Source organism: Pseudoalteromonas sp. MMG006 (assembly GCF_018101025.1).
Taxonomy (GTDB): Bacteria; Pseudomonadota; Gammaproteobacteria; order Enterobacterales; family Alteromonadaceae; genus Pseudoalteromonas.
Window position 1 is genome coordinate 1 of record NZ_JAGJEJ010000011.1, and the last position, 57,671, is coordinate 57,671.

The window sequence follows — 57,671 nt, forward strand, 5'->3', positions numbered from 1 at the left end:
ATATAGGAATATAGGAATATAGGAATATAGGAATATAGGAATATAGGAAAAAAAGAAGTGGTGGAGGGAGCTGGATTCGAACCAGCGAAGGCTGAGCCGTCAGATTTACAGTCTGATCCCTTTGGCCGCTCGGGAACCCCTCCACACTATTTTTGTTACATTTGGCCCCACTTAACTTAGCGGTAAGAAAAGTGGTGGAGGGAGCTGGATTCGAACCAGCGAAGGCTGAGCCGTCAGATTTACAGTCTGATCCCTTTGGCCGCTCGGGAACCCCTCCAATGCAACGGCGCTGATAATAGCAAACTTCGGATTTAAGTAAAGAAAAAAGCTAAAGAAAATTGAAATAAAGCCGATAAATATCTATCACTTACTACAATCGGCTAAAGTCTATGCAAATCGATGATTTGTTAATCACAGAAAGTCAGCTTAAGAGCAAGCTTAATAAAAGTGTGCATGAAAATCGCCGTGACGAATTTGCACTTTTATTAGCAATGCTCTCGCATGATGTATTAGATTTCAGTCAATTTCATCTGCCAAAAACAGAAATTGAAAATTTAGCCACATCTGAGGAAGCCCTAAGAGAGAAATTTGGTGCAGGCCCTAAGCAACCATTAGCCCCTGAGAAGTTTGATATGTTAATAGGGCAATTTAATAGCTCTTTAATCTCAGAGCTTGGTGCGCAAACCGGCATGAAATGCATTAAATTAAATCAGTACTTAAAACCTGAGCCACTTACAATTAGAGATGATGACAAGCATGTGCCACTTAATATATTAGATAATTGCGAGCTGTCAGTTAGGCGACGTATTAAAAACGAAAATATGCAACTGGCAAACCCGCCTACAGATGCCGGTGCTTTTTACGATAGCTTAAATGACGATACTATACATCAGCCTCTTCATCTTATAGCTGTTTAACGTTGAATTACCACATCAGGTAATGTGCATTAACTATGTAATATGTTTGTAATAAAAAGCAGACTAAATACACTTTACTCGCGCTTTACTTTATAAAAAGTCTAATAATCGATTTAATTAAAAAAAAGCATCCAAAAATTCAGAGCAATTGCTATAATGGCACCAAATGGTATGACATTAAATGCCGTTATCATTAAATCAAGGTAATTAGGAACGTAATGAAGAAAATATTCACGCTAAATCACGAGAAAATCAAATACCCTCGTATGGTTGATGCTGCAAAGCATGAAGTGAAAAAATATTTGAAAAGGGAGCGTAACAAGACGCTTCCTGAAGATGCTGATTATTGGGCATTTGACTGTAAGTTTGGTAATACAGCTGAAGAAGCACAAGTTGTGCATGTTGCTGAATTAAATAACCAAATTGGCGAAATTGAAAAGCAAGGCTTAACTTCTTTCTATGTAGAGATTTTAGCTCGCCCTGCACAGCGTCAACAGTTAGACCTTGATGATGACGAGTAAAAGTTAGTTTTAACTAATTTGTAAATCACAAAATGAGCCCTCAAAGGCTCATTTTTTGTTTCTGCTATTAATAACTATATATTTTATATTTTTAAAAGTAAGCAAACTCCTAATAAATAGCTCGTATTACAACCTCCCCTTATAGCTTATATAAAATATAAATGCTTAGTTACAGGGCATAGCCTCTTTAAGCATAGTGGGCGGTGTTACTTAACTGGGTTGCCTTAGCTACTATGGTTTAAAATTAAGTGAATCAGCAAAAGCTCACGACTAAACGCAAAAACAGTTTTTAAACTACTTACTTTCAATTGTTTTTTACATTTGCATAACATAAAGCAGTATTATAGTGTGTGTAGAATAATAAAAATTAATATCACAAATTATGCCAATAAATTACTCCAATCATGCATTAAAACTAAGTTTAAAAAGCTCCAAGGTGCTCATTGTTGAAGACCAACTACTAACCTTAATAATATTAAGAAAAGCTTTGGCTGAACGATTTAATGTTGTGACTTCTAGAAGTGGTGAAGAGGCCATGGAACTATGTAAGAAAGAACCACCTGATATCGTTTTATTAGATATTAATTTAGAGGGAATTAATGGAATAGAAACCTGCTTAAGACTAAAAAATACGTACGAAACACAAGATATCCCAGTTATATTTATTACATCACTCGAAAGTGAAGAGGAAGCGTGTTGGGAAGCGGGTGCCGTAGACTTTATAAAAAAACCGGTAAATCCAGAGACATTATTTAGAAGGGTGAGGGCCCATTTAATGATTAAAGCTCAACATGATTTACTTAATCAAAAAGTGTTTATTGACGACTTGACTCAAATTTATAACAGACGCTACTTTGATACCCATTTTATAAAAATAGAACAAAGTGCACTACGTGAAAATGCAGACTGCGCACTGCTATTAATCGATATTGATTACTTTAAACAATACAATGATATTTATGGTCACTTACAGGGTGATACGGTTTTAAACTTAGTTGCCCAAACAATTACTAAAAGTTTACAACGCCCTACAGATTTTGTATCACGATTTGGAGGGGAAGAGTTTGTTGTTGTACTCCCCTATACAGGTAGTAAAGGGGCTAATTTTGTAGCAGAGAAAATAAAAAATAATGTAATACAACTTGGTATATTACATAAACACTCAGAGCATGAATTTGTAACGATTAGTATTGGTGGCGCAACATTACAAACACGTGAAAACAGTAAAAATACATTACAGTTAGCAGATGAAAAAATGTATAAATCTAAGTTTAAAGGCCGTAACCAAGTTTGTTTTTAGCTCCGGTTTAAATTATGACTTTTGTTATAATGATCATACACTGTGGCACTTTTTATATTTTTTACCACTGCCACAGGGGCAATTATCATTCCTACTCACTTTAATATCAGCTACTGGGAATATAACCCCGTCTAAGTAACGCCATTTACCGTCTTCTTTTATAAATTGCGAATCTTCATGAAGCTCACAATATAAGTTTTGATAAAAGTAATGTGCCTTAAATTCAACTTTTCCTTGAGTGGCATCGTGATTTGTACTTACTACGTCTAAGCCTATAAACCGGCAACTTTCAGCAAAATCTTTAATTTCTTTTATAGGATTTTCAGGTTGTTTTTCAGATGCATAAGTAAGATAAATATACTTTGCATTTTTCATTACATAAGCACTGTAGCGAGAACGCATTAATTGTTCAGGGCTCGCAGCTTGCTTTGCGCCTACATGAAAAGGTTTGCAGCAGTGGACATAACTAAGCCCACTACAGCAAAAACATAGGGTGGTGTCTGATGAGGTCATAATAACAATACAGAATTTAAAACATTATTTTATCAAGCTTATTGAGCAAGTGGTATCTCTGTCGTTGTCGTATTTTTTGTAAAGCAATATAACTTTGTTGCCGTTTTAGTTAAATCTAAAGAAAGATGGGTAAGCAATTGGTTATTAACTATGTCTGTCCAAGTAATTACAGCCGCAAAATTACCGTTATTCAACGCAGAACTTAAAACATATTCCAAGTTTACTAGGTGCTTTTGTCTGATCACTAGCAACTTACTTGTATCAATAGAGCACGAGTCGAGCAAGGCTCTGCTAGGAACGTGATCAGGAGCGATCAATAATGTCCATGCGTTAGAACTATTATAATGGTGCAGCACTTTTAAAAGCTCAAACGTTGCCGAAATCTCATCTTCGATTTGGATTAAGTTTACACAATCACGTTTATCATCTTGCTTATAACTTTTAACTGTTCTTACGGTAATAGGCTGTAACATAAATATCTCACTCACTGGGTTTTTATACAGTATGCGTATACAGTAGTTTATACAGTGCTTTCGTGCAAGCTATATTTGCTATTTATTTGTACAGTTATTCAGTTTTATTTATTGAAATTTAAAATAAGATAAATAAAACAATACCTTAAGCTTTTTTATCTGTGTTCTATCCGTGTTTTAATGTTTATATCTGCTAATCTTTTAAAGGAGCTATGTTGGGTAGGAATAGTCATTTTTATACAGTGCTTTATTCTCTATACAGTATTAAGCACACAATAGATTAATCGATTTGTGGATCATTAGGAATAAGCTGTGCGTACTGTAGCTGATGAATTTGTTCATATAGACTTGCGGCATAGCATTGTGCATCTTTTAACCGTTTAGTTTCTATATGCTTTCTTAGGTCGTTAATTGCAGCAGTAGCGGGCTCATAACCTTGGCTGCTAGCAAGACTTAGCCAAGCCGCCGCATGAAAAACACTTTGTGGAACGCCTTCACCTTTTACAAAAAATAATCCTAAGTAAAACTGAGCTCTCTGATTACCAGCCATTGCCGCTAGGCGCATCCATTTTGCAGCTAATGGAGGTTGCTTATTTTTTAAATAATATAGCGCTTTATTTAGTGTGCTTTGTTCATCTTTTTTAGCGTTAGCTACTGCTGGGTTGTGATCAGGTTGAGTAACAAAGCCTAAAATATTATCTAACTGTTGTTCTAGGTCGTGCCCGCTGGGTGTTGTTTTAAGCATATTGATTCATTTGTTATTTTAGTTGCTTCGATAGTTTAGTATATCGCAAAGTAAAATGTCCTGTTAAAGATTATTTTTATGATAAAATCTGACTACTTTTTACTATTACAAGCTTATTATGTTCGAAGCCTTATTTAAACTTAGCGAAAATAACTCAACAGTTAAACGTGAATGCGTGGCTGGCCTTACTACCTTTATGACTATGGTTTACATTGTATTTGTAAATCCAGCCATGCTCGCTGAGGCCGGAATGGACCAAGGGGCTGCATTTGTTGCTACCTGTATTGCTGCTGCAATAGGCTGTTTTATTATGGGGTTATGGGCAAATTACCCGTTAGCACTGGCGCCTGGTATGGGGCTCAATGCCTTTTTTACTTATGGTGTTGTATTAGGTATGGGTTATACCTGGCAAGCTGCATTAGGGGCTGTATTTATGTCGGGGTGTATATTTTTACTTTTAAGCCTTTTTAAAGTCAGAGAGTGGATTATTAACGCTATACCTCTGGTATTAAAGCGAGCTATTGCAACAGGTATTGGCGCTTTTTTAGCGTTAATTGCATTAAAAAATGCGGGTATTATTGTTGCAAGTCCCGCCACTCTTGTTCAATTAGGTGATATCACATCAGCAGGTCCATTATTAGCAATATTGAGCTTTTTTGTTATCGCAGGACTTTTATATCGTGATTTCAAAAGTGGTGTACTCATTAGCATTTTATTAGTAACTGGCATTGCGTTAAGTTTAGGGCTTGTTGAATACCATGGTGTTATGGCTATGCCACCTTCAATTATGCCTACTTTTATGCAACTAGATTTTGCTGCTGCCTTTGAGCTGTCTATGCTAAGTGTAATTTTTGCATTTCTGTTTGTTGATTTATTTGATACTTCGGGCACTTTGGTTGCTGTTACACAAAAAGCGGGACTTGCAGATGAAAAAGGTAATATGCCGCGTTTAGGTCGTGCTTTAAGTGCCGATAGTTCTGCAACAATTGCTGGAGCAATGCTTGGCACTTCAACTACAACGTCTTATATTGAATCCGTAGCGGGTGTATCTGTTGGTGGGCGTACAGGCTTAACGGCTGTGGTTGTTGGTATATGCTTTTTATTAATGATGTTTTTTGCGCCCCTTGCACAAATGGTACCTGCATATGCAACGGCAGGTGCAATACTGTACGTTGCTGTACTAATGCTACAAAACCTAAAGTTTGTAAATTGGGATGATATGACAGATGCAATTCCTGTTACGGTAGTACTTTTAATGACACCACTTACTTTTTCGATTGCACATGGTATAGCCCTTGGCTTTATATCTTACACTGCGGTTAAAGTACTGTGTGGTAAACAGGATCAAATTAGCATTAGCGTGTGGGTTTTGACGGCATTATTTATTATCAAATTTGCGTTTTTATCTTAACAAAGTAAACATGAGTTATAAAAAACCCATACAGATTTCTCTGTATGGGTTTTTTGATATTTATAGCAAGGTGATAAATGGGTGATAATTTATAACCTCATTTTACCATTTCTTTTTAGGGGCAAACAAAACATCTAATTCGTCTTGCTCTTCTTCGGCTTTCTTTTTCAGGGCACTTGCATTTGAGGCTCTAAGCTCAACACTAATAGCTTCTAAGTAACCTTCAACCTCTTGGCGTTTTGAGGTTACGTATTCGTCAGAGTAAGTAACAGCACTAAGCGTTGCATAGGCTTTTTCAAAGTATTGTCTAGCAGAGCCAACCATATTTGCAGAGCGAGCTGACAAGCCTCGTTTGATTTGGCTTTCAATATTTATGCGTAACTGTAATTTTTCAAGCCGTTTATCTTCTACGGCAAAAACTTGGCTATCAATACGACCTTTACTGTGCTCAGAGCGTAAAACTGAACGTAGCTTCTTAATCCCTTGAATCAGGCTTACCAATTGCTTATCGTTACTCGGTAATGCTAAAGACTCGCTATTATTACCTTGCACTGGGTTTGATAAATTAGTTTTTGCTTCGCTTAAGCGAGTTTTAAGCGCTTTAGAATTTGGTGAGTTTGAAACCATTGTATTTAAAGCTTCATACACACGGCGTTGTAATGCGCGAATTATATTTTCGGATAAAGGGATATTTGCACTATTCATAAGTGCTTCTTCTGTTTCTTCAATAATTGCTTTTTGTTTTGTTAACTGTTTGCGGCGTTCAGCTTCTTGTTTTTCTTTGTGTTGTTGCACAGCACTAACCCATAGTGCTATTACTATAAGCGCTACTATAAGTATTATTATGATAGAAACAATCATCTTTTAATTCTCTGATTCATAATCTAATTTACCTAATCTTACATTAATTATACGTTAACTGTGTAGCTTTGCGTTGATTAACTTAAAAATACTCCGTTATTTAAGGTTTAGCTTTCTTAAAGTGTTGTAAGACGAAGGGATTATAAGATTAACCTGAATAAACATCGCTACCTCAAGCATATTTATTATGCTAGCCTTGAGTACTAATCAGATAAATGCATGCCTTAGTTACTATTGTTGCTTTTTATTCAAATAACACTTGGTTTTAATAAGTATTGCCTTTATAAATAATATGAATAATAACGTTAAAATTTGCAGCCATGAAATTACAACAACTCAGATATATAGTAGAAGTACAAAACCATAAATTAAATGTTTCAGCGACCGCTGAGAGCTTATTTACCTCGCAACCGGGTATTTCTAAACAAGTACGAATGCTTGAAGATGAGTTAGGTGTGCAAATTTTTGGTCGTAGTGGTAAACATTTAACGCATGTAACCAGCGCTGGCGAAGACATTATTAATATTTCTCGTGAAATATTATCTAAAGTTGAGGGGATTAAAGCGGTAGCTAATGAACACACATTGCCTGATCAAGGTAAGTTGAATATTGCTACTACCCACACTCAGGCACGTTATGCATTGCCTAACGTTATTCAAGGGTTTATGAAAAAATACCCAGCGGTATCACTGCATATGCATCAAGGTACACCACAGCAAATTTCTGATGCTGCGGCCCGAGGTGATGCAGACTTTGCGATTGCCACAGAGGCATTGCATTTGTATTCAGATTTGGTGATGTTGCCGTGCTATCACTGGAATCGCAGTATAGTCGTGGCTAAAGACCACCCACTTGTCAAAAAAGCCGACAGTTTATCTGTTTCTGATATTGCACAATATCCTCTTATTACCTATGTTTTTGGTTTTACCGGTCGTTCAGAGCTTGATAAAGCGTTTAATGCTCACGGTCTTGAGCCACACATAGTATTTACCGCAACCGATGCAGATGTTATTAAAACCTATGTCCGGTTAGGGCTTGGTGTGGGTGTTGTTGCATCTATGGCTATAGATCAGCTAAGCGATACTGATTTAGTATGTATTGATGCAAGCCATTTGTTTGAAGCAAGTACGACTAAAATTGGCTTTAGAAAGGGTAGTTTTTTACGCACTTACATGTATGATTTTATAGAACGGTTTGCACCGCACTTAACGAAAGAGCGAGTAGAGCGTGCAAGTTTACTGCGTAACCAAGAAGACGTAGATAAACTGTTTGAAGACATAGAATTACCAGTTAAATAACAATTAACCTTATTGCTGTAATTTAGCTAGCAATAAAAAAGCCGCTTATTTTAAATTAGCGGCTTTTCTGATTTTATCGCTTTTAACATTCAATAATATTTACAGCTAATCCACCACGTGCGGTTTCTTTGTATTTAGTTTTCATGTCATTACCGGTATCAAGCATGGTTTTAATTACTTTGTCTAGCGATACCTTTTGCTCTCCGCTGCCGCGAATAGCAAGTCGCGAGGCGTTAATGGCTTTTATAGAGCCCATTGCGTTACGTTCAATACACGGCACTTGTACTAGTCCACCAACAGGGTCACAAGTAAGCCCTAGGTTATGTTCCATGCCTATTTCAGCGGCGTTTTCTACTTGTACAACATTGCCACCTACTATTTCTGTAAGTGCACCTGCAGCCATTGAACATGCCACGCCAACTTCCCCTTGGCAGCCAACTTCAGCACCTGAGATTGAAGCATTTTTTTTATATAAAATACCAATAGCCGCAGCTGTTAATAAGTAACGTGTTGCTATATCGCGATCTACTTCTTTAATAAATGTGTGATAGTACATAAGTACGGCTGGCAAAATGCCAGCGGCACCGTTAGTCGGCGCGGTAACAACACGGCCGCCAGCTGCGTTTTCTTCATTTACAGCAAGGGCGAATAAATCAACCCAGTCCATTGCGCGAAGTGGGTCGTTACTTACTTCAACGTTAAGCTTTAAATATAAACTGGGGGCACGGCGCTTAACTTTTAAGCCTCCAGGTAAAATACCTTCGGTGCGCATACCGCGCTCAATACAGGCTTTCATTACTTGCCAAATATTAAAGAGCTCATCTTTAATGGCATCTTCGTTGCGCAGTGTTTTTTCATTTTTCATCATCAAACTAGAAACACTCAAGCCTGACTCTTTACACATTTCTAGCAAGTCTTTTGCGCTATCAAATGGGAAGGGTGCGGGGTTTTCTTCTCTAATATCAAGCGCTGCTTGTTTTTCTTTTTCAAATTCTTCATCGGTTACAATAAAACCGCCACCAATTGAGTAGTAAACTTTACTGTAAATTTTTTCGCCATTGTTTGAGGCAATAATTTCCATTGCATTTGAGTGCTTAGGCAGTGTTTTTCGACGGTGAAAAACAATTGCACCTTGTTTAGGGAATTTAGCTTTATGTGTTTGATTCAGGTAAATCACCTGCTCATTTTCAATAGTGGCCAAAATATCGTCAACTAAATCAGCATCTATTGTTTCTGGGTCGTAGCCTGCAAGACCCAAAATTACCGCTTTACCAGAGCCGTGGCCTACGCCTGTTTGCCCTAATGAGCCGTATAACTCTACTTTTATATCGGTAACATTTGCTAATAATTGCTGTTCTTGTAAGTCATTAACAAATAAGCGTGATGCGCGCATTGGGCCAACAGTGTGTGATGAAGAAGGGCCAATACCAATGCTAAACATATCAAATGCACTGATCATAGTGTGTGTCTCTACTTTGTTTCTCAGCATGAAGCTGTTCTTTGAACGGTCGAGTATAATAACGTGGAATTGGTGGCATGTAACCAACAATAGTGAAGATTTACACTGGTAGGGCGAGCTGCTTTGTAAAGTTTTTTATAATGCTTGCCGTTGCACCCCAAAGTAGTCCGTGTTGAGTTGCAAAGCCTTGTAAGGTAATTGTTTTACCAAAGCGTTGAAAAGGCAAAGGCTGCCAATTAGCATCGTTACTTAAATCGCTAAGCGAGAGTAAAAAGCTTGCTTGAACTTCATTATGGTCGTTCTCCCATCTAGTGTTTTTATTAAGCAAACCCACAAAGGGGCTAATACTAAAACCAGTTAAAGTAGAGTATTCAGGCAGTTGCCCAAGCACAGCTACATTACTTGGCGTAATATTAAGCTCCTCCTCAAGTTCACGAAGTGCAGTAGTGCGAAGTTTAACATCGCTTGGCTCAAATTTACCGCCAGGCAAACAGATTTCCCCTGGGTGGTGGTGCAAATAAGTGGGGCGTTTACACAATAAAATATGCGCATGATTATCTATATCGATAATGGGTAGCATAACTGCACTGGCACGCTTTTTACGAGTATCTTTTAGCTGGTTAGGCGCAGCAATTGGGCTTAATTGAAACCGCGCTCTAATATGTTCACTATTCAAAGCCACCTACTGTGTTAATAAAGGAAGGATTTTATTCACTTTATCGTATGTTTCTTGATATTCCAATTCGACTTTAGAATCAGCCACTATGCCTCCGCCTGCCCAACAGTAAATTTGTTGGTTATGGCACACTAAAGTACGAATAGTAATACTGGTATCCATATTACCGCAGGCACTTAAATAGCCAATAGAGCCACAATAAATACTGCGACGATGTGGCTCGAGTTCTTCAATTATTTCCATAGCCCTAATTTTGGGCGCACCGGTGATTGAGCCGCCCGGAAAAGCCGCTTTTAACTGATCAACCGCTGTTTTACCTTCATCAAGTTCTGAGGTTACCGTGCTTACCAAATGATGCACTGCCGGAAAGCTCTCAATAGCGAAAAGGGAAGGGACGTGAACGCTGCCGGGTTTTGCTACTTTGCCTAAGTCGTTACGCAGTAAATCGACAATCATCACATTTTCTGCACGATCCTTTGCTGAATTGGCCAGTAAATTAGCTTGGTGCTGGTCCTCAAGCGCATCGGCTTTGCGTGGTAGGGTGCCTTTAATGGGTTTGGTTTCAACTTTGTTATTATTTACCAAAATAAAACGCTCAGGGGAGATGGATAATATGGCCCCTTGCGGATGATTAATAAAGCTTGAAAAAGGGGCTTTGTTAGCCTCGCGCAATTTTATATAAGCGCTCCATGGTGAGCCTTTGTAGTGAGCGCTAAAGCGCTGTGCTAAATTAATTTGATAGCAGTCACCACTTTTTAAATAATCTTCGATTTTTGCAAATTTTGAAGCGTAGTCTGCTTGGCTCATATTAGATTGCCACTGGCTGTTAAGCGCAAAATTTTTACTTGTCACGCTTTTATCTAAATATTGCTGATAAAGAGCTAAACGATCAACGTTTGGCTGAGATACATAAAACCAACTTTGCTGGTGTTTATCGTAAATTAGAGCATCTAAATAAAGACCAATAGCCATTTGTGGTAAGTTAATATCATCAATCGCTTTACTTGGCATGCTCTCTATTGTGCGCCCGAGGTCGTAACCAAAGTAACCAAGCCAGCCACCATTAAAAGGCAGGTCGTAACCTGCTTTAGTGCAATCGAGTTTTAAAAGCTCACTGTTCATAATTTCAAAGCACGATTGATTGCTTTCAATATTGTTAAAAAAACTTTGGTTATTTTTTACTTCAAGGGTACTTTGCGGCTCAATAGCAATAATATCAAAACGACTATTTATATGATTACTATTAGCTGAGTCTAAAAGAATTGCGTAAGGCAAATGCGAAAAATGCGCAAAAACGTCAATGCAGTTTTGCGTTATGGCTAATTTAGTACAATTTTTTTTATTGTTTAGCATTTACTACCCTTTTAAGAACTGGCTCGAAACGGGCTGGGAGGGTATCATAAGTCAAATTTTTTTGGCAGCGTTTAAGTAAAATCGCTGTAATTAAACAGTGCAAACCACCGTCACCGGTTTGATATAGATTACGCGACTATGCGTAACGGTAACTTAAGGAACCACTAATGAGTACAATCCGTCAGCAAGACTTTATTGATAGCATTGAAGATGCATTGCAATACATCTCTTTTTATCACCCACTTGATTTTGTTCAAGCATTAGAAAAAGCGTACAACAAAGAACAAAGCAAAGCGGCAAAAGATGCAATAGCTCAAATCTTAATTAACTCGCGTATGTCGGCTGAGGGCAAACGTCCACTGTGTCAAGACACGGGTATTATTACGTGTTTTGTAAAAGTAGGTATGGATGTTAAGTGGGATAAAACAGATTTAACCGTTCAGCAAATGGTTGATGAAGGTACTCGCCGTGCGTATTTGAACCCAGACAACCCGCTACGTGCTTCTATTGTTGCAGACCCTGCAGGCACACGTAAAAATACGAAAGACAATACACCTTCAGTTGTACACATTGATTTAGTTGCTGGTGGTGAAGTAGAAGTAATGGTTGCGGCTAAAGGCGGCGGCTCTGAAAACAAAAGTAAAATGGTAATGCTAAATCCATCAGACGACGTTGCGGCATGGGTTGAAAAAACATTACCTACAATGGGTGCTGGTTGGTGTCCGCCAGGCATGCTAGGAATAGGTATTGGTGGCACTGCTGAAAAAGCAGCAGTAATGGCAAAAGAGTCGCTAATGGATCCGGTTGATATTCATGAGCTTATGGAGCGCGGCGCAGAAACTACGGAAGAAAAACTGCGTTTAGAAATTTTTGAACGTGCTAATAAATTAGGTATTGGCGCTCAAGGTTTAGGTGGCTTAACAACGGTTGTTGATATTAAAATTAAAACAGCACCTACGCATGCGGCATCAAAACCTGTGGTAATGATCCCTAACTGTGCTGCAACTCGCCATGTTCACTTTACTTTAGATGGTTCAGGCCCAGCTGACTTAAAAGCACCTAAACTTGAAGATTGGCCACAAGTAACATTTGAAGTAGGTGAGGGTACTCGCCGTGTTGATTTAAACACATTAACAAAAGCAGATGTTCAAGAATGGAAAATGGGTGAAACCGTTTTACTTTCAGGCACTATTTTAACAGGCCGTGATGCTGCGCATAAACGTTTGCAAGACATGATCAATTCAGGTGAAGGTTTACCTGAGGGCGTAGACTTTGATAACAAGTTTATTTACTACGTAGGGCCAGTTGATGCCGTTGGTGATGAAGCCGTAGGCCCAGCAGGCCCAACTACAGCAACACGTATGGATAAATTTACCGATATGATGCTAGAAAAAACTGGCATTGTAGGCATGATTGGTAAAGCCGAACGTGGCCCTGCTACGGTTGAGTCTATTAAAGAGCATAAATCAGTTTACTTAATGGCTGTAGGCGGCGCAGCTTACTTAGTATCTAAAGCGATTAAAAAAGCACGTGTTGTAGCCTTTGAAGATTTGGGTATGGAAGCAATCTACGAATTTGAAGTAGAAGATATGCCTGTAACAGTTGCTGTAGATAGCGAAGGTGCAAATGCACATACGCAAGGCCCAGCAATTTGGAAAGCTAAAATTGAAGAGTTAGACGGTAAATTAAAATAAGCCGTTAATTTTAAAAAGCGAGTTTAGGCTCGCTTTTTAATACTCTAAATTCTCTTATCAACTAATTTAACACCTCAGACCAGTTTTGATTACTCCCCTCTAATTTTCATAAACCTATACACTGTGCGCATTGCAGTATAATTGGCACTTGTACTTTAAACTTTACATCTATTAGTTTCTTCTCGTTTACGTAAGCGTAAGTAACTGTGGTTTTTATTAATTTAGTTTTTAAAATTAAAATAGTTGTTTATTCGGGTTTTTTTATCTTTAAAGTGGCTTTTGTTGGGTTGTTTAATTCAAGCTTGATGTTTTCATTGGGTTTATCATCCATTGGTGTGGCGAACCTTAATATGAAGTGGTAAAGTCTCGTGAATTTCCAGCGCGTATACCCTCTCACGGGTTCATTTTTCGGAGTATTTAAAGTGGCTGTATTTAACCAAGCTGAATTTGATAACCACGAGCAAGTGGTTTTTTGTTCTGATGAAGAGTCAGGCTTAAAAGCAATTATTGCTGTACATAATACCAATTTAGGCCCTGCTGTTGGCGGTTGTAGAATGTGGGATTATGCAAATGACGACGATGCAGTTTACGATGTGCTGCGCTTAGCTAAAGGCATGACATATAAAAATGCAGTTGCACGCCTGCCATTTGGCGGTGGTAAGTCTGTTATTATTGGTAACGCGAAAGAAATTAAATCAGAGCAGTTATTTCGCGCTTTTGGTCGTAAGCTAGAAGGCTTAGGTGGCAGCTATTACTGTGCAGAAGATGTAAATATCACTTGCGACGATGTTGCCCTGATGAATAAAGAAACAAACTACGTTTTGGGTCTTGAAGGTAAAAGTGGTAACCCATCGCCATTTACTGCTTACGGAACATTTTTAGGAATTAAAGCCGCATTACAGCATCAACGCGGTCATCAAAACTTTGCTGGTATTAAAGTGGCTGTACAAGGTTTAGGTTCAGTTGCTTATGCGCTGTGTAAGTATTTATCTGATGCAGGTGCAGAGTTGTTTGTTACTGATATAAACCAAGACGCTATTAAAAGAGTGGTCAATGACTTTAATGCAACAGCGGTTGGTATTGATGAAATTTACGACTTAGATGTAGATGTATATGCGCCTTGTGCTTTAGGTGCAACGGTTAACGACTTAACGATTCCGCGTTTAAAAGCGACGATTATTGCAGGCTGTGCTAATAATCAGCTGGCAGAGTCTCGCCACGGTGAAATTATTCGTGAAAAAGGCATTTTATATGCACCAGATTATGTAATTAACGCTGGCGGTATTATTAATGTTTATTACGAAACAGCACCTGAAGGTTACAGTAAAGCTGCATCTAATAAGCATGTTGAGGTGATATTCGATACCTTGACTGAAATTTTTGCTCGAAGTGAAAAAGAGCAAAAATCAACGCATTTAATTGCCGATGAGTTAGCACAAGAGATCATTAAAAACGGTCTTTAATCAGTAATTACACAATGAAAGGCGTACAGAGGTACGCCTTTTTTGTTTATACTTAAAAGTGTTAATTACACTCACACGGATATTATGACTTCTTCAACTCCTTTTATGCAGCCTTTTGATTTAGAAAGTTGGTCTCGCACGCAGCACTTTGAGCTTTTTAAAAACTTTGCTCAGCCTTACTTTAATGTTTGTGTGCGTATAGATGCACAGCAGCTTTATCAGTATTGCAAAACGCAGGGCTTATCTTTTTTTCAGGCTTATATATTTTGTACTTTAAAAGCATGCCATGCCTATGAGCCGTTAATGTTACGCATTTTAGAGCAAAAGCCTTGGTTACTTAATCAAGTGCGAGCGAGTGTGGTTGAGCTTGATAAAAATGATGCATTTGTTTTTAGTTACTTTAATAGTAAAAGCACATTTGCTGAGTTTGCAGTTCATGCTAGTGAGGTAAGTAAAAAGGCTAAATCCCAGCCGCTTTTTTCAGATGCGTTTAAGCAAACAGAAGGCCAAGCCGATTTAATTCACATATCAGTTTTACCATGGTTAAATTTTAGCGCGTTTTCGCATGCGTTTAGTAATGGAGAGAGTGTAGGGATCCCTAAATTTGTGTTTGGTCAATTCGATAAAAATACCGGAACAATGCCTCTATCTGTTGATGTGCACCACTCATTGATGGATGGATTGCATGTCGCTAAATTTATCAACGTACTGCAAAGTGCCTTTGATGACTTTTGTAATAGCTGATTGGCAGGTAAGCTAAAGCTTATTATTAAACAATTTTAAAATAACGTGTTGGCTCTATATTAAACGTGGAGCCATGTGCAGTTGAAAAACAACATCCCCGGACATATTTATATAACATAAATTAATTTAGGACGTCCTTATGATAAATGGACTGTTATTACTCATTTTAGTTGTGTTTGTTATTGTGTTTTGGCGATGGCCTTCAATACAAAACCGCTTATGGCAAAAAAAGTATAAAACTCTCTCCTTAAATTCTCAGCAAAAAGATATCTTACTCCGCTGCATGCCTATTTATAAAAAAATGACTGACGCAGATAGAGAAAAGCTAGAGCGCCATATCGTCTGGTTTTTAAACGAGAAACGCTTTTTAGGGCGCGATGGTTTAAAGCTAACACCTGCCATGAAATTAATTGTAGCTGCCGACGCGTGCGTACTTGTGCTAAATAAGCCATGGCCGCTTTATAAAAACGTGAAGGAGATATTACTATATCCAAGTGCTTACTATGCGCCGCAATCGACCCGTGATAGTGCTGGGCTTGTTAGTTATCATAACGCTGTACGTTTGGGTGAGTCGTGGCCTGGCGGCACCTTAGTGCTTAGTTGGCACGATGTGCTGGAGGGAAACAGATTACCTAGCGATGGCCATAACTTGGTATTTCATGAATTTGCTCATCAGCTTGATCAAGAAACAGGTAAAACATCGGGTACGCCACTTTTAAAAAACGCTGCGCAATACACAGAATGGGGGCGTGTATTTAGCCGTGCATTTACTCAGTTAAAAACACATGTGGCGTATAGTATGAGCCATGTTATACATAGTTATGGTGCAACTAATGAGGCTGAATTTTTTGCTGTGATCACAGAAACATTCTTAGAAAAACCAGCTGAACTTAGACATCACGATCCTGAAATTTACCGTCTGCTGGTGGATTACTATCAATTTGATCCTATTGCTTGGCATTAAACCTACATAAACTGCGTTTTATCATATAACGCTGGCAAGTTACGCTTTTTTTTGTTGCAATCATGTAAAATAGATTTAACTGCAACAATAACAAGCGAGAAACGCATGAAAAAAATGCTTCATACAGTATTGGCACTTTCAGTGTCATTGGCTCTAGGGCATGTAAATGCTGCCGAAAAAGATGAACAAAAATGGCAAGTAGATTCTCCTAAAGGCCAGTTTGTTGACGCTGCAATTAGCGTTGAACAAGGCACATGGATGAATATTGATGTAAGCCCGGATGGAAAAACAGTTGTGTTTGACCTGCTTGGTGATATTTATACAATGCCAATGAGTGGCGGTACAGCTACAAAACTTACCTCAGATATTGCATGGCAAATGCAGCCTCGCTTTAGTCCAAATGGAAAACACATTGCTTTTACCTCAGATCAGGGAGGTGGCGATAATATTTGGATAATGGATTTAAATGGCGAAAACCAACACGCAGTTACTGATGAAACCTTTAGGCTTTTAAACAGCCCCGCATGGAGCCCTGATGGCGATTACCTAGTTGCACGTAAGCACTTTACTGCAAGCCGCTCGTTGGGAGCTGGTGAAGTGTGGCTTTATCATAAGGCGGGGGGCAAAGGTGTTCAACTTACTAAGCGCGAGAACGATCAAAAAGATTTAGGTGAGCCAATGTTCTCCCCAGATGGACGTTATGTTTACTTTTCACATGATGCAACGCCTGGTAAAACTTTTCATTATTCAAAAGATTCAGTAGCGGGTATTTATAAAATTAAACGCTACGACCGTGAAACAGGCGAGATAGAAACTGTTATTAATACTATGGGTGGAGCGATAAGACCCACACCATCGCCTGATGGCAAAAAGTTAGCGTACATTAAGCGTGATGATTTTCAAACTAGCCTTTATTTATACGATTTAAGCAGCGGTGAGCACACAAAACTGTACGACAAGCTTGAACGTGACATGCAAGAAACGTGGGCTATACATGGGGTTTATCCGACTATTGCATGGACGCCAGATAATGAAGAGCTGGTATTTTGGGCTGGTGGCACTATTCACAAGCTAGATGTTGCAGACAAATCTGTTAAAACCATCCCTTTTAAAGTGCAAACAAGTAAAAAAATTCAAAAAGCAGTGCGATTTACACAAAACTTAGATACCGACGAGTTTGATGTAAAAATGCTACGAAATGTACAGGTAAGCCCAGATGGCGAAACGGCAATTTTTGAAGCACTTGGTTATATTTATAAACGTGATTTAGAGTCGGGCAAGATTAAACGTTTAACTAAACAAACTGAGCATTATGAGTTATTCCCGCAATACTCTCGTGATGGTAAGAAAATTGTATACACCACTTGGAATGATAACGAACAAGGTACGGTACGCGTTGTATCGTCGCGCAGCGGACGGGGCGATACCATTACCTCAGAGCCTGGCAAATATGTAGAGCCAACATTTAGCCCAAATGGTAAAACGGTTGTGTACCGAAAAGCCACAGGTGGCAGCATATTAAACCCTAAATGGTCTTTAAACCCAGGCATTTATAGTGTAAGCGTTAAAGGTGGTAAAAGTGAGCTGATTTCTAAAAGCGGGTATCAACCACAGTTTGGTGATGAGAGTGATCGCGTTTTTATTATGAGCCCATGGCCAAAACCAACGCTTAGCGTAGTAGAGCTTAAAAGTAAAAAAGTACGTAAGCTTTATGAGTCTGAGCATGCAACTGAATTTAGAGTTTCACCAGATGGTCAATATTTAGCGTTTGCTGAGCGGTTTAAAGTGTTTGTTACCCCTTTTGTAGAAAGTGGCTCAACAATTAATATAAGCCCTAAAGATAGCCAGTTCCCTATAGAGCAATTGTCTGCTCGTGCGGGTGAAAACATTAGCTGGAATACTAAAAGCAATACGCTTTATTGGACTTTAGGCCCAGAGCTTTACCATGCAAGTTTAGAGGGAATGTTTGCAATTAATAAAGCCGATGATGCTGACTTTAAAGTAAAAAGCGGTGAACGCATTGGTTTTAGTAAAAAAATGGCTGAGCCTAAAGGCATGATTGCGTTAAAAGGCGCAAAGATTATTACTATGGATGGCGAAAAGGTCATTGAAAATGGTGTGATAATTACAGATGGCAAACACATCAAATCAATTGGTACAGCTAATGAAGTAACCATACCAAAAAATGCAAAAGTAATTGATGTAACAGGTAAAACGATTATGCCTGGTATTGTTGATGCGCATGCACATGGCTCTCAAGCAAGTGATGAAATAATTCCACAGCAAAATTGGAAAAACTTTGCAGGCTTAGCACTGGGTGTTACCACTATTCATGACCCATCAAATGATACAACAGAAATATTTACTGCCAGTGAAATGCAAAAGGCAGGGATGATTGTTGGCCCGCGTATTTTCTCTACAGGGACTATTTTATATGGCGCAAATATGCCGGGTTATACGTCACACATAGACTCGTTAGAAGATGCTAAATTTCATTTAGAGCGACTTAAAAAAGTGGGGGCGTTTAGTGTTAAATCGTATAACCAACCACGGCGTGAGCAGCGCCAGCAAGTAATTGAAGCCGGGCGTGAACTTGAAATGATGGTCGTGCCAGAAGGCGGCTCATTATTGCAACATAACTTAAGTATGGTGGTTGATGGCCACACAGGCATTGAACATTCTATTCCTGTTGAGCACATTTATGATGATATAAAACAGTTATGGTCGCAAAGTGATGTAGGCTATACACCTACACTTGTAGTGGCTTACGGTGGTATATGGGGGGAAAACTATTGGTATGATAAAACGGATGTGTGGAACCACCCTCGTTTAAGTAAATTTGTGCCTAAAAACCAATTATTACCGCGCTCTATGCGCCGCGTAAAAGCGCCTGATCATCACTATAATCACTTTAATAACGCACGTGTGGCAAAAGAGCTGCAAGACTTGGGTGTACTGGTTAATTTAGGTGCCCATGGGCAGCGTGAAGGGCTTGGTGCACATTGGGAAATGTGGATGTTTGCTCAAGGCGGAATGACACCGCTTGAGGCAATACGTGCATCGACACTCGATCCGGCTAAGTATTTAGGGCTCGATAAAAACGTAGGCTCGCTTGAAGTGGGTAAACTGGCTGATTTAATGGTTATAGATGGCGATCCGCTTAAAAATATTCGAGATTCGGATAAAGTTGATTACACCATGATCAATGGTCGTTTATTTGATGCAAGTACAATGAATGAAGTGGGTAAAAAAGCACGTGAACCGCTTTATTTTGAATAGCGTTAATTATTATTTTTAACTGTTATAAAGCGGCTAATAGCCGCTTTTTTTAGCTCTGTATTATTAGTAAAGAATTTGGCATGCTAATTACCGCTTTTATTGGTGTTGTATTTGCTGTTTATTTGCATTTTTGGCTTGTTCTAAATGATAATTTTTATCGCAGGTGGCGACACGTTTAGGCCCGTAAAATAATTAAGTATTATTGTGGATTAATTGCATGTTCAATTAATAAATAACAGACATAAAAAAACCGCTTAACGCGGTTTCTTTAAAATCACAAATGGTGTTTAAACAACACCGCGCGGTAAGCGACAGTCATGATCTTTACGAGCTAAAATTACAATCCAAAGCTCTTCAGCTGTGTAACCTTCTTCATTTTCGGTAACAACAGAGAACGGTGCTTTTTTCTGTGCTTTAACAGGCGCAGCAGTTTTCGTTTTAGTTTTTTTAGCCGGCGCTTTTTCTGCAGCTTTAGGTGTAGTTTTACCAGAGCTTAATTCTTCAGTCAGCTCAGCTACGTCAGCTAGGCGTAGATTTTTTCCGCCATCGATGCTGTACCAGCCTGGTTTAGTTGTAATTTCAGGTTTTTTACCATTTGCAGCTTCATATGCTGCTTCAAAGGCAGATAACACTTCTGTTTTGTCTAGTTTGCTCATCAGAGACCCTATACGTTGTGAACACAGATAAAGAAGGGGGTATTTATACCTATTTTAAAACTGTTTTTCAATTTTTTGCGATTTTCCTTCCATTTTTCACCTATAAACGCCAAAATTTGCACAAAATTCAGTGTTAAGTAAGGTAACGTGTATGCAACGTAGAGAATTTAACCAACTTCTAAATGACATTTTAAAACCGCATTTAATTAAAGATTTTTGCCCAAATGGATTACAAGTTGAAGGTAAAAATGAAATTAAAACCATCGTTACTGGTGTAACAGCAAGCCAAGCACTTATTGATGCAGCTATAGAAAAAAATGCAGATGCTATTTTGGTTCACCATGGTTTTTTTTGGAAAGGGGAATCCCAACCTATCACAGGTATGAAAAAGCGCCGTATAAGTGCATTACTTAAAAACGACATAAATTTGTTTGGGTATCATTTACCTCTGGATATTCACCCGACTATTGGTAATAACGCGCAGCTAGCTAATTTACTTGATATTGAGATAGAAACTGGGCTTGAGCCAACTGCTAATAGTGTAGCAATGAAAGGACGTTTGAAAACTCCGCTTACAGGTAGTGAGTTTGCCAAGAAAATTGCAAGCGTTTTGCATCGAGAGCCATTGAGCAGTATTGTTCGCGATGAAAAAATACACACCATTGCACTGTGCACAGGTGGTGGGCAAGGCTATATAGACTTAGCAGCAGAGCAGGGAATTGATGCCTATTTAACAGGTGAAGCGTCTGAGCAAACTATTCACAGTTCGCGCGAGCAAAATATAGATTTTTTTGCTGCAGGGCACCATGCCACTGAACGCTACGGTGTTAAAGCATTGGGTGAGTTACTAGCTAAAGATTATGGTTTTGAGGTTACCTTTATAGATATAGATAACCCGGTATAACTAAAATACTTATTAGTTACTAAAGCGCTTCTGGATTTATCCAGCGGCGCAAATTAATCCACGCATTTCCCAGCAATTCATGTGCGTACTGTGTAACGACCCTTAAAGCCTCTGCATTTGGAATAAACTGCTTATATAAAGGCTGCGCTGCAAAATTATGGTAATCAGTTGCAGCTGTTATTACATCTATTCCTTGGGCGTTGAATAAATTTTTTGCTCTAGGCATATGAAGCACAGAAGTAACCAAAGCAACGTGAAAATCAACCAGTTTTGGGGCTAACATTTTTGCCTCCGCAGCGGTATCCATAGCGTGCGGGTGTTGACTAATACGGTTTTTATTCACTCCTAAACTAATGGCTGTTTTATACATTAAGGCGCTATTAGTGACATTCTCGTAACCACCACCAGATACTATAAGTTGTGCATTAGGGTATTGCTTAGCAAGTTTTACACCTTCTACTAAGCGGCTAAGCGCACAGTTACCAAGCTGGTTGTTGGCACTGAGCCCGGTGTTTGGGTTTATGTCGCAGCCAAGTACAACAATTTTATCTATTTTAGAGTGTTTTAATGCATTAAACGCAAGTGAACTTGGCTCATTGCTTTTAATAATTTGATGTGCAAAAAACGGTGTACTAAGACAAAGCAGAGCGAATAAGCTTAAACTTGAAATAACAAGTGCTGATTTACGCCCTTTAAATGCAATCAACAGCATTATAAGAGCAAACAGAGAAAATAAAGGGAGCGGCATGAGTAAGCCACCTAAAATCTTTTTTAATTCAAACATAATAAGTAACACAAACATAATATTGCTTTATGTTACTTATTAGCATGTAATTTATCGACCGTTATTTAGCTTACACGTATTTAAAAAGTGACGATAAACGGGGTTATCTTTCATGTCTTTTTTCATTGCTAAATACATTGGGCGTGTTAAGCCAAGTGCACCAAGCGGAATTGATTTAATCAATCCTTGGCTTTCGTAAGGTGTAACAAGCCAGTCAGGTAGTGCAGCTACACCCATTCCAGCACTTACTAATTGAAATATAAGTAGCCCTTGGTCTACATTTTTGAGTGTGCCATCAAAGCGTGCATTTTGAATAAAATGTTTAAAAATATCTTGGCGTTCACGCGGAATAGGGTACGAAATAATAGTTTCGTTTTTTAGATCAAGCGCGGTTACATAGGCTTTTTTAGCAAGTTCATGATCCGGTGCCACAATTAGCTTTAATTTAAAATCAAATAAATGCGCATACTCTAGTTTGTCAGGTTCACGGATATCTGAGGTTAATACTAAATCTAGCTCATCACTTAATAAATCAGGAATAGCGTCGTAACTAAAGCCGCGCTCATAGTCTATTTTTATATCGGGCCAAAAATTATTAAATTCTTTAATTGTAGGCAGTAACCAATGAAAGCAGGCATGGCATTCGACGCTTAAACGCAGTTGTGAAATAGGTTGGTTAAGGCTTTCTTTTAATCTGCATTTAGTTGCTTCTACTTTTGGTAAAACCTCGTTTGCCAGCTCTAGTAATAACATGCCTTGTGGCGTAAAACGTACAGGTTGAGTTTTACGTTCAAATAACTGGCAATCTAATTTGTTTTCTAAGTCTTTTATTTGATGAGACAACGCTGATTGTGTCAAAAATAGCTCACGAGCTGTATTAACCAAAGATCCAGTGTCTTTTAGGGTCGCAATGGTTTTTAAATGTTTAATGTCAATCATCTTTAATAATTCTCATGGTGAAAGTGAGTTTTGCTTAGATTAACTACATACTACGCTTTTACAAAAAACGTTTCAACGTCTAGATGGCTAAAATAAGGCTGTTTATTATAGATTACCCTCTAAACATTAAATATCTTAATGTGGCAGCTGGCTTAAAAGGTTGTTTGGTGGGTTGGTTATGAGTTTAGTTCATGTTTAGTTTGAATTTGCATGATTAACCTAGACTATAAATAATAAATCTATCATAAGTGGTTATATTAAGTGCTTTTTAGGTGTGAGCGAGGCTAAATAGATTGTTTTTTCAATGCTGTCAGGCATATGTAAGCATACCGTAAGGCAATTAAGTAATGCTTTATTTAATGTGGTTAAAAAGAGCATTACTTAATTTTAGTTGATGTACTAACGTATAGCTTACAAAGGCTTATTAATTAATTTAATTGCTTGGTTTGCGGTTACAGGCTTTGATTTTAAATAGCCTTGTCCGTAATTACAGGCAGTTGATTGCAAAATAGTGAGTTGATCCTGTGTTTCAATACCTTCAGCAACAACCTCGAGTTGAAGGGATTGTGCCAGAGATAAAATAGCCTCAACAAGAGGATTAGTTGAGTCTTGAAGGTGATCAATAAAGCTCTTGTCTATTTTTAAAATATGGATTGGTAATTGATGTAAGTAACCAAGCGCAGAATAGCCAGTACCAAAATCATCAAGGCACAGTTTTACCTTAAGCGGTGAAAGCCCTTCTATAATTTGTGTTGCTAAGTCTAAGTTTTCGATTAAACCCGACTCAGTGATCTCTAAACATAAAGAACCAAGAGGTAATTGGTACTTATTATAAATAGAGTGAATTTGAGCAACAAAGTCAAGGCTTGCAAAATGACGTGAAGATACATTAACGGTTACTTTTAAAAAGCGATGTCCCTGTTTATGCCAATTGGCAATGTGCTGCGCAGCTAAATCAAGAAGGTGTAAATCTAGATTAATTATTTGACCTGTGTTTTCAGCAATAGGTATAAAGTCATTAGGTGGTACAAAGCCTTTTTTAGGATGATGCCAACGTACTAATGCTTCAAAGCCTATAATTTCACTACTATTAATGGTAAATATTGGCTGAAAATAGAGTTCAAACTCATTATGCTCAATACCATGCTGTAAATCGTTTTCGATATCTGCATGAGTTTTAAGTTTTTTACGCATTGTGTTATTGAAAAACTTTACTTGTCCTCGGCCGGTTGATTTTGCTTCATACATAGCAGCATCGGCTTGCTGTAATAAAATATAGGCTTTATCGTCAATACTGTCGCTGTAAGCTATACCAATACTAGTAGAGGCCTGCAATAGGTGGCCATCAACATTTAATGGTTTACAAAGTGCTGTCGTAATGCGCTTTAACGCTTCACTTACCTGATTTTTATGAGTGATATTTTCCATGAATATAGCAAATTCATCACCGCCTAAACGAGCAAAGGTATCAGTATTTCGCACTGTATTTTTTATAAGTTCACAGATTTTAATTAAAAAGTGATCACCCACTTCATGACCCAGAGCATCGTTTATACTTTTAAACCGGTCGAAATCTAAATATAAGAGCGCGTGGCTTGTGCTTTTTTTAGCACGGGATAAGCGCAAAATAGCGTGTTTTATCCGCTCAATAAGTAAAGAGCGGTTAGCAAGGCCTGTTAGTTCATCATGGAGTGCTTTGTGCTCTAGCTCTTGACGGGCTAATTGTCTATCTATTGCCATACTTATTTGGCGGCTAACGTAGGTTAATAGAGCGCTGTCATGCTCGTTATATTGCAGATTTTTATCATAACTTTGAACAACAATTACGCCGCTTATTCTCTCATTCGTTTTAAACGGGACGCCAAGCCAAGATTCAGATAACCTACCAACAAGTTTAAAGTCGCCGACATTAATGTGTTGTTGATATTGTGATTGGTTAAGTAATAAAACACGATCTGATTTTAATAAATAGTAAGAGGCTGTATCTTTTAGCTGCTCTTTTGATATTTTTTTATGGGCATGACTTTGAATTCCTTCTTCTACTATATAAACCAGATCGAGAATATCAACTTGCTTATCGTAAAGAGCAATAAAAAAGTTATCGGCAGGTATTAAGCTGTTTATTATTCTATGCAGTGCTTCAAAGAAAGTGTCTAGGTCATTTGCTTTATAAGTCAGGTTAGCTATTTGTAATAAGCTATTTTCTAACTTTTGAGCATTATTGAGTTGCTCAACAGTTTGTTGTAAGTTATTAACCGTATTTACTTGGTTTATTTTTGCGCTGAGCAAATGTGCCACTGTAGTTAAAATTTCTAAGTGGGCATGGGTAAAATAATTTTTAAAAGGGTGCTCACAATCGATAACACCTAATACTTGCTCTTTATATATGAGAGGGACACATAATTCTGATTGAGCAGGGCGCTCGTCCGCAATATATCGGCTGTCCTTTGTGACATCGTCAATAATAACGGCTTTACCAGTGCTTGCGACAGCCCCAGTAATCCCTTCACTGAAACGAATTATTTTACGTTCAGCTTGGTACTTATTGCGAGCATGTGCAATACCCATAGAAGCAACTTGGTTTAATGTATCGGCATTGCGATCTGCCAAATAGATCACACAATCAACAAATCCTAAACGATTCACTACTTGTGTAGTTACATATTCAAAGAGCTCATCGAGGGTGTCGAGTTGAAGTAAGCTAGATGAAAACTGATTAATAATACTGAGTTCATCAGTTTTTATTTCTAATGCTCTTATTGCATCAATTTGATAAGACATAGACAATTTACATTATTCTTTTTATTTTTAAGTACGGCTACTAAGTTAACCCAATATTTCTATTAGTACAAAATAAAGTAATAAATAGATTTTCTAAAGTGTAAAGCGATTCTTTTTAATAAAATCTTTACTCCAAAACGCCATATGCCTATGATCGGATAAATTCAGCCGTGGAACAAAGTAATGACAAGTAATACATCTAATACCGTAACAACTCTCACTATCACTCGTCCAGATGACTGGCACGTACATTTACGTGATGGTGAACAGCTAAAAGATACTGTGCGAGACATTAGCCGCTACATGGGGCGGGCTATTATTATGCCAAACCTTGTTCCTCCTGCAACATGTACTGATACAGCGTTAGCTTACCGCGAACGTATTATGGATGCTGAACCACAAGGGCAGTTTGAACCTTTAATGGTCCTCTATTTAACTGATAAAACGACTCCAGACGAAATAAAAAAAGCAAAAGCAACGGGTAAAATCTTTGCAGCAAAACTATACCCTGCAGGGGCAACAACTAACTCTGATTCAGGGGTTACTTCAGTAAAAAATATTTACCCTGTTTTAAAAGCGATGCAAGAAGTAGGCATGCTACTTTTAGTGCACGGTGAAGTAACTGATTCATCAATAGATATTTTTGACCGCGAGAAGGTTTTTTTAGAGACTATTTTAGGTGATGTTGTTGCTGATTTTCCTGAATTAAAAATTGTGTTGGAACATATAACAACGAAAGATGCCGTTGAATTTGTATTGGCCGCACCACAGAATGTTGCGGCGACGATAACAGCGCATCACCTTATTTATAACCGTAATCATATGTTAGCTGGTGGTATTCGCCCTCATTATTACTGCTTGCCTATCCTTAAGCGTAATATCCATCAACAAGCTTTAATGGGTGCTGCAATTAGTGGAAATAAAAAGTTTTTCTTAGGGACTGACTCTGCGCCGCACTATAAAGATAAAAAAGAAGCTGCGTGCGGTTGTGCTGGAGCTTACACTGCTCATGCATCAATTGAGTTATATGCAGAGGCTTTTGAAGATGCAGATGCTCTTGATAAGCTAGAAGGGTTTGCTAGTCACTTTGGTGCTGATTTTTATGGTCTTGAGCGCAACAAAGATACAATTACATTAGTAAAGAGCCCATGGGAAGTGCCTGCAACTTACACTTTAGGTGATTCCAAAGTCGTGCCTATAAAAGCTGAGGATATGATTGACTGGCAAGTAAAATAATAAGATAAAATATGTGCAAGCCACAAAAGAATTTCTGTGGCTTTTTTGAGCTATAATCAATAGTTTTTTAGCTTTTTGTAAAATATGATATTTGAGTACATATTTAAAAGTGCCCAAATAAGCCTTCTATTTATAGGTTTAAATCATTCAATAGTATATTTCATATTATTTCTGCTTTTAAATTAACCATTTATCATTAATTTTGGGAAAGTTAAGTTTCTTCATAAATAAATCCCAATTAATAGAGCCAAAAAAAAATTAATGTGTTAATCTTAACTTGCTTTGAGTTTTTGCGTATTGAATTTACGGATATTGTGCTGCGTTTAAGGTTACCGGTTAGGTTAAAACTTGTTCCTGTACTATACCTCCAGAATTTTGGGCACTGACTCAGGGAGGATATAGCCATAATAATATGGCTGAATTTTAATTATTGACTTACAGGAAAATTAGTATGTCGGTTACTGGTAAAGTAAAATTTTTCAACGAAGCTAAAGGCTTTGGTTTCATTGAACAAGAAAATGGTCCTGACGTGTTTGTACATTTCAGCGCAATCACTGGTTCAGGTTTTCGCACTCTAAGCGAAGGTCAAGCAGTGACATTCAGCATCAAACAAGGTCAAAAAGGCCCTGAAGCTGAGAACGTAGAAGTAGCATAATTTAAATTATGTGAACCTTTGTTCATCGTGGTGGAGCAGTCATCTGTTTCACCATAATCCCCTTTAATACCCTCCCTTATAAATATTATTTCCTAGAAATGTTTAACTACAAATTTTAATATCTGCTAATTTTTTGCGTCGTGAAAAATTATACTATAAACATTAGCTGTCTAAGTAAATCCTAAAGTGAATTTACGTTCCTAGATAGTAGGGCAGTCGCGTTTTTAGCTTTTTCTCTGTGTACTACTTAATAAATGTTTTAGTTTTGCAATTATACCTTATTTATAGCCCTCATTAATTTATTCACATTTACAACACGCCTAACGAATGGATTGTTGAAGTTATAGGCATGCATAAAATTAAAAATGGTTTAAAAGCATGTTGTGCAAAAAACCAATATTAATATTTAGAAATATCACTATTCGCATTGGAGTAAAAGTGACTCCATGAGCTGATTGTCGTTTTTTTGTGCGATAAACGGTTTGTTTTATAAGATGAGTTGTAAAAAATACACCAAAACGTATCAAAACAGTCTAAAAAATAACTTTTGTTATAATCGTATCGTTTTTTTTTGAGTTTTTTTCAGTACTAATTCATTTTTGTTTAAATGTTGCAATTATGTTGTTATTTGTCAGTGGTCTGGGAATAAATACACCCCTTAAAAGGCTTTAGTTGGCATATTAAGAAAAGTAGTCGTTACAATAATGTTAACATTATTGAGTTGGTACTTTAGTTTAATCTTTATCATGGTTATTTATTTACAGAGAACAGTAAACATCAAGTTGACAGCATCCATTGCATTTAGCATTATTGGTAGGTTGATATCTATTAAAAGATATCAGGGTTGTTCTCCTCGGAGGATAATTAAATTATAAAAGTAACATTACTTAATTGGTTGGGAACTATGTCTGTTAAAATCAGAAAGAGTCTTGTAGCAACTGCGTTGGTTGGCGCTTTTGCATTTGCAAGCAGCAATGTGATTGCAGATCCTTTGAATGACGTGCAAAAAGCAGGTCAACAAATTCAAAAGGCTGCTGTTAAGTCTCAAACTAAAATTGACAATGTATATGGTCAAACTCAGGAGTTAATCGCTGAGTACCGTAGCGTTGTTGATGAGACTGAACTTATGAAAGTATACAACGATCACGTAGCACGTTTGGTCGCTGACCAAAATGCTTCTATTGAATCGTTTGACCGTCAAATCGCTACAATTGACAACACAAAACAAAACGTTGTGCCTTTGATGTATCGCATGATCGATACGCTTGAGCAATTCATCAAAGCGGACGTTCCATTTAATCTTGAAACGCGTCTTGGACGTGTTGAGAAACTTCGCGACATTATGGCTTCTGCGTCTGTAACGACGTCAGAGAAATTCCGCCAAGTTCTAGAAGCGTACACAGTAGAAACTGCTTACAGTTCAGCTGTAACAGCTTCACAAGGTACCTTAGAAGTTGATGGCAAGAACATTAACGTTGATATCGGTCGTTTAGGTCGTATTTCTTACGTAGCACAGTCTTTTGACTTAAAACACGCTTGGGTGTGGGATAACAACACTAAAGAGTGGAAGAAGTTAGGTGATGAATACCTAAAATCAGTTAAAGAAGTGATCCGTATGGCGCGTAAGCAAGCGACACTAGAACTTGTTAAACTACCAATTTTTGGCGCGGAGTAATTAAATAATGAAGAAACTATTTAAAGGTTTTGCTGTTGCAGCAGTACTATCTGTTTCTGCAGGTACCGCGCTTAATGCACATGCAAATACTGGTGCTCTAGATAAAATTCTTGAGCAAGTTAAGCAAGAGCGTATCTCTGAAGGTAAAATCAATAAGCAACGTGAGCAAGAGTTCCTTTCAGAACGTGCTGACAAGCAAGCATTACTTAACAAAGCGAAAAGCCAACTAGCTGCTGAAAAAGCACGTGGCGATAGCTTAGCTAAGCAATATGCACAAAACGAAAATACGTTAGCGGAAAAAGAGCAAGCTCTTCAAAACGCTCAAGGTACACTTGGTGAAATGTTTGGTGTTGTACGTCGTGCAGCTCAAGACGCTATCGGTTCTATCGAAGCTTCACTAGTAAGTGCTGAAAAACCAGGTCGTGCTGAAGTATTACGTTCATTAGCCGCTGCTAAAGAACTTCCAACAGTTCGCGAACTTGAAGAACTTTGGATTTCACTTCAAACAGAAATGACCGAGTCAGCTAAAGTTTCTACTTTTGAAACTGAAGTTGCTGGTCTTGACGGTAACGCTTCAATGAAGCAAGTAACTCGTATTGGTAACTTTAACTTAGTTACTGACGAAGGTTACTTAATCTACTCACCAGAGACTAAGTCTATTCAGCCTCTAGGTAAACAACCTGATAGCTACATTTTAGACGGTATTACTGCTCTAGAAGGTACTTCTGCTGATAACTATGCTGGCGTATACGTTGACCCGACTCGTGGTGCAATCTTACGTATCAACACGCAGAAGAAAACGCTGATGGAATACTACGAGCAAGGTGCTGAAGTTGGTTACATCATCACAGTACTATTAGTTGTAGGTCTATTAATCTTCTTAGTACGTTTCGTTGATTTAGCGCTTACTACTTCTAAGATCAAGTCTCAGCTTAAGAACTTGTCTACACCGAATACAAACAACCCACTGGGTCGTATTCTTAAAGTGTACCATGATAACAAGACTCAAGATGTTGAAAACCTTGAACTTAAACTTGATGAAGCGATACTACGTGAAACTCCACGTGTTGAAGCTGGTATCAACATCATCAAGATCTTAGCTGCAATCGCACCATTACTAGGCCTACTAGGTACTGTAATCGGTATGATCTTAACGTTCCAAACAATCACATTGTTCGGTACGGGTGATCCGAAGATCATGGCAGGTAACATCTCTCTAGCTCTTGTAACTACAGCGCTAGGTCTTATCGCAGCACTACCACTTATTCTACTTCACTCAATTGTTGCAGGTCGTAGTAAGTCGGTATTACATATCCTTGATGAGCAAAGCGCTGGTATCATCGCTACTCACGCGGAGAAGGAGAAGGCTTAATGCTAGTCCTGATGGAGATATGGGAATCTATCAGGGATTTTGTTGGCACAGGCGGTCAGGTTTTATACGTGGTCGCGATAGCACTCTTTCTTATGTGGGTTTTAATGATTGAGCGCTATTGGTTCCTACTTGCTGAATTTCCTCGTTTGACGAAGGACATTGTAGCCAAGTGGGATGCCCGCCAAGACACTACGTCTTGGTACGCACACAGAATCCGTGAAGCATGGATTTCTGAAGCGTCTGAAAAATTAGATCAGCGTATGTTGTTGATTAAGACATTGGTAGCTGTTTGTCCTTTAATAGGCTTACTTGGTACTGTAACGGGTATGATCGCGGTTTTTGAAACCATGGCTACTCAAGGTACTGGTAATGCACGTTTAATGGCATCAGGTATTTCAATGGCAACAATCCCAACAATGGCTGGAATGGTTGCGGCATTATCTGGAGTTTTCTTTAGCTCACGCCTTGAGGCAAGAGCGAGAATGGTGAAAGCCAAACTTGTAGATAGCATGCCTCATCACTAGAGAGAGAATTAAATATGGCACGTAAACAACGTTTTCGTGAAGAAGAAGAAGCAGCGGTAGATATGACGCCGATGCTTGACATCGTATTTATCATGCTTATTTTCTTTATCGTAACTACATCGTTCGTTAAAGAGGCTGGTATCGAGGTCAATAAACCTAAAGCGGCTCAAGCTACGAAGCAAAAAAATGCTAACATTTTTATTGCTATACGTAGTGATGGTGCTATCTGGATTGATAAACAACAAGTTGACGTTGAACGTGTTTCAGCGAAAATTGAAAGTTTATTAGCAGAACAACCTACTGATGTTGTAATTTTGCAAGCTGATAAAGAAGCAAAACATGGCACAGTGGTTAAAGTTATGGACCAGATCAAAGCGACGGGTGATAACCTAAGAATTTCAATAGCTGGAGATCAGTAATGATTCGTTTTCTGTTTTCACTGATTGCAGGTGGGGCAGTTACTTTCGGCTTGTTCTACTTCATGGCTTACCTCATCTCTGGTGGGGCTGACCGTAATACGGAACAAAAAGAGCAGATCATAGTCGAAATAATGACGAATCCGCCTGAATCTAAGGTGCAGGAGAGGAAGCGTGTACCGCCTCCGCCTCCGCCACCGCCAAAGCAGCCGCCTAAACCGCAGCCGCCACAGCCGGAAAATAATAATCCTAACCCTGGTGCTATGTCATTTAACATGGGTAGCATTGATGTAGGTAGTTCAGCTGGTGGACTAAGTGGTCCAGGTGCATTTGGACGAGATGGTGATGCGACACCTATCGTTCGTATTGAACCAAAATATCCAACGCAAGCAGCGCGTGATGGTAAAGAAGGTTGGGTTCAACTTTCATTCACAATTGATGAGTTAGGTGGTGTGACCGACGTTGAAGTAATCGACGCTGATCCTAAACGTATCTTTGACCGTGAAGCTAAACGTGCACTGCGTAAGTGGAAATACCGTCCTAAGATCATTGACGGAAAACCACAAAAACAACCAGGTTTACAAGTTCAATTAGACTTTAAACTTAACCAAGGCAACTAAGGAGGCGAGTAATGAGAAATTTTTCTAAAGTAACTGCTCTTGCAATTCTTATGTCTGTGTCAGGTGCTACTTTAAGTGCATCTGTTTTAGCTGCGCCAGATTACGCGAAGATTGAAGAGCGTAAGAAAGCAAAAACTAAAATCATGGGCGAGCGTACTGGTAAAAAAGTAATTAAAGCATTTGACTTGTACAACGAAGAAAAAGTTGATGAAGCTATTGCTTTGCTTAGAGAGATTGAACCTTCGAATGACTTTGATAAAGCGACCGTAAATCGTTACCTAGGTAGCATGTACGCTCAAAAAGAAAAGTACGCCGATGCGATCAAATACGCTAAGCAAGCAGTTGCGCCTGATGTTTTAAACTTTGCTGACCAAGAACAAACGCTTAAATTGTTAGGTGATTTATACGCCGGTACTGAAAAGTATCAAGAAGCCAAAAAAGCTTATGTAGCTTGGATGGACTTTACAGGCGAAGAAGATCCAACAGTTTACACGCGTATCGCTCAAGCTAACTATCAGTTAGAGCAATACCGTGACGTTTTTGAACCAGCTGATAAAGCAATTAAACTTCAAAAAGAGCCTAATAAAGGCCCTTACCAATTAAAACTTGGTGCATACTTTGAGCTTAAAGATTATGCAAACATGGTTAAGATTGGTGAAGAAATTGTTCGAGTATGGCCAGATGATAAAAAAGCTTGGGTTAGCTTAGGTAAATATTACCTGCAAACTGAAGACTATTCTAAAGGCTTGGCAACTATGGAAGTTGCATACAAGAACGGTTACTTCGAAAATGAAGTTGAATATAAAGTTTTATCTAACTTTTACTCTTTAAACGAAATTCCTTTTAAAGCGGCAATAACGCTTGAAAAGGCCGTTAAAGGTGAAAAAGTTAAACGTACTAAGCAGAATGTTAGCGCGATTGCGAGTAACTACCATCGCTCTAAAGACTTAGAAAAAGCTGCAAAGTACTACGAAGAAGCTGCTAAATTTGATGAAGATGCTGAGCTTTACCGCAAAGCAGGATCATTACTTTTACAGTCTGAAAAATTTAATGCTGCCGTTGTTCGTTTGAACAAAGCGTTAGAACTTGGTTCTGACAAAAAAGGTACTATTTATTCAGACCTAGCTGAAGCGTATTACTACCAAGGCAAGTACAAGCAAGCATACGCTGCTATTACTAAAGCTATGGACGACCCGCGCACTCGCAAGTTTGCAAAAGGTTGGGCTACTTACATTAAAGATAAAGCCGCTCGCAACGGTGTAAAAATTTAACTTTAATTAGCTAAAGCAACTTACTAAAAAGCCCCTCTGGGGCTTTTTTTATTGGAATAACTATGTACAAAACATTTTCTTTTTTACTAATTGTTTGTCTATTTTTAACTGCCTGTAATAAGCAACCACAGCCATTTAGCTCGTTTGAGGATGCGCAATCGGCTTTGAAGACTTTAAATGCCGCACTTATACGATCTAAAACAGTTGAAAATGAAATATTAACTGAGCAACAACTCGTTTTTTCAGAGGCGTACTTAGCAAAGCGTCATGCTATTTACCAAGGTTTAATGGATATGGATCTTGAATCAAATCAAATTGCTCAAGTAAACTATTTAGTTATTGCCGAGCGATTTCCTGAGCGCTACTTTAATTGGCCTGCACAAATAAACGTACTAAAAAATATGCTTGCTTTGAATGGCAAAGTATATAAACCGGACAGTATTATTAAATGGCTAAAGTTGACGCAAGACCAATTAGACAGCGCTGTACAAAGTAATTTGAAGCTCAATAAAGTCGAACTCTCTTTGTTACAATTACATGTCGATAAAACACTTCAAAATAATACAATACAAGGCGCTTTAAAAAGCCAATTAAGATCTTTTAGAGATTATTTAGATACCTACAAGGCGCGAGGCAGTATAGGGTTACGTGGACTTGCTAACGGAAGTGAGTGGTATCAAAGCAAACTTAATTATTTCAGTGGGTCTGTACATTCTCCTCTTGAATGGTCCTCAATACTCAATAAAAAAATCAATACTTTAAAAGTAACTAAACCGATATTGGTAAGCGACGTACCTGCAGAACACGAGCGATCTTTTACAGTGCGATCTCTTCAGGGAGATAAAATAATTGAAGGTTTAGATTGGCAAACACACTATATAGATTTACCCTCCATGGCTGCTAATACAGAGACTTCAGCTGATATATATTCCCTAATGTTAGTGATGATGGAGACTGATATCGGTATTCACTATCATGCGTGGACTCTGCCTCAGGCTAGAGTAAACTTAGTTAAAAGGTTAAATATTAGTACTGAATTTGCTCATTATCTAGCTGAGGATATCATTTTATTTCCAGGGCAATCATTTAGCTTTGCATCAAAAGCATTGTGATATTCAGTAAGTGTGCTTATTTAGCACACTTATCGCAGCGCTGTGTGGCTGGATCTTTTTCAAGTAAGGCTGAAGGCAGCTCTTGTTCACAGTCGCAGCAATACCCGTACTGACCTATCTCTATCTGACTTATTGCAGCTTCAAGTTGAATCATTCTTTTTATTAAGGGGGTGTATTCAGGCCCTAGCTTTTGGCCTATATGATCAATCCACTCGCTTTTTTTAATGCTAGATAATTCGTATTTCAATTGCTGATAGCATGAAAGGGGAGATTCAGAGAGCATTGCCATTATAGCTGATTGGACTTTAGCTATTTCCTGATCAAGTTTTTGCTGATGGTGCATATCAGTATAACCTTTAAAAATTGCCTTTTCGTTATACTGATATTATCTAGAGTTTATTATTTACTGTTATGATTTGAATCAAGTTGCGGCGCTTTGGCGTATTTTTTCAATACATTCGCCACATCCTCTTTACTTTTCAAACGTCTAATTTCATCGAATAACTCAATTGCCTCTGGGTATTGACGTTTTAAGTAACCGAGCCATTGCTTAGTTCGTGATGCAAAATATTTTTCATCCTTTGCTGGGTCTTGGTGGATAGCAGAATGAATTAGATGATAAATTATATGTTCCCACTCTAAAGTATTATATTGTTCATTATTAACATGAGCTTTTATTTTTTTTGCTAAATCGGGATGGGAAAGCGCGCCTCTCCCTAGCATTAAATCGCTGCAACCACTGCGTTTTTGGCATAGTAAAGCATCCTCAACCTGCCAAATCTCGCCATTAGCAACTACTGCAATATTTTTGTTTTTTATGATTGGTGGAATTTTTTCCCAGTATGCGGGAGGGTTATAACCATCTCGTTTAGTGCGCGCATGTATAGCGACGCTATTTGCACCTGCGCTTACTACTGCATCAACTATTTCTTGACTATTAGAGTCATCGTCAAATCCTAAACGAATTTTTGCACTTACTTCATGTTTATTATCTACCGCGTCTCTTACCGCTTTAATAATAGTGTACATATGCTCTGGATCTTTTAGTAGCACTGCACCACCACGACTTTTATTAACCGTTTTTGCAGGGCAACCAAAGTTTAGGTCAACGCCATGAGAGCCAAGTGCAATTGCTCTTACTGCATTTTCAGCAAGAGGGGTTGCTTCTTGTCCAAGCAACTGAATGCGTACTGGCGTACCTGAACGAGTGTAACCATTATTGTGAAGCTCAGGACAAAACCTATGAAATACCTTGTCGGGTAAGCATGCTTCTACGACCCTTACAAATTCAGTAACACATAGGTCAAACCCACCTATATCGGTAAGTAGCTGGCGCATTTTGAAATCAACAACACCTTCCATAGGCGCTAAAACAAGCTTCATAAAATATTTAATGTTTTGCTAAAAATTGGACGCGTAGTTTAACCGTAAAAGTTAAATTGATAAATCTGTATTTGTCGTCCATATTTATTTGAATAAAGTGAATAGTAAAAAAAATGAAAATAAATGAAAGATTTTATTTTCATTCGGGTCTTCTTAACTATACCAGTTACATACAAACACAAAAATTGTGTATGTAGTTCTACAATATAATCCTTGATTAAAGAGAGTCACATTATGAATACAGTTAAAAAAAATACAATCGCGTTAACATTAGGTGCAGTAGTTGTTGGCTCTGCAAGTTTTGTATCGGTAGATGCACAAGCTAACCCATTTGAGTTCCAAGAGCTAGTTACAGGTTATCAATTAGATGCTGCAGAAGGTAAATGCGGCGAAGGGAAATGTGGCGGCGACGCAAAAGATAAAAAAGAAGGTAAGTGCGGCGAAGGGAAATGTGGCGGCGACGCAAAAGATAAAAAAGAAGGTAAATGCGGCGAAGGTAAATGTGGCGGCGACGCAAAAGGTAAAAAAGAAGGTAAGTGCGGCGAAGGAAAATGTGGCGGCGACGCAAAAGGTAAAAAAGAAGGTAAGTGCGGCGAAGGTAAATGCGGTGGCGACGCAAAAGGTAAAAAAGAAGGTAAATGTGGTGAAGGCAAGTGTGGCGGCCAATAATCATTTTGATGTAATTGCCTGAGCTATTTAGCTGCAGTTATACTAAAAGGGCCATAAGGCCCTTTTTGCTTTAAGGAGACAATAATGAAAACAACTCAAAATACCGACTTCGGCATGGTAGGGCTCGGGCTTCGTCGTGAGATGCTTGATGAATTACTTGAAAATATACCTCACCAAGTAGATTTTATGGAAGTAGCACCAGAGAACTGGCTCAAGTTAGGCGGTCGATTTAAAAAGCAATTTAAAACATTAACTGATGCTAATAACTTTGTATGTCATGGATTATCGCTTTCTATTGGTTCACCTGAGCCATTAGATATCGAATTTGTTAAGTCACTTAAAACGTTTTTTGATGAGCACAATATTAAAATATTTAGTGAGCATTTAAGTTATTGCTCGGGCACGGGTCATATGTACGATTTAATGCCAATTCCGTTTACTCAAGATGCAATCGCACATGTTGTTCCTCGCATTAAGCAAGTACAGGATATTTTAGAGCGCCAAATAGCGATAGAGAATGTTTCTTACTATGGTGCGCCTGGTCAAGAGTTATCTGAGCTTGAGTTCACCAATACTATTTTAGAGCAAGCTGATTGTAAGCTATTGCTCGATGTTAATAATATTTATGTTAACTCAATCAATCATGGATACAATGCTGAAGAGTTTGTAAATGGGCTGCCTTCAAAGCGTATCGCTTATGGTCATGTTGCAGGACACTATAATGAAGCGGAAGATTTAATTGTCGATACCCATGGTGCAGATGTTATAGACCCTGTGTGGGAATTGCTAGATAAAGCATATGCAAAGCATGGCGTATTTCCGACGTTGCTTGAGCGAGATTTTAATATTCCTGCGATGAATGTATTAACTAAAGAGCTAGACATCATTCATAAGCTACAAAGTAAGTATTTAAATTCGTCTTTAACTAAGCAAAGTGCTTAATATTTGTTTAAAAGAGTATGCAATTATGAGTTTTATTGAAGTACAAAACGAATTTATGGCACATATTCGCCAGCCTCAACAAAATAAAAAGCCCAGCGACATAGAAGACAGGCGAATGGCTATTTATCGTGACTTATTTTTTAATAATGTAGATGGATTTATTTCATCAGGTTTTCCGGTATTGAAAACCTTATATAGCGACAAACAATGGAAAAAGCTCGTTAGGCAATTTTTTAGTAACCATGATTGCCATTCACCATACTTTTTAGATATAGCAGGCGAATTCATTAATTACTTATCAAGTGATTATAAAATACAAAAAAATGATCCTGCCTTTATGTTAGAGCTTGCTCATTACGAATGGATAGAGCTTGATGTATCTATTGCTATGGATAATCAGCAAGAGCAAAAGCTCAATGCAACTGATATTACAGATGCTCCGCTATACTTATCGGTTACAGCGCGTAATTTAAGTTACCAATATCCGGTTCAAACTATCAGTGTAGACTTTCAACCTAAGCATCCAGCCGAGCAACCAAGTTATTTTGTTGTTTATAGAGATGCACAAGACGATGTGCAATTTTTGGCAACCAATGCAATGACGGCTTTATTACTTTCAATTATTGAAAATAGTAATGGCATTACCTTTGACGAAATTTGCGAACAGGTATTAAGCCATGCTCCACAATTTAGCCCAGAACAAATAAACCAAGGCGCACTTGCTACGCTTAATGCAATGGCGGAGCGCAGAGTAATAGTGACAAAAAATCAAGATTAAGCCCTTTATAGATGTTTTTACATCGTCTATCATGGCAACCTAATTTATCGTGCTTAATAAAAGGTTGTACCCATGTCAGATGATAAAGATTTTAAAGATCCGTTTAACGCTACTTACTTTATTGCTTTTTTAGCGGTATTTGCGGGTATTGGTTGTTTAAATGCGATTTTAGGCTGGATCACTAGCTTAACTTAAAATGCATTTGCATCGAGAGGCTGTTGTTTGCATCAGCCTTGACCCTTTTAATTTTAATCCTTGTAAATCTTCCCATTCTTTCTCTTTATAATTATTGCAAACTCGCAATTTAAGGTCAGTTAAGGTTATAATCACCTGCTTTGTAATATGAACCATTGAGCAGTTAAAATTATGACTCAAGTAACACCAGCGATTATCAAAAACAGCATAACTACAATTGCTGATTATCCAAAAGCGGGCATTATGTTTCGCGATGTAACCACATTAATGGCAAACCCTGACGCGTTTAAAGCAACAATTGATGCTTTTATAAGCGAGTATAAAGATCAAGGTTTTACTAAAATTATTGGTACAGAATCACGTGGCTTTATTTTTGGTGCACCTTTATCTTATGCTTTAGGTATTCCATTTATTCCTGTGCGTAAGCCAGGTAAATTACCACGTGAAGTTATTCGCCAAGACTACTTATTAGAATATGGTGAAGACACACTTGAGCTTCATGTTGATGCAATAGTACCAGGCGACAAAGTGTTGTTAGTTGATGACTTACTTGCAACAGGCGGCACAATTGAAGCAACGGCTAAGCTTGTAAATAAGCTTGGTGGAGAAGCAACTGATGCAGCATTTGTTGTTTCACTACCAGAGCTTGGCGGCGAACAGCGCATCGAAAAAATGGGTATTAAAATTCTAAAATTGGTTGAATTTGAAGGCGAGTAATCGATGAGTTATCAGGTTCTAGCGAGAAAATGGCGTCCACAAACCTTTCATGAATTGGTTGGGCAGTCTCATGTTAAACAAGCGCTGGTTAATGCGCTTACGCAAAATAGACTGCATCACGCGTATTTATTCACTGGAACCCGAGGTGTGGGTAAAACCACCATTGCGCGTATCTTTGCTAAAAGCTTAAACTGTGATGAAGGCATTTCTGCATCTCCGTGTGGAAAGTGTAGTAGTTGTACTGACATAGAAGCAGGTCGTTACATTGACTTACTTGAAATAGATGCAGCCTCTCGTACTAAAGTAGAAGATACCCGCGAAATACTCGATAACGTGCAATATGCGCCAACGCGCGGGCGTTATAAAGTATACCTAATAGATGAAGTTCACATGCTCTCAAAGCATAGCTTTAATGCCCTTTTAAAAACCTTAGAAGAGCCACCAGAGCATGTGAAGTTTTTATTAGCGACAACCGATCCACAAAAATTACCTGTCACTATTTTATCTCGTTGTTTACAGTTTAACTTAAATGCTTTATCGCAAAGTGAAATTAAAACTCAGCTTGAGCATGTATTAACTCATGAGCAACTAAGTTTTGAAAATGATGCGCTTAGTATTATTGCAAAAGCGGCTGATGGCAGTATGCGCGATGCACTTAGTTTAACTGACCAAGCGATAGCGCAAACAAATGGTGATATAAATAATCAAGCAGTACAAACTATGCTTGGTTTAATGGATACGCATTATAGCCAAAGTTTACTTGCCGCATTACTAGCGCAAGATGGCGCAGCGCTTATGAATGAAATAGCGCAAGTAGCGAGTCGTAACCCAAATTATGTAGCATTACTTGATGATTTAATTGCACTTACGCATTTAGTCCAATTAAGCCAGCTTGTTCCTGAAGCTGCAGCACTTGATGAAAAAAACGTTGATTATATTGCACACGTTGCTCAGCATACGAGTGCGCAACAGATTCAAGTGTATTACCAACTCCTGTTAAATGGTAAAAAAGATTTACAGTGGGCACCAGAGCCTCGCCTAGGCTTTGAAATGATAATGTTAAGACTGTTAGCATTTGAGCCTACGCAAACTGAGCATAAACAGGCTACGCCTTTAGCAGCTCAAGAGCCTGCTGAGAATAAACCAAGTAAAGCGAGTGCATTGCGAGATATATTAAATAAAAATAAAACACCGCAAAACACAACAGTTAGCCAAAGTATTCCTTCAATTAGCAGCACACAAGCTTTAGATAATACTTCACAGCCAGACACTCAAAAACAAGAGTCAATGGTTCAAGTACCACCTGCGAAAGAGCCGTTAGTTGCAGGTGAAGTTTTGAATACGCAGCCCAGTGCAGCCGAGGCTAAGCCGTCAGTTCAACAACCTGAACATGTTAATGAGCAGCCAAAAAGTACTGTAATTTCAGATGAACAAGCTCAGCGTCAAAGTGAAAATGAAGCTTATATGCAGCATAGCAATGCTGAACAAACACTCGCTTCGCAATTTGACGATATAATGAGTAGTGCCGTAGAACAGGGCTTTAACCCTGCGCAAAGCACTAATTCAGAGTCACCTTCTGAGGCGGCATCAAGTGAAAGTGCAGTTAGCCAAAATACGAGTACACCAATTGCAGAGCAAGACGCTCAGGCGCAATCTGCTATCGCCCGTATATTACGTGACAGAAATATATCTGGCGCAGGCAGGTTATCAGGTGCGAACACTCGCACAGATGAAAATAACACATCAGAGCAGCTAACCAAGCCAACTTTAAAAGAACCTAGCCAGTATCCTCGAATGCCAAAAGGTGAATCTAGCCAAAATGCAGAGCCAGCGGCGAGCAATGAAATTACACCAAGTTATGATGCAATTGATGACGCACCTCCATGGGCAACCAATAGCGCAGGTGAGAGTGAAAAAAAGCATGAGCTCCCAGTAACAGGGAGCCAAACAGAGCCACTTAATCAAGCAAATACAAAACCTGCACGTAAGATTGATTTTAAAGAAAAACATCAAACAATTACTGAAAACTTAGCGCCAGAGTTACTTGAGCAAATTAATCCTCAAAAAGTGGTAGAAGCCGCCCCTGAAGAGCCTAGTATTCCAGTGCCTGATGATTTTCAAAGTCCGATCAGCGAAATTAGATTTGCACATCAGCAAGATGAATGGGCTTATTTAATTAAGCGTATGGGCTTAGGGGGTCGTATGCGCCAGTTTGCGTTGCACTCCATTTTTACTAAGCAAGGTAACAACTTGCATATTGATGTTGATGAATCGCAAAAGCATTTAGATACACCTGTACTTCGCCAAAAATTAGATGCAGCACTATCAAGCATTTACGAGCATAACGTATCGCTTAGCATTAATTTTGCAAAAGGGGTGATAGATTCACCTTACTTAATTCAACAAAAAATAGATGTAGGTCGTCATCAACAAGCAATCGATGTGATCACAGCGGATGAAAATATAGTGCAGTTTCAGCAAGTATTTAGCGCGGAAATTGACGAAAATAGCATTCAGGCATTGTAATTAAATACAATCGCCCTTATCTTCATGACAATTAAAGTTTAAAAGAAAGAGAGAAAATTATGTTTAAAGGTGGAATGGGTAACATGATGAAGCAAGCGCAGCAAATGCAAGAGCGCATGCAAAAAGCCCAAGACGAAATCGCAACACTAGAAGTTGTAGGTGAAGCGGGCGCAGGCCTAGTTAAAGTAACTATGCTTGGTAACCATAATGTACGTCGTGTTGAGCTTGATGAAAGTTTAATGGAAGACGACAAAGACATGATTGAAGATTTATTAGCAGCAGCATGTAATGACGCTGTACGTCGCGTGGCTGATGAAACACAAGAGCGCATGGGCAAAGTAACTGGCGGTATGCAATTACCACCAGGTATGAAAATGCCGTTTTAAGCAAATATGCAACTTTCAGATAGTTTAACTCAGCTTATTGAAGCATTGCGCTGTCAGCCAGGCATAGGCCCAAAGTCAGCGCAGCGTATTGCCTTTCATTTGCTTGAACGCGACCGCAAAGGTGGCACTCAACTTGGTAATGCGCTTACTAAGGCAATGACCGCGGTAGGGCATTGTCAATCGTGCCGTACGTTTACAGAACAATCACAATGTGACATTTGCTTAAGTACTAAACGTCAAGACAGTGGGATTTTGTGTGTTGTTGAATCACCAACAGATGTACTGGCAATTGAGCAAACAGGGCAATATCAAGGTTTATACTTTGTTTTAATGGGGCATTTATCACCCATTGATGGTATCGGTCCTAAAGAAATTGGCCTTGATGTACTAGAGCAAAAGCTTTCTCATGGTGGTATAAACGAAGTTATTTTAGCGACTAACCCTACGGTTGAAGGCGAAACAACAGCGCATTATATTGCTCAGCTTTGCCATAAATATAAAGTAGGCGCATCAAGAATTGCGCATGGTATACCTGTCGGTGGTGAGCTCGATTTAGTTGATGGCACCACACTGATGCACGCCTTTAGTGGCCGTCGTGCGGTAATGCAAGACTAAAACAGCTATTTGAAACTTACTTTAAAAGCCTACATTGTAAAATATGTAGGCTTTTTTGTTTTTAAAGCAAAACATAAGGTAAGATTAACGCTTAATATAATAAGTATTAGCTAGATACTAAGGGACAAAATGCAAAATAATAAAAATCACCCAGGTGCATTATTAAACAGTAAACGTTTTCTCCCGCTTTTTGTTACGCAGTTTTTATCAGCCATAAACGATAACGTATATAAGCAATCGGTGCTTATTTTATTGGTTTTTCAAGCGGCAACACTTGCAGACGGTGCATTATATTCGAATATTGCTGCAGGCTTGTTTATTTTACCATTTTTTTTATTTTCTGGTATGGCAGGGCAACTTGCCGAAAAAACAGAAAAATCAAAGCTTATTAGGCTTGTAAAGCTATGTGAAATACCAATTATGGTCATTGGCGCTGCATCAATTTTAACGCAGCAAGTATGGCTAATGCTTGCAACAATATTTTTTATGGGATTGCAAAGCACCTTTTTTGGCCCATTAAAATATTCAATATTACCTCAGCATGTTGCTCCAAACGAGCTCACTAAAGCAAATGGTTTAGTGGAGTCTGGTACGTTTGTGGCAATTTTATTAGGGACTATATTTGGTACTTATTTTATTACTCAAACAGTGGGTCCTGTTGTAATAAGTATTGCAGTATTGGTACTGGCTACACTTGGGTATTTTAGTAGCCGCTTTATACCTGTAAGTGAAGCGAATGAGCCTAATTTGCACTTTACGTACAATATTTTTTCGTCAACTAAAAATGTATTTAAAGCGCTTAATGCACAAACAGAATCTGTGGGTAAATCTGTTTTAGGGATCAGTTGGTTTTGGCTTATAGGCGCTATTATTTTAACCGCACTACCAAATTACGTTAAACATGTGATGGGCGGAGATGAATTAGTAGTAACCAGTGCATTGGTGGTTTTTTCTTTAAGTATTGCAATTGGTTCTCTGCTGTGTGAAAAACTTTCACGCTCTCGTATTGAGCTTGGTATTGTGCCATTTGGGGCTATTTTAATAACGCTTTTTTTGTATTTACTAAGCCAAGAGCCAGCAATTGAAACGTACATCGCTCCAAATGAAAACTTATTAACCCTTGATCAAGTTTTAAATACCGGCGATATGATTTGGCATTTTATTTGGATGGCTGGAATTGGTATTGCTTCAGGTTTTTATACTGTGCCGCTGTATGCGTTAATTCAGCAGCGTACTGAAGAGTCGAGTCGCTCACGCGTCATTGCCGCTAATAATGTTCTTAATGCATTGTTTATGGTGGGCAGTGCTATATTAAGTATTATTACGCTGTCTGTTCTTAAGTGGCATATTTCATCACTACTTTTATTACTCGCCGGCCTCAATCTACTTATTTCAATATATATTTATACTAAAGTACCGGAGTTTTTCTTACGCTTTATTATTTATATATTAGCAATATGTATGTATCGCGTACGGACAAAAGGTGAGGTTAATATTCCATCGGAAGGAGCTGCGGTGATTGTTGCAAATCATGTTAGTTTTGTAGATTGGATGTTTATTTTAGCTGCTTCACCTAGGCCTATACGCTTTATGGTGTTTGCGCCTATTTATTATTCTCCTGCTTTACATTGGCTATTTAAAATGGCCAAAGCAATTCCAATAAATAGCGAAAAAACAAACCCAGAAGCGTTTAAAAAAGCGTTTGATGATTTAGCCAGTGCGCTTGAACGCGGCGAGCTTGTGGGTATATTTCCAGAAGGGAAATTAACTGGCGACGGTTCAATTGATATGTTTAGGCGTGGCATTGAGCGTATTATTGAACGCTCACCCGTGCCTGTTATTCCTGTGCACTTAGGTGGATTATGGGGCAGTATGTTTAGCCGTAAAGCTAAGTGGCAATTACCTCGATTAAAGTACTCTTTAGTATCGGTTACAGCAGGTGAGCCAATAGCAGCAGATAATGTGACTGCCGATAATTTACGCGAGCAAGTATTGGCTTTAAAAGCGCTGCATTCTAAAGATATTGATTAATGGTTGAACCTTTGAGTGCGCCTCATACAATTATTGATAATTTTATAGCGCCCAAGTGCCATGAAGCTATTAAAATACTTTATCAAGATGATGCTATTTTGATTATTAATAAACCCAGTGGATTATTAAGTTTATCTGGGAAGAATCCACTTAACTGGGACTCAGTACACTACCGGTTAGTAAATGGTCAAAAAGGATTAACAGCGGCCTTTCCTGAGGCTAAATTACCGCACCGGCTAGATTTTGGCACATCAGGTATTATGATTGTTGGGTTAAATGCCTCTGCGTCTAAGCATTTAAATAAACAGTTTCAAAGCCGAGCAATACAAAAGTGTTATTTAGCGATGCTAGAAGGAAGTGTGACTACCTTGCAAGGTGAAATAAATTTGCCTATAGCAAAAGACAAAGAGCGCTTTCCTTTAGTCAAAATATGCAAGACCACAGGTAAAGAAGCAATTAGTAAATACACAGTGCTCAAAAGGTTATTAAAGCCTGAACGTACACTTGTGCAATTTACACCTATTACAGGACGTACGCATCAACTACGTATTCATAGTGATGCAATAGGGCATCCAATTTTAGGGTGTGATTTATATAAAAGTAAGCGCAGTGAACAAATGGCTGAACGTTTATTATTACATGCCAGTGACGTATTTTTTGATCATCCAGTAACAGGGCTTCCTTTTCATGCAAAGTGTCCGTGCCCGTTTTAATCTTTTTTAAACTTTTCCCTTGAAGTTGATTCACCTCACCCCATATTAAGTGCATAACGCAGACACTTTGCAAATTGGAGATACATAAATGACTGCAGCACAAAAAGAAACATTAGGCTTTCAAACAGAAGTAAAACAATTATTAAACTTAATGATTCATTCTCTTTATTCAAATAAAGAAATATTTTTACGTGAACTTGTTTCAAATGCATCTGATGCAGCAGACAAGCTACGCTTTTTAGCGCTTTCTAATGGCGACCTTTACCAAGGTGATGCCGATTTACGTGTACGTATTAGCGCAGATAAAGACGCCAATACGGTTACTATTTCAGATAACGGTATTGGTATGACCCGTGATGAAATAATTAGCTCTTTGGGTACAATTGCAAAATCAGGTACTGCTGAGTTTTTCAAAAATTTAACTGGCGATCAAAGTAAAGATTCACAGTTGATTGGTCAATTTGGTGTAGGGTTTTACTCAGCATTTATCGTTGCCGATTTAGTAACGGTACGCACGCGCAAAGCCGGCGAAACAACTGCTTATGAGTGGGAATCTCAAGGCGAAGGCGAGTACACACTTCAAGAAATTGAAAAAGAAGGCCGTGGTACAGAGATTATTTTACACCTTCGCGATGAAGAAAAAGAATTTGCTGATGACTACCGTCTACGTAGCATTGTTACTAAATACTCTGATCATATTTCTACGCCTGTACAAATGTACAAACCAGAAGTGCCAGAATCTGAAGGCGAAGACGGTGAAAAAATTCCAGCCGTGCCAGGTGAGTGGGAAAGCATTAACCGAGCTACAGCATTATGGACGCGTGATAAGTCAGAGCTTTCTGATGAAGAATACAAAGAGTTTTACAAACACGTAAGCCATGATTGGGAAGAGCCACTTAGCTGGGCACATAACAAGGTTGAAGGTAAAACTGAATACACGAGCCTTTTATATATTCCTAAGAAAGCGCCATTCGATTTATGGAATCGTGACCGTCAAAGCGGCTTAAAACTCTATGTACAGCGCGTATTTGTAATGGATGATGCTGAGCAATTTATGCCAAGCTACTTACGTTTTGTAAAAGGTTTACTAGATTCAAACGATTTACCACTAAACGTATCTCGCGAAATTTTACAAGACAACAAAGTTACTCAAGCTATTCGTAAAGGGTGTACATCGCGCATTATCAAAATGCTTGAGCGTATGGCTAAAAACAAAGCTGATGACTACCAAGTGTTTTGGAATGAGTTTGGTCAAGTAATGAAAGAAGGCCCAGCGGAAGACGCAGCAAATAAAGAAGCTATTTGTAAGTTATTACGTTTTTCTTCAACTCATACTGATTCAGAAACGCAAGATGTATCGCTTGAGCAATACGTTGAGCGCATGAATGAAGGCCAAGATAAAATATACTACGTCGTAGCTGATACCTTCACTGCAGCTAAAAATTCTCCGCATTTAGAGATTTTCCGTAAGAAAGGCATCGAAGTGTTACTGCTAAGTGACCGTGTTGATGAGTGGATGATGAGCCACCTAACTGAATTTGCTGATAAGCAACTGCAATCAATTACGCGTGGTGATTTAGACCTAGGTAAGCTTGACGATGAAGAAACTAAAAAAGCACAAGAAGAGTCTGAAAAAGAAATGGCAGGCCTTGTTGAGCGTATTAAAACAGCGCTAGGTGATGATGTTAAAGAAGTGCGCTTTACGCACCGCTTAACTGATTCTCCAGCGTGTGTTGTAAGTGACGACAACGACATGAGCTCTCAAATGCAAAAATTAATGGAGTCTGTAGGTCAAGCAGCCCCAGAAGCTAAACCTGTGTTTGAGCTAAACCCTGAGCATCAACTTGTTAAGCACCTAAATGATGAGCAAGATGAAGATAAATTTGCACAGTGGTCAAATGTATTATTAGACCAAGCGTTGCTTGCTGAACGCGGTACATTAAAAGATCCAACAGGGTTTGTTACACGCCTAAACAAACTTATGTTAGAACTAAGCAAGTAATTGCTTATTAGCTAAGTAAATAAAAGTACAAAGTTTGTACATATTTTAGAAGGAAGCGTTTGCTTCCTTTTTTTATGCGCTGCAAAGTAGGCAATTAGTATAAGTTACTTGAGTATCAGTGGCGCTTATGGAAGAATTCAGGCTTTAAAAATAAACTTCCATACTAGGGGACAATGATATGCGCATTATTCTTTTGGGCGCGCCGGGTGCTGGTAAAGGTACTCAAGCTCAGTTTTTAATGGACAAGTACGGTATTCCACAAATTTCTACTGGCGACATGCTTCGTGCAGCTATTAAAGAAGGCACACCACTGGGTCTTGAAGCAAAAAAAGTAATGGATGCAGGTCAGTTAATTTCTGACGATATCATTATCGGTTTAGTTAAAGAGCGTATTGCTAAAGCTGATTGTGAAAAAGGTTTTTTACTTGATGGCTTCCCACGTACCATTCCACAAGCAGATGCAATGAAAGAAAATGGCGTAGTGGTTGATCACGTTATTGAATTTGATGTGGCTGATGAAGTTATTGTAGAGCGCATGGGCGGACGACGTGTACACCCAGGCTCAGGTCGTGTTTACCATGTAGTTTACAACCCACCAAAGGTTGAAGGTAAAGACAACGAAACAGGCGAAGACTTAATCGTTCGCGCTGATGATACTGAAGAAACAGTACGTAAACGTTTAGGCATTTACCATGAGCAAACTATGCCATTAGTTGATTACTACCAAGCTGAGGCCGCTGCAGGTAATACGCAGTACCACAAACTTGACGGTACACAAGCCGTTGAAGTTGTGAGTGCACAGTTAGGTGAGCTTTTAGGTTAATTTAAAGCGCATCAAAAAACCGCCAAATGGCGGTTTTTTTGTTTTTATAATGTGTAATACACTCAGCTTGAATACTTAATTATCTAAAGGAGCGAGTAAAAACTTAAAGTGTTTTAAGCTCTTCAATCACACTATCGTATTCAGGCTCTGTAGATAGGCTACTTACTAGTTGTTTATAAATCACAGTGTGGCTTTTATCTAAAACAAGTACTGAGCGCGTTAATAGGCCCATATCTTTAATAATTAAACCATATTTTTGACCAAAATCACGCCATACCGAGTCAGACAGCGCAGTGACTTTGTCTATATTTTCAGCTTTACAAAATCGCTTTTGAGCAAACGGTAAATCTGCACTAATCGTAAGAATGGCAACACCTGGAAATTGCGCTGCCACTTTTTCGTTAAAATGTTTAGTTTGCAAACTACAAATACCCGTATCAAGACTTGGCACTACACTTATTAGTACAGCTTGGCCTTGATAATCATCAAGCGTTACAGGAGTAAAGTTACCATCAACCACTTTAAAGTTTGGTGCGCTATCACCCACAGCGACTCCGTTTCCTAATAAAGTTACAGGCTTACCTTGTGCAGATACTTTTCCTGCATCAAGCGTGTTTTCAGCGTAGTCGGCAGCTATGGCAACAGAGCAAAATCCACTCAATGCAAACACAACAGAACGAAACATAGGGTATTTCCTTTTAAATTAACGCAATAGTTGTCAGTGTATTATACTGCGTAATAGTAACCAAGTGATTATGTGGCTCTGTAGTGGTCTGCTTTGATGATCAACTTATAAGTTAAGCGCGTAAGTATGCAGTGGACATTAATTCTATAATATAAAAATTGTAACGAAGACAATCTTTGATTAACATGAAGTTACAAAGTATATCTTTAATAAAAAAAAGAATAGCCTTTATAAATCATTTTGAATCTTATAACGGGTCTAAAACAGAGAGTTAGTATGTCGACAACGGTATTAATATGTGATGATTCAAAATTAGCGAGACGGCAATTAGCTCGTTCATTACCTGAAGATTGGGATATTAAGGTTGAATTTGCACTCGATGGTGTGGATTGCATAAAGCAAATTAAATTAATTCAGCCAGAAATACTTTTCTTAGATTTAAATATGCCCGAAATGGATGGTTACGAAGTTCTTATTGCTATGAAAGAGCAGGGCTTAAGCATTCTTACAGTTGTTGTCTCTGGGGATATACAGCCAAGCGCGCATCAACGCGTTCTCGAGCTTGGTGCAATCGATTTCATACAAAAACCTTGCTCTGCAGATAAACTCGCCCATATTATTGAACATCACGGAATTAAAGATAAGGCACTGCGTGAGCGACTATCTCATTCATTAGGTGAGCAAGTCGACCCTGATGTACGAGATATATATCAAGAGCTTACTAACGTTGCTATGGGCCAAGCAGGTGACTTATTAGCTCGCCTACTAAATGTATTTGTAGAGCTGCCAATTCCAAATGTTAACATTTTAGAAGTTAACGAGCTTGATATGGCGCTTCAGTCAATTGATAACAATGCGGCTACCTCAGGTGTGTGCCAAGGCTTTATTGGTGGTGGAGTGTCTGGTGAAGCATTATTACTACTAAATGACTCTAGCTTTAAAGAAATTGCCTCATTGATGAATTACGATGGCGAGCTAAACGACAAGGTTGAGCTTGAACTCCTTATGGATATTAGTAATATTTTGATTGGCGCAATTTTAACCGGCCTATCCAAGCAGCTTGATATGTCATTTAGTCAAGGGCACCCAATAGTCCTTGGGCAACACAGAGATGTATCTGATTTAGTAAAATCAAACAAATCACGTTGGCAACGTACGCTCGCCATAGAAATAAGTTACGGTATTGAAAACCATGATATTAATTGCGACCTCATGCTGTTATTTACTGAAGATTCACTTAAAACTTTGAAATACAAAGTTGCTTACCTATTAGAAGATTAAGTTATGGCCGCTGATTTAGAAATGAATGAGATCCATTGGTTAATGGATATGTTTAATACTGTAGATGTAGGCCTTGTGGTACTCGATAGGGATTATAAGGTATGTGTATGGAATGGTTTTATGGAAAATCATTCTGGGCTCCTTCCTAGTGCCGTTAAAGATAAAGACTTATTTGATTTATTTCCTGCAATAGATGAAAAATGGTTTAGAAGTAAATCAGAATCTGTATTTGTACTAAAAAATCGCTCTTTTACTATTTGGGAGCAGCAACCTTATATTTTCCGTTTTAAAAATTACCGCCCAATTACGGGTAAAGCAGATTATATGTATCAAAATGCCACGTTTATTCCTCTGACTAATACGATGGGTGAAGTGAGCCATATTTGTATAATTTTGTACGATGTAACTGATATAGCCGTAAATAAAAAAGAACTCGAAGAATTAAACAAAAAGTTGGAGCAGGTTAGTCAAAGAGATAGCTTAACGCAACTTTCAAACCGTGGTCACTGGGAGGGAACACTTCGTCAAGAGTTTTTAAGAGTGAAACGAAGTGGTGGATGTAGCACTTTGTTAATGTTTGATATTGACCACTTTAAAAAAATTAATGATAAATATGGCCACAGCTGTGGTGATGAAACGCTTCGTCATTTATGTGATTTACTTAGAACAACACTTCGTGAAACTGATGTAGCGGGACGTTATGGCGGTGAAGAGTTTGTAGTAACTTTACTTGATACTGACAAAGAAGGCGCAGCCATTTTTGCAGAGCGTTTAAGAGCATTAATAGAATCAACACCTGTTAAATATAAACACTATGAAATTCAAATGACCATTAGCATAGGGTTAGCTGGTAGTAGTAATGACTTTAAAAACCACGAACGCTGGATTGAAGCTGCTGATAAAGCACTTTATCACTCAAAAGGTGCTGGGCGTAATAAAGTAACCGCTTATGCAGATATAAAAAATGGCGCTTAATCGACATTTTTTATAAGTATTAAATTTATAATTAGCATAATAGCTTTTTAGACAGTTACTTATAGATTATGTAAAAGTAACTAAGTACAAAGATTTTAATATATTTAGTCGGTTGTATTGCCTGAACTATCGTTTGGGCATTGTCCCAGCATTGATACATCACCCGTATTTGACTCTTGCTCAAGCTTTACCTTAAACCCCCATAGTATGTAAAGATGCTTTAGTACTTCCTCATGGGAGTTTGCAAGCGGGATTTTATTATGTGGAACGTATCTTAGCGTTAGAGAACGGTCGCCTCTAATATCAACGTCATACACTTGAATGTTTGGCTCAAGATTACTCAAATTGTATTGTGCAGAAAGGGCTTCTCTCACTGCTTTGTAGCCACTATCGTCGTGTATAGCACCTACTTCTAAATGTGAGCTATTAGCATGATCAACGATAGTAAATAGCTTAAATTCACGTATGAGCTTAGGTGATAAAAACTGACTAATGAAGCTCTCATCTTTAAAGTTTTCCATAGCAAAATGTAAGGTGTCTAACCAATTACTTCCTGCATATTCAGGAAACCAGCGCTTGTCTTCCTCTGTCGGGTTTTCACAAATACGGCGAATATCTACCATCATATTAAAGCCTAGGGCATATGGATTAATACCTGAATAATAATTACTATTGTATGGTGGTTGGTAAACAACGTTAGTATGGCTTTGTAAAAACTCAAGCATAAAGGCGTCACTTAGTTTTCCTTCATCGTATAGATGATTCAAGATAGTGTAATGCCAAAAAGTGGCCCAGCCTTCGTTCATTACCTGGGTTTGCTTTTGCGGGTAAAAGTATTGCGAAATTTTACGCACTATACGGATTATTTCACGTTGCCAGGAACCCAAAAGTGGGGCGTTTTTTTCAATAAAATATAATATATTTTCTTGGGGCTCTTGCGGAAAATGCTTCTCCAGCTTTTTTGCTTCTTCTTGTTGAACAGGTATGGTCCGCCATAGCTCGTTAACTTGAGATTGCATATAATCTTCACGTTCTTGCTGGCGCTTCTGCTCTTCAAATAATGATATTTGTTGCGGGCGTTTATACCTATCTACACCGTAATTCATTAAAGCATGGCATGAGTCAAGCAGCGATTCTACCTCACTAATACCGTATTTTTCCTCACAGCGACTAATATAGTTTTTAGCAAACACTAAGTAATCAATAATTGATCCCGCATCAGTCCAAGTTTTAAATAAATAGTTACCTTTAAAAAATGAGTTATGACCATAACAGGCATGTGCCATAACTAGAGCCTGCATGGGCAGGGTATTTTCTTCCATTAAATACGCAATACATGGATCAGAGTTAATCACTATCTCGTAGGCTAAGCCCATTTGCCCGCGTTTATAGTTTTGCTCTGTTTGAATAAACTTTTTGCCATATGACCAATGGCTGTAGCCTAAAGGCATGCCCACACTTGAGTATGCGTCCATCATTTGTTCAGCGCTAATAACTTCAATTTGATTAGGGTAGGTATCTAATCGGTAGTGCTCTGCAACGCGAGCAATTTCTGTCTGGTACTCGTGTAATAAGTTGAATGTCCAATCGGGGCCATCATCAATACGTTTATTACTCATATTATTACCTCGCTTAGGCTTATGCTGTACCTTGCTGTTGGCGGCTCTTTTTAAATAGCTCCCTAAATATAGGGTAAATGTCTTGGACACCTTGAATGTGTTGTATAGCAAAATTTTTGTGGCTTTGTGTAATGCCTTCGTATTCACGCCATAGACTTTGATGAGCACGCGTTGTAATTTCAATATAGGCGAAATACCTAACCGCTTTTAAAAGCTTGTTCCGTAATATTTGCCCACAGTGAGGGGTATCGTCAGCCCAGTTATCGCCATCGGATGCTTGTGCAGCATATATATTCCATTGCTCAGCGTCGTAACGATCTTTTATTATTTCATTCATTAACTTAAGTGCACTTGAAACGATGGTGCCACCTGTTTCTTGCGAATAAAAAAACTCTTGCTCGTCTACTTCTTTTGCTTGTGTATGATGGCGTATATATACCACCTCAATATCTTTATAGCTGCGTGTTAAAAACTGATACAGCAAAATATAAAAGCGTTTAGCCATATCTTTTGTGGCTTGGTCCATAGAGCCAGATACATCCATAATACAAAACATGACCGCTTTGCTGGTGGGGTGAGGGCATTTTTCATAATTACGAAAGCGCAAATCATAATTGTCTATAAATGGCACATTTTTAATTTGTTGTTTTAATAACTTAATATCCTCTTGCAGCAATGCAATAGCCGCTTTATCGCTTTGAGGTTGCTCAAGCTCCATTGCAAGCTGCCCTTCAAGCTCTGCGAGTCGCCTTTTTTTACCCGCACTCATAGCGACTCTTCGGGCTAGGGAGCCTTGAAGTGAGCGCACTATATCTATATTACTGGGCATACCATCACTACAAAAACCAGCACGATGCGTTTTCATTTGTACTAGTTTATCAAGTTGATTTTCTTGCAAATTCGGCAGTTCTAAATCTTCAAATAGTAAATCTAGGTATTCATCTTTTGATATAAAAAATACAAACTCATCTTGCCCCTCACCAGAATCACTCGCATCGCCATCTCCTGCACCACCACCTTGGCCATTTTTAGGGCGTTCAATTTTATCTCCCGTAGAGAATTGATCATTCCCCGGGTGAATTTGCTCTCTATTTCCCCCTCTGCCTTGATGAAAGGTAGGCTCGCTGATATCACGCTGCGGAATAGAGATACTTTCACCAGAACTTGAGTCGGTGACACTTCGCTTGTTTATTGCATCTGACACAGCTTCTTTAATTTGCTTTTTATAGCGCCTAATAAAGCGCTGGCGATTGAGCGTACTTTTGTTTTTTCCGTTTAAACGCCTATCAATAAAATTCGCCATAATGACCTCCTAAAAACTACGAATATGAAGGCTATTGCGATTTTCTAACTCGTAAATACCATTCAGAAAGCAAGCGTACTTGTTTTTGTGTATAGCCTTTTTCGACCATACGGTTTACAAAGTCTTCGTGTTTTTGTTGATCTTCCGCTGATGTTTTAGTGTTAAACGAAATAACGGGTAGTAAGTCTTCTGTATTTGAGAACATTTTCTTCTCAATGACAGTGCGTAACTTTTCGTAACTGGTCCACAGTGGGTTTTTACCGTTGTTATGGGCACGAGCGCGAAGTACAAAGTTAACTATTTCGTTTCTAAAATCTTTAGGGTTAGAAATACCGGCTGATTTTTCAATTTTTTCAAGCTCTGCATTAAGTGCTTCACGGTCAAATAGTTGGCCTGTATCTGGGTCACGGTATTCTTGGTCTTGAATCCAAAAATCAGCATAAATAACATAGCGGTCAAAAATATTTTGGCCGTATTCAGAATAAGACTCTAAATAGGCTGTTTGTAGTTCTTTGCCAATAAATTCTACATATTGTGGAATTAAATAGCCTTTTAAAAAGCTTAAGTAGCGCTCTTCAACTTCGCTACTAAATTGCTCTCGTTCAATTTGTTGCTCTAGTACATAGAACAAATGTACAGGATTAGCTGCAACTTCAGTGGTATCAAAGTTAAACACACGGGACAAAATTTTAAACGCAAAGCGGGTAGAGAGCCCCGTCATACCTTCATCTACGCCAGCGTAGTCGCGATACTCTTGGTAAGATTTTGCTTTAGGATCTGTGTCTTTTAAGGTTTCACCATCGTATACCCGCATTTTTGAATAAATACTCGAGTTCTCTGGCTCTTTTAATCGAGATAGCGTGGTAAATTGTGCCAGTGTTTTTAGTGTGCCCGGAGCACATGGCGCATTGTAAAGCTCGCTATGCTCTAGTAATTTATCGTAAATTTTAATTTCTTCGGTTACACGTAAGCAATAAGGCACTTTTACAATGTAAACGCGGTCTAAAAACGCTTCATTATTTTTATTATTTTTAAACGTTTGCCATTCAGATTCATTTGAATGGGCGAGGATCATGCCATTAAATGGCAGTGCACTAATGCCTTCGGTTCCATTATAATTGCCCTCTTGAGTAGCGGTGAGTAAAGGGTGTAGCACTTTGATAGGGGCTTTAAACATTTCTACAAATTCCATTAAACCTTGGTTTGCAAGGCATAATGAACCCGAATAAGCGTATGCATCAGGATCGTTTTGCGCAAAATTCTCAAGTTGGCGAATATCTACTTTACCAACCAATGCAGAAATATCTTGGTTGTTTTCATCACCAGGCTCGGTTTTGGCAATACCAATTTGGTTTAAAATAGAGGGGTAGCGTTTTACTACTCTAAATTGGCTAATATCGCCGTTAAATTCTTTTAATCGTTTGCCAGCCCAAGGTGACATAATCGTTTTTAAATAGCGGGGTTTAATGCCGTATTCTTGCTCAAGGACGTTGGCATCTTCTACTGCATCAAATAAAGATAAAGGGTGGTCGTTAACTGGTGAGCCTTTTATAGAATATATAGGCACTTGTTGCATTAGGTATTTTAGTTTTTCAGCAATAGATGATTTACCGCCGCCAACAGGGCCGAGTAAATAAAGGACTTGTTTACACTCTTCAAGCCCTTGGGCTGCATGTTTTAAATAAGACACTATTTGTTCAATAGCGTCTTCCATTCCATAAAAATCTTCAAAGGCGGGGTAGCGTGCTACTACTCTATTGGAAAACAATCGGCTTAATCGTGCATCCGTTGCAGTATCAACCATTTGGGGATCGCCTATAGCCATAAGTAAGCGCTCTGGTGCGCTAGCGTAGGCAGACTTATCAGTTTTACAAATCTCAAGGAATTCGCTAATACTGTACTCTTCTTCTTGTGCCGCTTCGTATCGTGCTTGGTAATGCTCAAAAATCGTCATAATAACCTCCGAAACCCGCTTAAAAAGGTGCTTACTTTTTAAAGTTTAGTCACTGTTTCGTATTTTTGTGCAATAAAATTAAAAATTTAAGTGAAAAAAGATCATGTTGACCAATTAACGAATTGCCGTCGTATAACACCACTTTTGTTGGAAATTGAGCATAAAAAAAGACGCCTAAGCGTCTTTTTAAATTAGCTAAAAGCGCTAATTAAGCGAAGTTTGCGTTTGCAAATTCCCAGTTAACTAGTGACCAGAAACCTTTAAGGTAATCTGGACGCACGTTACGGTAATCGATGTAGTAAGCATGTTCCCATAAATCCACAGTTAGGATTGGAGTAACACCTTCATCTGTTAATGGAGTCGCTGCGTTAGACGTATTTACGATATCTAATGAACCATCAGCAAGTTTAACTAACCAAGTCCAGCTAGAACCGAAGTTATTAACTGCTTTATCATTTAATGCATCTTTAAACGCATCAAAAGAGCCCCATTTAGCGTTGATTGCATCAGCAACTGCACCAGTTGGCTCGCCGCCACCATTTGGAGATAGGCTGTTCCAGTAGAAAGTGTGGTTCCAGATTTGTGCTGCGTTGTTAAATACGCCGCCTTCTGAAGAACATACGATTTCTTCTAGAGATTTGTTTTCAAACTCAGTACCAGGAATTAAACCGTTAAGTTTAACAACATAAGTGTTGTGGTGCTTACCGTGGTGAAACTCTAGCGTTTCTTTTGAAATATGTGGCTCAAGTGCATCGATTGCATATGGTAGTGACGGTAGTTCAAATGCCATTTTTCTATCTCCATCTTCTTTTGGTTGATAATCCGTTTGGTTATACGTAATACCTGTACAAACAGGCCACTTACCTATACCAACCGGGAATATAGTGTTACTATAATTGTTGAGTATTTTACTCAAGTTTTAGCAAACAGCAATGCTATTGCTAAAGACTATTTCAATTGCGGCTTTATTTGCCCATTTTAAGTTATATATCTGTGGCCACAATGATTTATTTTCAAGGCCTGGGTATATTCAGCTATCGTCATTTTGAGGTTGTAGATGGAAACCATTGATAAAATTAAACAGCAGATTTCAGAAAACCCAATAATCCTTTACATGAAAGGGTCACCTAAATTACCAAATTGTGGTTTTTCTTCACAAGCGTCACAAGCTCTAATGTCGTGTGGCGAACCATTTGCATATGTTGATATTTTACTTAATCCAGATATTCGTGCTGAACTTCCAGCATACGCAAATTGGCCTACGTTCCCACAACTATGGGTAGAAGGCGAGTTAGTAGGTGGCTGTGACATTATTATCGAAATGTTCCAACGCGGTGAGTTACAGCCGCTAGTTGCAGAGACTGCAGCTAAATATAAAGAAGCTGACGCAGAGTAAATTTTACTCAAGCTTTGAGATACTATTACAAGGCCACGTATTTTATGTGGCCTTGTTGTTTA

53 protein-coding genes and 2 tRNA genes are annotated in these 57,671 nt (G+C 38.5%); 35 read left to right on the plus strand and 20 right to left on the minus strand.

Annotation, left to right across the window (positions count from 1 at the left end; translation table 11 throughout):
- Positions 1-58 precede the first annotated feature (58 nt).
- Positions 59-143 (minus strand) — tRNA-Tyr (locus tag J8L73_RS11680).
- A gap of 49 nt (positions 144-192) precedes the next feature.
- Positions 193-277, minus strand: a tRNA-Tyr gene (locus tag J8L73_RS11685).
- Positions 278-389: 112 nt separating this feature from the next.
- Between J8L73_RS11685 and J8L73_RS11690 the strand changes: the two genes are divergently transcribed.
- From J8L73_RS11690 to J8L73_RS11700, 3 genes are all read left to right on the plus strand, one after another.
- On the plus strand, positions 390-917 hold the full coding sequence (locus tag J8L73_RS11690; RefSeq protein WP_211017252.1) for a VC2046/SO_2500 family protein: 528 nt from the start codon (positions 390-392) through the stop codon (positions 915-917).
- A 218-nt stretch (positions 918-1,135) separates the two neighbouring features.
- Complete coding sequence (locus tag J8L73_RS11695; RefSeq protein ID WP_210999648.1) at positions 1,136-1,438, plus strand: DUF6172 family protein; 303 nt, start codon at positions 1,136-1,138, stop codon at positions 1,436-1,438.
- Positions 1,439-1,820: 382 nt separating this feature from the next.
- The gene (locus J8L73_RS11700; protein WP_210999647.1) at positions 1,821-2,738 is read left to right on the plus strand and encodes a diguanylate cyclase; all 918 of its coding nucleotides are present in this window, start codon (positions 1,821-1,823) and stop codon (positions 2,736-2,738) included.
- Between the two features lie 33 nt (positions 2,739-2,771).
- On the opposite strand, the gene J8L73_RS11705 is transcribed toward J8L73_RS11700, so the two are convergent.
- From J8L73_RS11705 to J8L73_RS11715, 3 genes are all read right to left on the minus strand, one after another.
- Entirely contained in the window at positions 2,772-3,251 is a 480-nt protein-coding gene (locus J8L73_RS11705; RefSeq protein WP_210999646.1) for a YchJ family metal-binding protein, read from the minus strand.
- Positions 3,252-3,289: 38 nt separating this feature from the next.
- Positions 3,290-3,724, minus strand: a complete 435-nt coding sequence (locus J8L73_RS11710) for a SulA-like leucine-rich domain-containing protein (protein ID WP_210999645.1) — start codon at positions 3,722-3,724, stop codon at positions 3,290-3,292.
- Positions 3,725-4,004: 280 nt separating this feature from the next.
- The gene (locus J8L73_RS11715) at positions 4,005-4,469 is read right to left on the minus strand and encodes an SEL1-like repeat protein (protein ID WP_210999644.1); all 465 of its coding nucleotides are present in this window, start codon (positions 4,467-4,469) and stop codon (positions 4,005-4,007) included.
- A 118-nt stretch (positions 4,470-4,587) separates the two neighbouring features.
- Between J8L73_RS11715 and J8L73_RS11720 the strand changes: the two genes are divergently transcribed.
- Positions 4,588-5,880: an NCS2 family permease gene (locus J8L73_RS11720; RefSeq protein ID WP_211017254.1), complete on the plus strand. Its 1,293-nt coding sequence runs from the start codon at positions 4,588-4,590 to the stop codon at positions 5,878-5,880.
- A 102-nt stretch (positions 5,881-5,982) separates the two neighbouring features.
- Here J8L73_RS11720 and J8L73_RS11725 read toward each other — a convergent pair whose 3' ends face one another.
- A complete protein-coding gene (locus J8L73_RS11725; RefSeq protein WP_211017256.1) occupies positions 5,983-6,741 on the minus strand; it encodes a hypothetical protein in 759 nt (252 codons plus the stop codon).
- Between the two features lie 320 nt (positions 6,742-7,061).
- On the opposite strand from J8L73_RS11725, the gene cysB reads away from it, so the two are divergent.
- A complete protein-coding gene (cysB, locus tag J8L73_RS11730; RefSeq protein WP_211017272.1) occupies positions 7,062-8,039 on the plus strand; it encodes an HTH-type transcriptional regulator CysB in 978 nt (325 codons plus the stop codon).
- Positions 8,040-8,121: 82 nt separating this feature from the next.
- On the opposite strand, the gene J8L73_RS11735 is transcribed toward cysB, so the two are convergent.
- The 3 genes from J8L73_RS11735 to pabB all read right to left on the minus strand — a co-directional run bounded on the left by J8L73_RS11735 (position 8,122) and on the right by pabB (position 11,527).
- Positions 8,122-9,498 (minus strand): L-serine ammonia-lyase, encoded by a 1,377-nt coding sequence (locus tag J8L73_RS11735; RefSeq protein ID WP_210999667.1) that lies wholly within the window; start codon positions 9,496-9,498, stop codon positions 8,122-8,124.
- A 100-nt stretch (positions 9,499-9,598) separates the two neighbouring features.
- Positions 9,599-10,174, minus strand: coding sequence for a CoA pyrophosphatase (locus tag J8L73_RS11740; protein ID WP_210999640.1), 576 nt, complete (start codon positions 10,172-10,174; stop codon positions 9,599-9,601).
- A gap of 6 nt (positions 10,175-10,180) precedes the next feature.
- The gene (gene pabB, locus J8L73_RS11745; RefSeq protein ID WP_211017274.1) at positions 10,181-11,527 is read right to left on the minus strand and encodes an aminodeoxychorismate synthase component I; all 1,347 of its coding nucleotides are present in this window, start codon (positions 11,525-11,527) and stop codon (positions 10,181-10,183) included.
- 167 nt (positions 11,528-11,694) lie between these two features.
- Here pabB and J8L73_RS11750 point away from each other — a divergent pair, with 167 nt between their 5' ends.
- The 5 genes from J8L73_RS11750 (at position 11,695) to J8L73_RS11770 (ending at position 19,671) form a co-directional block, all read left to right on the plus strand.
- The gene (locus tag J8L73_RS11750; protein WP_104642383.1) at positions 11,695-13,221 is read left to right on the plus strand and encodes a fumarate hydratase; all 1,527 of its coding nucleotides are present in this window, start codon (positions 11,695-11,697) and stop codon (positions 13,219-13,221) included.
- 422 nt (positions 13,222-13,643) lie between these two features.
- Positions 13,644-14,684: a Glu/Leu/Phe/Val dehydrogenase gene (locus J8L73_RS11755; RefSeq protein WP_210999638.1), complete on the plus strand. Its 1,041-nt coding sequence runs from the start codon at positions 13,644-13,646 to the stop codon at positions 14,682-14,684.
- 105 nt (positions 14,685-14,789) lie between these two features.
- The gene (locus J8L73_RS11760; RefSeq protein WP_210999666.1) at positions 14,790-15,428 is read left to right on the plus strand and encodes a CatA-like O-acetyltransferase; all 639 of its coding nucleotides are present in this window, start codon (positions 14,790-14,792) and stop codon (positions 15,426-15,428) included.
- A 139-nt stretch (positions 15,429-15,567) separates the two neighbouring features.
- Positions 15,568-16,392: a M90 family metallopeptidase gene (locus J8L73_RS11765; RefSeq protein ID WP_210999637.1), complete on the plus strand. Its 825-nt coding sequence runs from the start codon at positions 15,568-15,570 to the stop codon at positions 16,390-16,392.
- Positions 16,393-16,497: 105 nt separating this feature from the next.
- On the plus strand, positions 16,498-19,671 hold the full coding sequence (locus J8L73_RS11770) for an amidohydrolase family protein (protein WP_210999636.1): 3,174 nt from the start codon (positions 16,498-16,500) through the stop codon (positions 19,669-19,671).
- Between the two features lie 287 nt (positions 19,672-19,958).
- On the opposite strand, the gene J8L73_RS11775 is transcribed toward J8L73_RS11770, so the two are convergent.
- The gene (locus J8L73_RS11775; RefSeq protein ID WP_058548842.1) at positions 19,959-20,327 is read right to left on the minus strand and encodes a hypothetical protein; all 369 of its coding nucleotides are present in this window, start codon (positions 20,325-20,327) and stop codon (positions 19,959-19,961) included.
- Positions 20,328-20,478: 151 nt separating this feature from the next.
- Here J8L73_RS11775 and J8L73_RS11780 point away from each other — a divergent pair, with 151 nt between their 5' ends.
- Entirely contained in the window at positions 20,479-21,231 is a 753-nt protein-coding gene (locus J8L73_RS11780; RefSeq protein WP_210999635.1) for a Nif3-like dinuclear metal center hexameric protein, read from the plus strand.
- A gap of 19 nt (positions 21,232-21,250) precedes the next feature.
- Here the strand turns inward: J8L73_RS11780 and J8L73_RS11785 are convergent, their stop codons facing one another.
- The 3 genes from J8L73_RS11785 to J8L73_RS11795 all read right to left on the minus strand — a co-directional run bounded on the left by J8L73_RS11785 (position 21,251) and on the right by J8L73_RS11795 (position 25,735).
- Positions 21,251-22,015, minus strand: a complete 765-nt coding sequence (locus J8L73_RS11785; RefSeq protein ID WP_211017385.1) for a YdcF family protein — start codon at positions 22,013-22,015, stop codon at positions 21,251-21,253.
- Between the two features lie 51 nt (positions 22,016-22,066).
- Entirely contained in the window at positions 22,067-22,954 is an 888-nt protein-coding gene (locus tag J8L73_RS11790) for a LysR substrate-binding domain-containing protein (RefSeq protein ID WP_058548844.1), read from the minus strand.
- A 411-nt stretch (positions 22,955-23,365) separates the two neighbouring features.
- Positions 23,366-25,735 carry an EAL domain-containing protein gene (locus J8L73_RS11795; protein ID WP_211017277.1) on the minus strand — a complete coding sequence of 790 codons (2,370 nt, stop codon included), beginning with the start codon at positions 25,733-25,735 and terminating at the stop codon, positions 23,366-23,368.
- A gap of 183 nt (positions 25,736-25,918) precedes the next feature.
- Between J8L73_RS11795 and pyrC the strand changes: the two genes are divergently transcribed.
- From pyrC to J8L73_RS11840, 9 genes are all read left to right on the plus strand, one after another.
- On the plus strand, positions 25,919-26,971 hold the full coding sequence (pyrC, locus tag J8L73_RS11800) for a dihydroorotase (RefSeq protein ID WP_211017278.1): 1,053 nt from the start codon (positions 25,919-25,921) through the stop codon (positions 26,969-26,971).
- A 451-nt stretch (positions 26,972-27,422) separates the two neighbouring features.
- Positions 27,423-27,626 carry a cold-shock protein gene (locus J8L73_RS11805; RefSeq protein ID WP_004588138.1) on the plus strand — a complete coding sequence of 68 codons (204 nt, stop codon included), beginning with the start codon at positions 27,423-27,425 and terminating at the stop codon, positions 27,624-27,626.
- 904 nt (positions 27,627-28,530) lie between these two features.
- Positions 28,531-29,301: a DUF3450 domain-containing protein gene (locus tag J8L73_RS11810; RefSeq protein ID WP_058548847.1), complete on the plus strand. Its 771-nt coding sequence runs from the start codon at positions 28,531-28,533 to the stop codon at positions 29,299-29,301.
- 7 nt (positions 29,302-29,308) lie between these two features.
- Complete coding sequence (locus J8L73_RS11815) at positions 29,309-30,673, plus strand: MotA/TolQ/ExbB proton channel family protein (RefSeq protein ID WP_210999632.1); 1,365 nt, start codon at positions 29,309-29,311, stop codon at positions 30,671-30,673.
- On the plus strand, positions 30,673-31,197 hold the full coding sequence (locus J8L73_RS11820; protein WP_004588135.1) for a MotA/TolQ/ExbB proton channel family protein: 525 nt from the start codon (positions 30,673-30,675) through the stop codon (positions 31,195-31,197). Before J8L73_RS11815 ends, J8L73_RS11820 begins: the two co-directional genes overlap by 1 nt.
- A 14-nt stretch (positions 31,198-31,211) precedes the next feature.
- Positions 31,212-31,616, plus strand: a complete 405-nt coding sequence (locus J8L73_RS11825) for a biopolymer transporter ExbD (protein ID WP_006792384.1) — start codon at positions 31,212-31,214, stop codon at positions 31,614-31,616.
- Positions 31,616-32,233, plus strand: a complete 618-nt coding sequence (locus tag J8L73_RS11830) for an energy transducer TonB (RefSeq protein WP_058548850.1) — start codon at positions 31,616-31,618, stop codon at positions 32,231-32,233. Before J8L73_RS11825 ends, J8L73_RS11830 begins: the two co-directional genes overlap by 1 nt.
- A gap of 11 nt (positions 32,234-32,244) precedes the next feature.
- The gene (locus J8L73_RS11835; RefSeq protein WP_210999631.1) at positions 32,245-33,504 is read left to right on the plus strand and encodes a tetratricopeptide repeat protein; all 1,260 of its coding nucleotides are present in this window, start codon (positions 32,245-32,247) and stop codon (positions 33,502-33,504) included.
- A gap of 62 nt (positions 33,505-33,566) precedes the next feature.
- A complete protein-coding gene (locus J8L73_RS11840) occupies positions 33,567-34,616 on the plus strand; it encodes a hypothetical protein (RefSeq protein ID WP_211017281.1) in 1,050 nt (349 codons plus the stop codon).
- A gap of 16 nt (positions 34,617-34,632) precedes the next feature.
- Here J8L73_RS11840 and J8L73_RS11845 read toward each other — a convergent pair whose 3' ends face one another.
- Together J8L73_RS11845 and J8L73_RS11850 are read right to left on the minus strand one after the other, a co-directional pair.
- Positions 34,633-34,959: a conjugal transfer protein TraR gene (locus J8L73_RS11845; protein ID WP_211017283.1), complete on the minus strand. Its 327-nt coding sequence runs from the start codon at positions 34,957-34,959 to the stop codon at positions 34,633-34,635.
- A 56-nt stretch (positions 34,960-35,015) separates the two neighbouring features.
- Entirely contained in the window at positions 35,016-35,999 is a 984-nt protein-coding gene (locus J8L73_RS11850) for a tRNA-dihydrouridine synthase (RefSeq protein WP_211017285.1), read from the minus strand.
- A gap of 234 nt (positions 36,000-36,233) precedes the next feature.
- Between J8L73_RS11850 and J8L73_RS11855 the strand changes: the two genes are divergently transcribed.
- The 12 genes from J8L73_RS11855 to adk all read left to right on the plus strand — a co-directional run bounded on the left by J8L73_RS11855 (position 36,234) and on the right by adk (position 48,396).
- On the plus strand, positions 36,234-36,668 hold the full coding sequence (locus tag J8L73_RS11855) for a hypothetical protein (RefSeq protein ID WP_211017287.1): 435 nt from the start codon (positions 36,234-36,236) through the stop codon (positions 36,666-36,668).
- A gap of 114 nt (positions 36,669-36,782) precedes the next feature.
- A complete protein-coding gene (locus J8L73_RS11860) occupies positions 36,783-37,610 on the plus strand; it encodes a DUF692 domain-containing protein (RefSeq protein WP_211017387.1) in 828 nt (275 codons plus the stop codon).
- A 25-nt stretch (positions 37,611-37,635) separates the two neighbouring features.
- The gene (locus tag J8L73_RS11865; RefSeq protein WP_211017289.1) at positions 37,636-38,388 is read left to right on the plus strand and encodes a putative DNA-binding domain-containing protein; all 753 of its coding nucleotides are present in this window, start codon (positions 37,636-37,638) and stop codon (positions 38,386-38,388) included.
- 72 nt (positions 38,389-38,460) lie between these two features.
- On the plus strand, positions 38,461-38,583 hold the full coding sequence (locus J8L73_RS19450; RefSeq protein ID WP_008132255.1) for a hypothetical protein: 123 nt from the start codon (positions 38,461-38,463) through the stop codon (positions 38,581-38,583).
- 171 nt (positions 38,584-38,754) lie between these two features.
- Positions 38,755-39,300, plus strand: coding sequence for an adenine phosphoribosyltransferase (apt, locus tag J8L73_RS11870; RefSeq protein WP_210999625.1), 546 nt, complete (start codon positions 38,755-38,757; stop codon positions 39,298-39,300).
- A 3-nt stretch (positions 39,301-39,303) separates the two neighbouring features.
- Entirely contained in the window at positions 39,304-41,826 is a 2,523-nt protein-coding gene (gene dnaX / locus J8L73_RS11875) for a DNA polymerase III subunit gamma/tau (RefSeq protein ID WP_211017291.1), read from the plus strand.
- Positions 41,827-41,885: 59 nt separating this feature from the next.
- Positions 41,886-42,212, plus strand: a complete 327-nt coding sequence (locus J8L73_RS11880) for a YbaB/EbfC family nucleoid-associated protein (protein ID WP_058548860.1) — start codon at positions 41,886-41,888, stop codon at positions 42,210-42,212.
- 6 nt (positions 42,213-42,218) lie between these two features.
- Positions 42,219-42,827 carry a recombination mediator RecR gene (gene recR, locus J8L73_RS11885; protein WP_211017293.1) on the plus strand — a complete coding sequence of 203 codons (609 nt, stop codon included), beginning with the start codon at positions 42,219-42,221 and terminating at the stop codon, positions 42,825-42,827.
- Positions 42,828-42,956: 129 nt separating this feature from the next.
- On the plus strand, positions 42,957-44,858 hold the full coding sequence (locus J8L73_RS11890) for an MFS transporter (protein ID WP_211017295.1): 1,902 nt from the start codon (positions 42,957-42,959) through the stop codon (positions 44,856-44,858).
- Positions 44,858-45,571, plus strand: coding sequence for an RluA family pseudouridine synthase (locus J8L73_RS11895; RefSeq protein WP_211017297.1), 714 nt, complete (start codon positions 44,858-44,860; stop codon positions 45,569-45,571). The genes J8L73_RS11890 and J8L73_RS11895 overlap by 1 nt, the downstream gene beginning before the upstream one ends.
- A gap of 88 nt (positions 45,572-45,659) precedes the next feature.
- Positions 45,660-47,573 carry a molecular chaperone HtpG gene (gene htpG / locus J8L73_RS11900; RefSeq protein WP_211017299.1) on the plus strand — a complete coding sequence of 638 codons (1,914 nt, stop codon included), beginning with the start codon at positions 45,660-45,662 and terminating at the stop codon, positions 47,571-47,573.
- A gap of 178 nt (positions 47,574-47,751) precedes the next feature.
- Complete coding sequence (gene adk / locus J8L73_RS11905) at positions 47,752-48,396, plus strand: adenylate kinase (protein WP_058548865.1); 645 nt, start codon at positions 47,752-47,754, stop codon at positions 48,394-48,396.
- A gap of 103 nt (positions 48,397-48,499) precedes the next feature.
- Here the strand turns inward: adk and tpx are convergent, their stop codons facing one another.
- Positions 48,500-49,081, minus strand: coding sequence for a thiol peroxidase (tpx, locus tag J8L73_RS11910; RefSeq protein ID WP_211017301.1), 582 nt, complete (start codon positions 49,079-49,081; stop codon positions 48,500-48,502).
- Positions 49,082-49,357: 276 nt separating this feature from the next.
- Here tpx and J8L73_RS11915 point away from each other — a divergent pair, with 276 nt between their 5' ends.
- Both J8L73_RS11915 and J8L73_RS11920 read left to right on the plus strand, forming a co-directional pair.
- Positions 49,358-50,362, plus strand: a complete 1,005-nt coding sequence (locus J8L73_RS11915; protein ID WP_210999618.1) for a response regulator — start codon at positions 49,358-49,360, stop codon at positions 50,360-50,362.
- A gap of 3 nt (positions 50,363-50,365) precedes the next feature.
- Entirely contained in the window at positions 50,366-51,337 is a 972-nt protein-coding gene (locus J8L73_RS11920; protein WP_210999617.1) for a diguanylate cyclase, read from the plus strand.
- Between the two features lie 104 nt (positions 51,338-51,441).
- Here the strand turns inward: J8L73_RS11920 and J8L73_RS11925 are convergent, their stop codons facing one another.
- From J8L73_RS11925 to J8L73_RS11940, 4 genes are all read right to left on the minus strand, one after another.
- Positions 51,442-52,956, minus strand: coding sequence for a SpoVR family protein (locus tag J8L73_RS11925; protein WP_211017302.1), 1,515 nt, complete (start codon positions 52,954-52,956; stop codon positions 51,442-51,444).
- A gap of 19 nt (positions 52,957-52,975) precedes the next feature.
- Positions 52,976-54,259 carry a YeaH/YhbH family protein gene (locus J8L73_RS11930; protein WP_211017304.1) on the minus strand — a complete coding sequence of 428 codons (1,284 nt, stop codon included), beginning with the start codon at positions 54,257-54,259 and terminating at the stop codon, positions 52,976-52,978.
- A gap of 31 nt (positions 54,260-54,290) precedes the next feature.
- Positions 54,291-56,213 (minus strand): PrkA family serine protein kinase, encoded by a 1,923-nt coding sequence (locus tag J8L73_RS11935; RefSeq protein ID WP_211017306.1) that lies wholly within the window; start codon positions 56,211-56,213, stop codon positions 54,291-54,293.
- Between the two features lie 208 nt (positions 56,214-56,421).
- Positions 56,422-57,003 carry a Fe-Mn family superoxide dismutase gene (locus J8L73_RS11940; protein ID WP_058549160.1) on the minus strand — a complete coding sequence of 194 codons (582 nt, stop codon included), beginning with the start codon at positions 57,001-57,003 and terminating at the stop codon, positions 56,422-56,424.
- Between the two features lie 267 nt (positions 57,004-57,270).
- Here J8L73_RS11940 and J8L73_RS11945 point away from each other — a divergent pair, with 267 nt between their 5' ends.
- Positions 57,271-57,609, plus strand: coding sequence for a Grx4 family monothiol glutaredoxin (locus tag J8L73_RS11945; RefSeq protein WP_058548872.1), 339 nt, complete (start codon positions 57,271-57,273; stop codon positions 57,607-57,609).
- Positions 57,610-57,671 lie beyond the last annotated feature (62 nt).

Bases quoted from the DNA above. Each gene is read 5' to 3' on its own strand.
- J8L73_RS11690 (WP_211017252.1), top strand. From the start codon at position 390: ATGCAAATCGATGATTTGTTAATCACAGAAAGTCAGCTTAAGAGCAAG.
- J8L73_RS11695 (WP_210999648.1), top strand. From the start codon at position 1,136: ATGAAGAAAATATTCACGCTAAATCACGAGAAAATCAAATACCCTCGT.
- J8L73_RS11700 (WP_210999647.1), top strand. From the start codon at position 1,821: ATGCCAATAAATTACTCCAATCATGCATTAAAACTAAGTTTAAAAAGC.
- J8L73_RS11705 (WP_210999646.1), bottom strand. From the start codon at position 3,251: ATGACCTCATCAGACACCACCCTATGTTTTTGCTGTAGTGGGCTTAGT.
- J8L73_RS11710 (WP_210999645.1), bottom strand. From the start codon at position 3,724: ATGTTACAGCCTATTACCGTAAGAACAGTTAAAAGTTATAAGCAAGAT.
- J8L73_RS11715 (WP_210999644.1), bottom strand. From the start codon at position 4,469: ATGCTTAAAACAACACCCAGCGGGCACGACCTAGAACAACAGTTAGAT.
- J8L73_RS11720 (WP_211017254.1), top strand. From the start codon at position 4,588: ATGTTCGAAGCCTTATTTAAACTTAGCGAAAATAACTCAACAGTTAAA.
- J8L73_RS11725 (WP_211017256.1), bottom strand. From the start codon at position 6,741: ATGATTGTTTCTATCATAATAATACTTATAGTAGCGCTTATAGTAATA.
- cysB (WP_211017272.1), top strand. From the start codon at position 7,062: ATGAAATTACAACAACTCAGATATATAGTAGAAGTACAAAACCATAAA.
- J8L73_RS11735 (WP_210999667.1), bottom strand. From the start codon at position 9,498: ATGATCAGTGCATTTGATATGTTTAGCATTGGTATTGGCCCTTCTTCA.
- pabB (WP_211017274.1), bottom strand. From the start codon at position 11,527: ATGCTAAACAATAAAAAAAATTGTACTAAATTAGCCATAACGCAAAAC.
- J8L73_RS11750 (WP_104642383.1), top strand. From the start codon at position 11,695: ATGAGTACAATCCGTCAGCAAGACTTTATTGATAGCATTGAAGATGCA.
- J8L73_RS11760 (WP_210999666.1), top strand. From the start codon at position 14,790: ATGCAGCCTTTTGATTTAGAAAGTTGGTCTCGCACGCAGCACTTTGAG.
- J8L73_RS11765 (WP_210999637.1), top strand. From the start codon at position 15,568: ATGATAAATGGACTGTTATTACTCATTTTAGTTGTGTTTGTTATTGTG.
- J8L73_RS11770 (WP_210999636.1), top strand. From the start codon at position 16,498: ATGAAAAAAATGCTTCATACAGTATTGGCACTTTCAGTGTCATTGGCT.
- J8L73_RS11775 (WP_058548842.1), bottom strand. From the start codon at position 20,327: ATGAGCAAACTAGACAAAACAGAAGTGTTATCTGCCTTTGAAGCAGCA.
- J8L73_RS11780 (WP_210999635.1), top strand. From the start codon at position 20,479: ATGCAACGTAGAGAATTTAACCAACTTCTAAATGACATTTTAAAACCG.
- J8L73_RS11785 (WP_211017385.1), bottom strand. From the start codon at position 22,015: ATGTTTGAATTAAAAAAGATTTTAGGTGGCTTACTCATGCCGCTCCCT.
- J8L73_RS11790 (WP_058548844.1), bottom strand. From the start codon at position 22,954: ATGATTGACATTAAACATTTAAAAACCATTGCGACCCTAAAAGACACT.
- J8L73_RS11795 (WP_211017277.1), bottom strand. From the start codon at position 25,735: ATGTCTTATCAAATTGATGCAATAAGAGCATTAGAAATAAAAACTGAT.
- pyrC (WP_211017278.1), top strand. From the start codon at position 25,919: ATGACAAGTAATACATCTAATACCGTAACAACTCTCACTATCACTCGT.
- J8L73_RS11805 (WP_004588138.1), top strand. From the start codon at position 27,423: ATGTCGGTTACTGGTAAAGTAAAATTTTTCAACGAAGCTAAAGGCTTT.
- J8L73_RS11810 (WP_058548847.1), top strand. From the start codon at position 28,531: ATGTCTGTTAAAATCAGAAAGAGTCTTGTAGCAACTGCGTTGGTTGGC.
- J8L73_RS11815 (WP_210999632.1), top strand. From the start codon at position 29,309: ATGAAGAAACTATTTAAAGGTTTTGCTGTTGCAGCAGTACTATCTGTT.
- J8L73_RS11820 (WP_004588135.1), top strand. From the start codon at position 30,673: ATGCTAGTCCTGATGGAGATATGGGAATCTATCAGGGATTTTGTTGGC.
- J8L73_RS11825 (WP_006792384.1), top strand. From the start codon at position 31,212: ATGGCACGTAAACAACGTTTTCGTGAAGAAGAAGAAGCAGCGGTAGAT.
- J8L73_RS11830 (WP_058548850.1), top strand. From the start codon at position 31,616: ATGATTCGTTTTCTGTTTTCACTGATTGCAGGTGGGGCAGTTACTTTC.
- J8L73_RS11835 (WP_210999631.1), top strand. From the start codon at position 32,245: ATGAGAAATTTTTCTAAAGTAACTGCTCTTGCAATTCTTATGTCTGTG.
- J8L73_RS11840 (WP_211017281.1), top strand. From the start codon at position 33,567: ATGTACAAAACATTTTCTTTTTTACTAATTGTTTGTCTATTTTTAACT.
- J8L73_RS11845 (WP_211017283.1), bottom strand. From the start codon at position 34,959: ATGCACCATCAGCAAAAACTTGATCAGGAAATAGCTAAAGTCCAATCA.
- J8L73_RS11850 (WP_211017285.1), bottom strand. From the start codon at position 35,999: ATGAAGCTTGTTTTAGCGCCTATGGAAGGTGTTGTTGATTTCAAAATG.
- J8L73_RS11855 (WP_211017287.1), top strand. From the start codon at position 36,234: ATGAATACAGTTAAAAAAAATACAATCGCGTTAACATTAGGTGCAGTA.
- J8L73_RS11860 (WP_211017387.1), top strand. From the start codon at position 36,783: ATGGTAGGGCTCGGGCTTCGTCGTGAGATGCTTGATGAATTACTTGAA.
- J8L73_RS11865 (WP_211017289.1), top strand. From the start codon at position 37,636: ATGAGTTTTATTGAAGTACAAAACGAATTTATGGCACATATTCGCCAG.
- J8L73_RS19450 (WP_008132255.1), top strand. From the start codon at position 38,461: ATGTCAGATGATAAAGATTTTAAAGATCCGTTTAACGCTACTTACTTT.
- apt (WP_210999625.1), top strand. From the start codon at position 38,755: ATGACTCAAGTAACACCAGCGATTATCAAAAACAGCATAACTACAATT.
- dnaX (WP_211017291.1), top strand. From the start codon at position 39,304: ATGAGTTATCAGGTTCTAGCGAGAAAATGGCGTCCACAAACCTTTCAT.
- J8L73_RS11880 (WP_058548860.1), top strand. From the start codon at position 41,886: ATGTTTAAAGGTGGAATGGGTAACATGATGAAGCAAGCGCAGCAAATG.
- recR (WP_211017293.1), top strand. From the start codon at position 42,219: ATGCAACTTTCAGATAGTTTAACTCAGCTTATTGAAGCATTGCGCTGT.
- J8L73_RS11890 (WP_211017295.1), top strand. From the start codon at position 42,957: ATGCAAAATAATAAAAATCACCCAGGTGCATTATTAAACAGTAAACGT.
- J8L73_RS11895 (WP_211017297.1), top strand. From the start codon at position 44,858: ATGGTTGAACCTTTGAGTGCGCCTCATACAATTATTGATAATTTTATA.
- htpG (WP_211017299.1), top strand. From the start codon at position 45,660: ATGACTGCAGCACAAAAAGAAACATTAGGCTTTCAAACAGAAGTAAAA.
- adk (WP_058548865.1), top strand. From the start codon at position 47,752: ATGCGCATTATTCTTTTGGGCGCGCCGGGTGCTGGTAAAGGTACTCAA.
- tpx (WP_211017301.1), bottom strand. From the start codon at position 49,081: ATGTTTCGTTCTGTTGTGTTTGCATTGAGTGGATTTTGCTCTGTTGCC.
- J8L73_RS11915 (WP_210999618.1), top strand. From the start codon at position 49,358: ATGTCGACAACGGTATTAATATGTGATGATTCAAAATTAGCGAGACGG.
- J8L73_RS11920 (WP_210999617.1), top strand. From the start codon at position 50,366: ATGGCCGCTGATTTAGAAATGAATGAGATCCATTGGTTAATGGATATG.
- J8L73_RS11925 (WP_211017302.1), bottom strand. From the start codon at position 52,956: ATGAGTAATAAACGTATTGATGATGGCCCCGATTGGACATTCAACTTA.
- J8L73_RS11930 (WP_211017304.1), bottom strand. From the start codon at position 54,259: ATGGCGAATTTTATTGATAGGCGTTTAAACGGAAAAAACAAAAGTACG.
- J8L73_RS11935 (WP_211017306.1), bottom strand. From the start codon at position 56,213: ATGACGATTTTTGAGCATTACCAAGCACGATACGAAGCGGCACAAGAA.
- J8L73_RS11940 (WP_058549160.1), bottom strand. From the start codon at position 57,003: ATGGCATTTGAACTACCGTCACTACCATATGCAATCGATGCACTTGAG.
- J8L73_RS11945 (WP_058548872.1), top strand. From the start codon at position 57,271: ATGGAAACCATTGATAAAATTAAACAGCAGATTTCAGAAAACCCAATA.